This is a genomic window from Amycolatopsis sp. NPDC104775 (genome assembly GCF_055583325.1).
Map to the genome: position 1 here is coordinate 173,015 of NZ_JBVJOE010000007.1, position 56,382 is coordinate 229,396.

Genomic DNA, 56,382 nt, shown 5'->3' on the forward strand with positions numbered 1-56,382 from the left:
CGCGGCGTGCCCGCCGAACAAGTCTACGCGGAAACAGCGGAGACGATCGACCTGCGCCGCCTGCCGGAACCGGACGAGATCGCCGACACCGTCGTGTTCCTCGCGTCCGCGCTCGCCCGCTGCGTCACCGGGCAATGCCTCGACGTCAACGCCGGCGAATACCACCACTGAGGGGAAAAGCATGCGTCCAGGACGAGACAGCGTCGGCACAGTCGAAGACCTCCACGCGTCCGCCACGAAACTCACCGGACTCGACGATTTCGGCGGCGACGAATATCTCGAAGGCTTGCGGGTCCTGCTTGATTCCTATGCCCACGAAGCCGATTTGACCCCGTACGGCAACAAAGTCCATCGCGCCTTCCTGCGCGGCGCGCTGGTCGCGCGGCTGCTGAGCGAAGCGTCGTGGAAGCAGCACCCGCAGTACGCCGACGTTCCCATCGAGCGCCCCATCTTCGTGACCGGCCTGCCCCGCACCGGAACCACCGCACTGCACCGGCTGCTGACGGAAGACCCGGCGCACCAAGGCCTCGAAGTCTGGCTGACCGAAATGCCGCAACCGCGCCCGCCGCGGGAGACCTGGGCGGAAAACCCTGTCTTCCAAGCGATTCAGGCCGGATACGAACAACATCACGTCGAACATCCCGAGTTCATGGGCCTGCACCACATGTCCGCGGACCAGGTCGAGGAATGCTGGCAACTGCTGCGCCAATCACTGAAATCCGTGTCGTATGAATGTCTCGCGCACGTGCCCGGCTACTCGCGCTGGCTCGACGGGCAGGACTGGACCGACGCCTACCGCAGGCACCGGCGCAACCTGCAGCTCATCGGGCTGCCCGACGCCGGCCGCCGCTGGGTGCTCAAGAACCCGAGCCACCTGTTCGCCCTCGACGCGCTGCTGGAGGTCTACCCGGACGCGCTGGTCGTGCAGACCCACCGGGCGCCCAGCACCATCATCGCGTCCGTGTGCAGCCTCACCGAACAGGCCTCGGAAGGCTGGTCGGACACCTTCCGCGGCGAGGTCGTCGGACGCAGCCAGCTCGACCTGTGGGCGCGCGGCGCGGAACAGTTCGCCGCCGCCCGCGCCCGGCACGATCCCGCGCAGTTCTGCGACGTCCGGTACGAGGACTTCGTCGCCGACCCGATCGGCACCGTCGAAGGCGTCTACCAGCACTTCGGCCTGGATCTCGCCGCACCGGCGCGGGACGCGATGACCGCACTGCACGAGCGGAGCCGCACTGGCGACGCGAAACCCCGGCACCGCTACGACCTCGCCGATTTCGGCCTGACCGCCGGGGAAGTCGACGAGCGGTTCGCCGGATACCGTGCCGCACACCGGAGCTGACGCCGTTTCGAGACCGGCGTCTTCGGGGAACTGGCCACACGCGACCGGACCGGCCCCTAGGATCTGCCTGACCTTCCTTGAGCGGAGAGCAGGCAATGGAGACCTTCACGTACACGATCCTCGAGATCATCCCGCGGGCGTTGCTGCTGATCGTGGGGCTGTTCGGCTTGATCCTCTCGATCGGCCGGCGCTCGCGCGGCGGCTCCGGGCTGATGGTGGCGGCCTTCGCGGTCATGCTCGTCACCACGGCGCTGAACATCGCCTGGCAGCTGATGATCTCGGACGTCGGGTCCTGGATGGCGTCCGAGCACCTGAGCAGCTCCGAGATGTCGACGATTTTCTTGGCCGTGGGCATCCCGCTCACCCTTCTCGAAGTGCTGTCATGGCTGCTGGTCGTGCTCGCGGTCGCGAAGGGCAACCGGACTCCGCAGCCCGGTTTCGCGCCGGGCGGGTACCCGGTGGCCGGGCAGCCGGGATTCGCTCCGCAGGGCGGGTACGGCCAGCCCGGATACCCGCAGACCGGATACGCGCAGCCGGGCTACTCCGGCCAGCCCCAGCCCGGCCAGCCCCAGCCCGGTCAGCAGCAACCCGGTCAGCCCCAGCCCGGTTACCCGCAGCAGGATCCCGGTCAGCAGTCCGGTTATTCCCAGCCGCAGCCCGGCTACTCCCAGCCGGAACCGCCGCAGCCCACCCCGGGCGAAGGGCCGCAGCAGCCGCCGAACTGACGCCGGTCAGACCGCGGCTTCGGCTCCGGCCCGGGCCAGGATCTCCTCGACAGTCTCCTCGACGGTCAGCTCCGAGGTGTCCAGCCACAGCCCGATTCGCGGGGTCTCTTCGCGGAGGTACGCGTCCAGCCCGGCGATGCCCGCATCGCCCGGCCGGTACGCGACCTTGCCCCGCTCCGCCCGCCGGACCGCGTCGCGCTGCGCTACCACCTCGGCGCTCGGCGCGAGAACCACGACGTAACACGGCCGCGTGCGGAGCGCGCCGACCATCTCGGTCAGGTGTTCGCCGAACACGATGTCTTGCAGCACCACGGCGAATCCGGCGCTGGCGTAGCCGTCCGCGACCTGGGCCGCGAGCGCGTAGCGAAGCCGCAGCTGGCGGACCGCCTCGGCGGGCGGGTCCGCCGGGCCCATTTCGACGCGGCCGTTGACCACCATCCGCCGGAACGCGTCGCCGCGCACGTGCGCGGATCTCGGCAGCCGTTCGGCGAGCGCCTGCGCCACCGTCGACTTGCCCGCCGCTGGGATCCCGGTCACCACGAAGATCGGCACGCCCGGCACCCTGCCCGCTTTCCCGGGCGGTCCGCCAGCGCTTTTCAGCGCCGCTGCCTCCGCCGTCGTGCCGACACCAGCAGCACGAATCCGATCATCAGGCTGAACAGCGAGCCGATCACCAGGTCCCGCAGCGGCGTGCCGGTGCTGGCCAGCGGCGGGGTTGTTCCCGGCGGGCCGGTGGGCGGCATCCCCGGAGTCGGCGGAGTCACCGGAGTGTCCGTGGAACAACCAGGTTCGGCGCCGGTCACGCAGTTGGTGCCCGGGTTCGGCGAGACCACCACGTTCCGCAGCCGGCTCCCGGCCGCGGCTTCGGGCTTGACGGTGATCGAGTACGTCACCGTGACGGCCTGGCCGACCGCCAGCTTCCCGTGCCAGGTCAGCCGCGAGCCGTCCTGCTCGACGGTTCCGCTGGTGGCCTGGGCGTCCTGTTTGTAGGTGGCGTCGTCCAGCACGTCCGAGAGGTCGTCGACGAACGTCGCGTCCGGATAGGCCGCGGTGCCGGTGTTGACGAGGTCGACGAGATAAGTGACCCTCTCCCCCGGTTTCGCCGTCGCCGCGCCCGCTCGCTTGGTCACGGTCATCTCGCGCACCGGGGTTTCCGTGCCGCAAGCCGGGTCCCGGCTCAGGCAGTTCGTGTCGTCCGGGCTGGTGACGGCGTTGCGGAGGATCCTGTCGCCGCGCGGCGGATTCCCGACGGTCACCGAATACTTGATGGTGACCCGCGCACCCGCCGCGACCGGACCGGTCCACTGTAGCCGCGGGTGAGCAAAGTGGACAGTTCCGGCAGTCGCCGTGGCATCGCCGTTGTAGACAGCGTCGTCCAGCACTCCGGAAAGGTCGTCGGTGAACGACGCTTCCGGCTGCGGTGCCTCGCCGACGTTGCGCACGGTCACGGTGTAAGTGACCTTCCCGCCGGGCGTAGCGATTGCCGGATCGGCGGTCTTGGTGATCCGCAGGTGCGGTTTCGGCAGCACCACGCGGCAGTCCGGATCCGTCGATCCTTCCGGACAGTTCGACCCGGTCCCAGTGACGGTATTGACCAGCCGGTGGTCCCCGGCGTTGGTCACGGTGACGGAATACGTGATGGTCGCGGTGGCGCCCTTCGCCACATCCCCGGTCCAGGTCAGGTTCGGCGGGGCGACCACGACTGTGCCGGTGTCTGCTCTGGCGTCGCCGTTGTAGGTCGCGTCGTCGAGCACACCGGCGAGGTTGTCGGTGAACGACGCGCCCCGGTAATCGGCCTCGCCGACGTTTTCGACGGTGACCGTGTAGCTGACCCGGTCGCCGGTCTTGATCTCCGCCGGGGTCGCGGTCTTCGTGATTTTCAGCGCTGGCAACGGAGTGACGGTCCCGCAGTCCGGATCGTGCCCGCCGGGAGGGCAGTTGCCGCCGCCGGTGACCGCGTTGACGAGTTTCTTGTCGCCGCTCGGCGGGTCGTGCACTGTGACGGTGTAGGTGATCGTCACCGTCGCACCGGCCGCGACGTCTCCGCTCCAGGTCAGTTTCGGTGCGGTGTAAGAGGTTGTGCCGCTGGTCGCGCGCGCGTCGTTCTGGTACGTCGCGTCGTCAAGGACGCCGCTCAGGTCGTCGGTGACGGTGGCGCCGCGGTAGGGAGCCTTGCCGTCGTTGGCGACCAGGACGGTGTAGGTGACGGTGTCGCCGGGCCGCGGATCCGCCGGGCTCGCGGTCTTCTTGACGTGCAGCCGGGCGACCGGGGTCACCGGATTGCAGTCCGGATCGGTGCTGCCGGGCGGGCAACTGGAGTCGGGCGGGCCGGTGATCGCGTTGCGGAGTTCGCTGTCGCCGGTGGACGTCGCGCTGACGGTGACCGAGTAGGTGATCGTCGCGGTCGCGCCGGCGGGCAGGTCGGCGGTCCACGTCAGGGTGGGTTCGGCGTAGGTGACAGTGCCCGAGGTGGCGGTGGCGTCGTGGTTGTAGGTCGCGTCGTCCAGCACGCGGCTCAGGTCGTCGGTGAAACGCGCGCCTCGATACGGTGCGGTGCCGGGGTTCCGGGCGGTCACTGTGTAGGTGACCTTGTCGCCCGGTTGCGCGGTCTTCGGCGAGGCGGTCTTCGTCAATTCGAGAGCGCCGATCCCGGTGTCCGTGCCGCAATCCGGATCGGCGCTGCCGGGCGGGCACGTCGAACCGTCCGGTCCGGTGACGAGGTTGCGCAGGTGCTTGTCCCCGCCGGGCGGGGTGCCGACGGTGACCGAGTAGCGCACCGTCACCGTGGCCCCGGCCGGGACGTCGCCTGTCCAGTGCAGCCGAGGGGGTTCGAAGGAGGTGCTGCCTGAGGTGGCTGTCGCGTCATTGTTCCAGGTCGCGTCGTCGAGGACGCCGGAGAGGTCGTCGGTGAACGACGCTCCGGGATAGTTAGCCTCGCCGATATTGCGCACGGTCACGATATAGCCGACCCGCTCGCCGGGCTTGGCGTCCGTCTTGTCCGCGGTCTTCTTGATTTCGAGTGCGCCGATGGGGGTTTCGGTCGCACAATCCGTGCTGTCCGGCGGGCAGTTCGAGCCCTCCGGGCCGGTCACGACGTTCCGCAGCCGGTGGTCCCCGCGCGGCGGCGAGTGCACCGTGACCGTGTAGCGGATCGTGACGGTCTGGGCGGCGGGAATGTCGCCGGTCCAGGTCAGTTTCGCGGAGTTCGGGTCGTAGCCCGGCTGCGACGGAGTGGGAGTGCCGTCGATGGTGGCGGTGGCATTGTTGTTGTAGGCGGCGTCGTCGATCACCCCGGTGAGGTCGTCGGTGAGGTTCACCGCGGTGGCCGTCGCGCCGCCGATGTTCTCGGCGGTGATCGTGTACGTGACGGTGTCGCCTGGCTTCGCGGTGGCGGGCGAGGCCGATTTCCGGATCACCAAGCCGGAAATCGGTTCATCCGTGGTGCACTCGGGGTCCGTGCCGCAGTTCGAACCGTCCGGTCCCACGACCCGGTTGGTCAGGCGCCGGTTCCCGCGCGGCGGGTCGGCGACGGTCACCGTGTACGTGATGGTGACCGTCGTGCCCGCCTTGACGTCGCCGGTCCAGCGCAGGGCTTGGCCTGGTTCGTAGACCACGGTGCCGGATCCGGTCGCGCGAGCGTCGTTGTTGTAGGCGGCGTCGTCGAGGACGTCGGTGAGATCGTCGGTGACGCTCGCCCCGGTCCAATCCGCCTTGCCGTCATTGGTCACGGTGACCGTGTATGTGACGACGCTGCCCGGGCTGGGGTCGGCGGGCGACGCGTGCTTCGCGATTTTCAGCGTGGCGATCGGAACGACCGTCGAACACGCCGGATCCTTCGATGCCTCGGCACAGTTGCTTTCCGGGACAGTTACGACGTTGGTCAGCTTTTTGTCCCCGCCGGGCGGCTTTCCCACCGTGACCGAGTACGCCAGGGTGACGGTGCCGCCCGGCGCGATCGCCCCCGTCCAGGTCAGTTTCCGGCCGTCGTAGCTCGGCTGGGTCGGCGTTGGCGTGCCGCCGGTCGTGGTGGCCGCGTCGTTGTTGTACGCCGCGTCGTCGAGGACCGCGCTCAGGTCGTCGGTGAGCCGGGCGGCCGGAGCGGGTGCGTCGCCCTCGTTGGTGATCGTCACCGTGTACCGCACGGTGTCCCCCGGCTTCGCGGTCTGCTCGCTGGCGGTTTTGCGCACCACGAGCCGCGAGGTCAGGTTCGGCGCGATCGAGCAGCTGGCCAGGTCGGTGATCGCCCAGGTCCCGCCGGATTCGGACTTGATCCGGCCGACCTGGTTGTCCTGGGCGTTGCCGCCCGGAACCAGCGTCGACGCGCCGGTGCCCGGGTCCACTTTGTACAGTGCGCCGCCGTAGTAGCCGAGGTAGATCGAGCCGTGGAAGTAGGCCATCCCGTAGTTGTTGAACCCGTTGCCCGACCCCGGCCCGACGACGTGGACCGCGCGCGTCGTGGTGCCAGTCGCCGGGTCGAGGCGGTAGATGTAGGTCGAGCCGCCGTAGGAGATGCCGTAGTACGCGCCGCCGTCGGCGTCCACGAACAGGTCGGGCACCAGCGATCCGCCGAGGAAGACGGGATCGTTCGACGGCACCGGCACGAGGTTCGAGCCCCGGGTCCAGACGGTCGTCGCGCCGGTCGACAGGTTCATCCCGAACAGCTTCGGCGCGCCGCCGTTCTGCGCGCCGAACAGCATCCCGTTGTTCGGGTCGGCGGCGATCCCGCCCCAGAGTTCACCCCGGCGGGCAGCTGCCGGGTCTCGCCGTTCGCGATCTCGTCGGTGGCCTGGTCGGTGCCGGAAACGTGTTTGTACAGCGTCCGGCTCGCGCTCGTGTAATTCGAGTAGAACGCCGCCGGACGGCCGGTGTCGGGATCCTTGCCGAGGGCCATATTGGTCGACCAGTAATCCGGCGGGGCGCTGCCCGCCCGTTTGCTGATGACGGTGTTCTGGATTTCGGCGTCCCCCGCGGCGTCGGTGCGGAACTGCATGCCCGAACGGAAATTGCTGTAATAGAGATGGTCGCAGTCGAAAACGGACGGACTCTGCTCGCCCTCGACCGGCCACGTCTGTGCCGACGCCGGAGCCGCACCGCCCACCACCAGGCCTGACACGGCTACCGCTGTCACGAGAAACTGCACGGCCAGCCGCCGTGCCGCTTTCCCGCCCTTGCCCGCCCAGCGCACCATGATCGCATCGAATCAACGCGAACCGCGACCGACAACTCGAAAGCGCGGCTCGGCGCACAAGTCACCCACTTGAGGTCACCTTGGGCTCCGGAAATGCCCGCGGTTTTCCCTAACGCGAGACGGTGGTCTCGATCAGGTCGTAGGCCAGGTCCGTCCGGACGCCGTCGGGATTCGTAAGCCCCTTGTCGTCGTACCACGAGGCGTCGGCCTCCGGATGCGGCCCGCTGACGCCGACCCGGCCCTTGCCGTACGGGGCCACGACCACAGCGGGCGCGCCGTTGGCGTAGGTCGCCAGCACCGTGGCGTCGGCTCCCTCGTTCAGGCGAAACACCGGCCCGTCCTGGAAATACAGATGCCGCGGCTTGCCTCGCCAGCTGACCTCGACGACAGTGTCGCGCTCGTCGGGAACCTCGGAGCCCGGCGAACCCGCGTATCCGCGCGTGTCGCCCGGCAGCAAGCCGAACCCCGGGTCGCGGCCCGCAAGGTAACCGCCGAAGCACAGGCCGAGATAACTGCCGCCGCCCCGCACCCAGTCGCGGACCGCGTCGGCGGACTCGTCGAGGTCCTGCCAGGTCCGGTCGAGATCCTGGCCTCCTCCCGGCTGAACGTACAACTGCGCCTCCGCCAGCGCGGCCGCGGTGAGCGGCTTGCCGGTGCCCGGCCCGACGTACTCGACCCGATAATGCCGCGGCCCCCGGCGCAGCAGCTCGGCCACCGCCGGCCCGCACTCCGCGCACCCCTGCGGCCCGTTGTACACCAACGCGAGCGGCGCCTCCGCGCTCCGCGCTGGGCCCGGCACCGGCGGCTTCGCTTTAGCTTCCGGCTGACCGCACCCCACGGCCAGCAACGCCGCGGCGGAGAGAAGCCCGCACAGCACCCGCCGCCGCGAACCCGCAGTACCGGACATGCCTTCTCGCTCCTCGTCGTCGCCGAGCCCAGCTCTACCCGTCAGCTTTTCCTCACAGTACTGATCTTGGCCTGCTAGGGTCGCCTGCGGCCTTCCGCCCGCACCGATCGTGCCGCCCGCTCCCGAGGAACCCCAAGCCCGCCTGGCCCGCCACCGAGGCCGACGCTCTCGCCGAACAACACCGCCTGCGCGCCCTCGTGGACCCGACCGGCCCAGCCCTCTCCGACGGAGCGCTGGTAGCGGGCGTGGACGTCGCCTACGACGACGACCGGGACGTGGTGGTCGCAGCCGCCGTGCTCGTCGACTTCGCGACGCTGGAGACGGTGGAAGAAACGACCGCGGCCGGACCGGTCAGCTTCCCTTACGTGCCCGGCCTGCTCGCCTTCCGCGAACTCCCGCCCGTCCTGGACGCCCTGGCCGCCCTCCGCCACCGCCCGGACCTGGTCCTCTGCGACGGCTACGGCCTGGCCCACCCGCGCCGCCTCGGCCTGGCCAGCCACCTCGGCGTCCTGACCGGCCTCCGGACAGCCGGAGTCGCGAAAACCCCGTTCACCTTCACGCACGAGGAACCCGGCCCGGCACGCGGCGAGTGGACCCCGCTGCTCGACGACGCCGAAGTGGTCGGCCGCGCCCTGCGCACGCGGGCTGGAGTCAAACCGGTCTTCGTCTCGGTCGGTCACCGGATCGGCCTGGCCGAGGCCTGCGAGGCGACGCTGAGGCTGGCCCCGGACTACCGCCTCCCGGAGACGACCCGCCGAGCGGATTCCCTGTGCCGACGGGCGTTGGCGGAAGCGGTTTCGTCGGGGCGATAAGCCCGGCGGCAGCTTTCAGCATCTCCGCAGCCACTCGCCGATGACCGCGAAGTCCTCCTCCGCGAGTCCGCGGTCCGCCGGGACGCGATGCAGCAACGCACGCCCGGGATGCCGAGCCCGCACCCACTCCCGATCGCCGTCGGTGATCTCGTCGTCGACCCAGACGAAGGGACGTCCCTGCGCCCACGCGACCAGCGTCCGGGTCTTCCAGTGCAGACCGAACCATTGGTCTTCGCGGTCGCCCGAGGACTCCGGCCGTCGCACGACCGGCAGCTGAGGGAGGCCGAGCCGTGGCGATAGCTCGGCATTGGCTTCGTCCTCCCACGTCGTGGCCCACACCAGGTCCACCGGGAGCGCGGCAAGCCGGGCCGCCAACCGCGAATCGAGCCGTTTCACCAGCGAGCCCGACTCCGCTTCGAGCGGCTCGGCCCCTTCGCCGAACGGCAGCAACGTCCCGTCGACATCGAGGAATATCAACGCCCGTCCGCCGAGGGCCGATTTCGCCGGTTCCATTGTCCTGCCAGCATATCCGGTTGAGCCGTCACCGCCGCGGCGATTACCTTCACCAGCGAAGCCCTGCCCCGGAAGGAAACCCGTGAGACCGACCTCCAGACCCTCGTCCGGGAAATCGACGAGGAACTCGCCGTCGCCATCACGCCCGAGAGCGCGGACCACTTCGGCACCTTCGAAGCCCAGGCCCACGGCCACGCCGCAGGGATCGCGGTCCGGATGACGTGCTACACCGCCGACTACCGCGGCACCTTGACGCCCAGCAGCGAGCTCGCGGAAATCGTCTGGCTGACCTACGCCGACCGGGACCGGATCTCCCCCGTCGACCAGATCATCTTCGACCACCTGCACCAAACCGGCCTGCTGGCCGGAAACTCCCACCAGGCAACCTAAAGATCCCGACAGCGGCCGGTAACCAGCGTCAGAAAAGCCGTTCCAGCGCACGCCGCGCCCGCTCCGGGGCCCGCCGGTCGCCGCGCAGCTGCAAGAAATAGTTGAGCCCCACCATGATCGCGACGATCTCGTAGAGCATCTGGTCGATATCGGTCTCCTCCGGCAACTCCCCCAGGCTCACCGCCCGCCAGATGTTGACCCGCAACTCCCGCTGCCAAAGCTCGTCCATCCGGACCACGGCATCGCGCACCGGCCCTTCGCGGCCGTCGAATTCGGCCGCTGCCGCCGTGAAGAAACACCCGCCGGGCAGCAGTTCGCGTTCCAGGTACGAAATCCAGGCCTCGCAGGCTGCGCGGAGGTAGGGCAGGCCGCGCGGGACGCCGCGGGCGCGTTCGGGCACCTCGCGGACGAACATTTCGGCAGCGACGTCGACCACGGCCAGCTGCAGGCTCTCCTTGGTGCCGAAATGGCCGATCACGCCCGCCTTGCTCATCTCCAGCTCAGCGGCGAGCCGCCCGATGGTCAGCCCTTCCAGGCCTTCCGCGGAGGCGATCGCCAGGCCCGCGTCGAGGATGCGCTGCCGGGTGCGGCGGGTCTCGACGACGGACTTCCGGGGACTCATCCGGCCACTATAGATTACGAACGATCGGTTGCTATATTGGCCCGGACCCTTGAGGAGGGACCCATGCCCGGCTCTCGCGTGACCGCACTCGGCCACTACCAGCCCGCCCGCGTGCTGACCAACGCCGACCTGGAAGGCATGGTCGACACGACCGACGAGTGGATCCGCCGCCGCACCGGCATCGCGGCCCGGCACATCGCGGACGGCTCGGTCGCGGACCTGGCCGCCGAAGCCGCGGCGAAGGCGCTGGCCTCGGCCGGGCTCGACGCGAGCGAAATCGGGATGGTCACGGTCGCCACCTGCAGCGCGATCGACCGCTGCGCGTCGATCGCCGCCCAGGTCGCGGGCCGCCTGGGCATCCCGGCCCCGGTGTGTTTCGACCTCAACAACGGCTGCGCCGGCTTCTGCACCGCGCTGGCCACCGCCGACCACGCCATCCGGGCCGGGGCCGCCCGGCACGCGCTGGTCGTCGGCGCGGAGAAAATGTCCGACGTCACCGACTGGACCGACCGCAGCACGTGCGTCCTGCTCGGCGACGGCGCGGGTGCCGCAATCCTCAGCGCGGCCGAAACGGCGGCAGTGGGTCCGGTCGTCTGGGGCTCCGACCCGGCGCGCAGGCACCTGGTCCGCCTCGTGGACGACTGGCAGCCCGCGTTCGCCCAGGACGGCCAGTCGGTGTTCCGCTGGGCCACCCAGGAACTGCCCGCCGTCGCGGCGGAAGCGTGCCGGCGCGCGGGCATCGCCACCACGGACCTCGCCGGAGTCGTCACCCACCAGGCGAACCTGCGGATCATCGAGGCGCTGGCCGACCGTCTCGAACTGCGCGAGGACGTCGTGCTCGCCCGCGACGTGGTCGATTCGGGCAACACGTCGGCGGCGTCCGTCCCGCTCGCACTGTCCAAAATGGTCTCTCGCGGCGAGCTGCCGCCGGGCGGTCCCGTGCTGCTCTTCGCCTTCGGCGGCGGGCTCTCCTGGGCCGGGCAGGTCGTGACCTGTCCGTGAAAGGCCCTTTCCGCTGACGTCGTTCCGCGACGACATCCTGCGCTCACTGGACGGCCTCATCCGCTTCACGCTCGGGCATTCACTCGGCGCGTTCGTCACGTTCATGGCCGCCGCGGCACAGCCCGACCGGATCGAGCGGCTGGTGCTCGAAGAGATTCCGGTGCCCCCGCGCGACAGCCACGACCTGTCGCCATCGCGACGCCGGATTCCGGTGCGTGCGCTCGCCTTTCTCCGCCAGCAGTGCGGCAGGTCCGGCCGGAGGCCAACGCCTCCGGCCGGACCAAAACCCCTTAAACCCCAGCGCTTTCCGGCACCCCGTACCCCCCTCCCCCGCCGGATTCGCACCGCAGCACATCACCCCGGCGCACCCGCAGGCTGTTCACCTTCAACATCTCCCGCGCCTCCGGCGTACCCGGGTTCAGCACCACCCGCGGCGGAGCGCCCGACTCCCCGCCGAACAGGCCCCACGCCGGAGTCACCGACCGCTCCCACCACAGCGAAAGATCCTGATCGGCCTCCATCACGTACTCCCGGACCACCCCGTCCCCGCCGCGCCACCGGCCCGCGCCGCCCGACCCCGTGCGGATGCGGTATTCGTTCACCCGCACCGGATACAGCGTTTCGACGACCTCGACCGGCAGGTCCCGCAGCGAGCCGTTGACGTTGTTGATCAGCGCCGTCTCCCCGTCGCCGCCCTCCCACGCTCCCCAGCCGCCGACGGTCGCCTCCAGGGTCACGAACGGCTCCCCCGTCCGCGGATGGTCCCCGGCGAACTGGACGATCATCGAATCGCCGTAGCTGGCCGCGGCGACGCGGTCCGGCATCGCGGGTGCGAGAGCGGCCACCACGAGATCGATGAGCATGCCGAGGCTCGAGTAGTAGTACTGGCACGCGGCGGGCTCCCGCGCGCCGAGCATCGACCCGTCGCGCACCTGCACGTCCAGCGGCGCGAACGAACCCCCGTTGAGGCTGACCTGTGGCGAGATCAGCAGCTTGTACCCGACCCGCGCGGCGGAGATCGCCTGGGAGCGGCCGCAATTGACCGGACCGGTGGCCTGGTCGGCGCAGTCGGTGAGGTCGATCGTCATCGATTCGCCCTCGACGACCACCCGCACGCGCACCTTCAGCGGCGTATCCGGATCGATCGCGTCGTTGTCCAGGTATCCGGTCGCCTCGTACTCGCCGTCCGGGATCGCCGCGATCCGTTCGCGCTCCAGCCGTTCGGTCTGGGCGAAGATCTGCTCGCGCGCGGCGTCGACGGTTTCCGCGCCGTAGCGGGCGAACAACTCGCCCAGCCGCCGCACGCCCATCCGGGCACAGGCGATCTGCGCGCGCATGTCGCCGAGGGTCACGTACGGGAACCGCACGTTCGTCTCGATCAACCGGAGGATGTCCGCGCATTCGACGCCGCCCGCGACGATTCGCGTCGGCCCCATCCGCAGGCCCTCTTGGTAAATGTTCGTGGAATCCATCGAACCACCGGGGTCCTTGGAACCCATGTCGATCCAATGCGCGCGCGAAGCCGCGAAGCCGACCAGCTCGTCGTTGACGAAGATCGGCGCGTACACCGTGCAGTCGTTGAGGTGCGTGCCGCCGACGTAGGAATCGTTGAGCACCCACACATCCCCAGGCTGCCAGACGTCCGCGCCGAACAGATCCTCGGTGTGGCTCGTGCAGATCTCCAGGTTCCCCAGGAAAATCGGCAGCCCCGAGGACTGGCCGAGGACGCGGTGGTTGCGGTCCAGCAGCGCGACGGCGCAGTCTTTGCCCTCGTAGATCGTCGGCGTGTAGGACGACCGGATCAGGGTCATGTTCATGTCCTCGGCAGCCTGGATCAGCGCCGAGCGGATGATTTCGGTGGTGACGGGGCTGATGCTCACGCGTGGTCCTCCTGCAGGTGATCGGCGGCCGCGAGGGTGACGACCAGGAAACCGTGGTCGTCGACGGCGAGTTCGGCGTCCGGCGGGACGACCGTGGTGGCGGTTTCCTCGTGCACGATCGCGGGTCCGGACAACCGGCTGCCGGGAGCGAGCGAGGCGCGCGCCACGATCGTGGTGGGCACGGGCTTTCCGGCGAAAACGACGTCGCGGACCACTGGATCCGGTCGCTGTGCGCTCGCTTCGGCGGACGCGGCGGAACGGTCGACGACGCCGTGGCCAGTGGTGCGGAGCGCGACGAACTGCACCGGTGCGCCGGGGGTGGCGTGGCCGTAGCGCTGGTGGTGGATCTCGGCGAACCGCGCCTCGACGGCGGGCAAGAATTCCGGGCTGTCCACCGGGTCGTCGTCCAGGATCGGGACGGTCAGGGTGTAGTCCTGGCTTTCGTACCGCATGTCGACGCCGTGCGTCACCGACTGGCGGTCTTCCGGGATTCCCTGTTCCCGCAACGCTTCCAGCGCCTGATCGCGCAGCGAGTCGAGCGCGGTGCGCAGGGCGCGGGTGTCGAGTTCGGCTCCGTTGGCGAAGAACTGCATGGTGAAGTCCCGCCGGACGTCCGCTTCGAGCATGCCCCACGCGGAGAACGCGCCGGGAAAGCGCGGCACGATCACCTCGGTGATGCCGATTTCCCGCGCGATGAACGCGGCGTGCATCGGTCCCGCGCCGCCGAACGCGAGCAGCGCGAACTGGCCCGGTTCGCGGCCGTGCTCGACGGTCAGGGTGCGGATCGCCTGCGCCATCTTGGCGTTGCCGACGTCGCAGATGCCGGACGCCAGTTCCACCGGGTCCATGCTGAGCTGCTCCGCCAGCGTCGCGACGGCGGTGCGCGCGGCGTCGAGATCGAGCGGCATGCCGCCGCCCGCGAACGACTCGGGATCGACCCGGCCGAGCACGCAGTTCGCGTCGGTGACCGTCGCTTGCGTACCGCCGCGGCCGTAGCACGCCGGACCGGGCACCGCGCCCGCCGATTCCGGGCCGACCCGCAGCGCGTCGCCCTCGGCGTAGGCGAGCGAGCCGCCGCCCGCGCCGACGGTGTGCAGGTTGACCAGCGGCATGAGCAGCGGGAAGCCTTCGGCCTCGCCGTCCGGCGAAACGTCGGCGGCGTAGTCCATCACCAGCGAGACGTCGAACGAGGTCCCGCCCATGTCCACGCAGATCAGGTCGGGACGGCCGAGCAGCTTCGCCGCCGCGACGCCGCCCATCGTTCCGCCGACCGGGCCGGACAGCAGCGTTTGCAACGGATGCCGCCGCGCGAACCCGGCGTTGACCAGACCGCCGGAGGACTGCATGACGTGCACCGGGACGTGCAGGCCTTTCTCGGTGAACCGCGTTTCGATGCGGTCGAGGTAACGATGCACCGACGGGCCGGTGTAGGCCTCAAGAACCGCCGTCGACGTCCGCTCGTACTCCCGCCATTCCGGCGCGACCTCGTGGGAGAGCACGACCAGCGCGTCCTCGCCGAGTTCGTCGCGCAGGATCTCGCCGGCGCGGCGTTCGTGCCCGAAATCCAGGTAGGAGAACAGGAAACACACCGCGACGGCCTCGAAACCCTCTTCGCGCACGCGCTTGGCGACTAGCCGCACGGCGTCCTCGTCGAGGGGTTCAAGTTCCGCGCCGGTGGCGTCGAGGCGTCCGGCGACCTCCGCGACCGCCTCCGGCCCGACGAGCGGTTCGGGCTTGCGGTAGTGCAGGTCGAACAGCCGGTTCCGGTTGCCGCGCGCGATCCGGTAGACGTCGCCGATCCCCTTCGTGGTCAGGATCAGCACCTTCGCTCCGCGCCGTTCGAGCAGCGCGTTCAGGCCCTGCGTGGTGCCGTGCACGAAGAACTCGATCTCCGGGAACGGCAGGTCGAATCCTTCGAGCGCGCCGAAAACGCCGCGCGCGAGGTCGTCGGGGGTGGTGAGCACCTTGCCCGCGCGCAACCGCTGCGTCGCGCCGTCGTGGACGACCACGTCGGTGAAGGTGCCGCCGATGTCCATGGCGACCCGGTAGGTCATGAGGAACTCCTTGTCGGATAACGGGAAATCAGGTGAGCGCGCGACCCTCGGTCTCGGGCAGCGGGAGCACGGCGAGCAGCGCGACGACGAGGAAGGCCACGATCGACGCGACGGTCAGCGAGGACGCGACGCCGTGGTCCATCATCGCGCCGATCACCGGCACGGAAACCGTGTTGGCCAGCAGGATCGCCGAGGTGGACCAGGAGTAGCCGACGCCGCGCAGCCCGGTCGGCAGCACTTCGGCCGACCAGGTGTTCCAGATGCCCCAGGCCCCGAGCGAGAAGAACGCGAGAATCAGGTTGCCCGCGTACAGCTGCGCGGAACCGGTGGCGAGGCCGAACAGCACGCCGCCGATCGCCGAGGCCAGCGCGAACAGCAGGAAGATCCGCTTGCGTCCGTGGCGGCGGGTCAGCCACGCGGCGAGCAGGTAGCCGGGAACGGAAACCACCTGCGTCACCGCGACGAACCACAGCGCGCCGGACACGCTCAGCCCGCGGTTCTGCAGCAGGACCGGCAGCCACGTCTGCAAACCCCAGTAGCCCCAGCTGAACGTGAACGACGTGAGCAGCATCGGCAGGAACCGCCGCCGCACCGGCGAGCGGAACAGGTTGCGCACCGCGCCCGCCTTGCGGTCGGCGTCCTCGACGGAAAATGTTGTGCCAGAAGGAATTTCCGCACCGAGGCCGCGCAGCACGGCCGCCGCCTCGGCGTGCCGGCCGCGCCGGGCGAGCCAGTACGGCGATTCCGGCACCCAGCGCAGCACGGCGAACGCCCACAGCCCAGCCAGCGCGGCGACGACGGCGACCGCGCGCCAGCTGATCGTGCCGAGCGACTGGCTCACGCCGATGCACAAAAGCGTGCCGATCGGAAACCCGATGCTGAGCGCGACCGCGCCTTGGCCGCGGCGGGCCGTGGGCAGCAGTTCGAGGAAGTACGGGAACGTCACCGCGTAGACCCCGCCGAAAGCCACGCCGGACAGGAACCGCAGCACCACGAAGGGCCAGAACGCCGGGGAAAGCCCCGCGGCCAACGCGAGCACTGCGTAGATCAGCAGGCTCGCGACTGTCACGCGGCGGCGGCCCAGCCGGTCGATCAGCCCGCCCCACAGCAATGCGCCGGGCACCATGCCGAACGCGACCGCCGACAGCGCCCAGCCCAGTTTCGTGTTGTCCACGCCGAATTCGCCCGCGATCCCGTTCGAAACGTAGACCAGGCCGACCTGTTCCCAGGCCTCGACGACGAACGCGAAGAACAGCACCGACCCGGCGAGCCAATGCCGTCGGGTCAGCCGCATCCCGGTGCAGACGTCGCCGACGGTCGGCGCGGCGGTCGTGGGCGGGGCGGGCTCGTGCGGGGCGGCCATGGCGCCTCCTATCATCATCAAAACGTTTTGATGAGCTTTCGCGGCATCAAACCCGCGCACCGGCGCGGTGTCAAGGCCTCGTCCGCCGCCCGGTGGGCGATACTGGGCCGTCCGGAGGCGGGAAGAAGGGGAACGACGGTGGGCACCGACGGCGGCAAACGACCGGTGACGATCCGGGAGGTCGCCGAGCGCGCCGGGGTTTCGATCAGCACGGTTTCGCACGCGCTTTCCGGCCGCAGGCCCATTTCGGCGGCGACCAAGGCGCGGGTGCGCGAGGCCGCCGCGGAGCTGGGCTACGACCCGAACCCGAACGCCCGCTCGCTGCGCACCGGCCGGTCCGGCCTGGTCGGGCTCATCCTGCGGCCGCGCTACGCGGTGGCGGGCACGCCGGATCGCGCCGAGACGTTCAACCGGCTGGTCGGGTCGATCGCCACCGAGATGCTGCGCCGCAAGACCGGGCTGATCCACGTGCCCGACCTGCACGACCCGGCGGTGGCGAGCGTGCCGATGGACGGCTGCATCGTCGCCCACCCCTACGGCGGCGACACCGCGCTGGCCGAGCTGCTCGGCCGGGGCCTGCCGGTGGTGACCGTCGAAGAGGACCCGGAACAACCGGACCTGCCGTGGGCCGTGCGGCTGGACTATCCGCCCGTGGTCGAGGCGCTGCTGGACCACCTCTACGACCAGGGCGCGCGCGACGTGCTGCTGCTGTCGGGCACCGAGGACAACGCCTGGAACCGGCGGCCGCGCGAGACTTACCTCGCGTGGTGCAAGCGGCGCGCGCTGCCGCCGCGGACCGCCTTGCTCAGCGAGGGCCTGACCCCAAGGGACGTGCCCGAACTGGTGCGTCCGTTGCTGTCCGGCCCGGACCGGCCGGACGCGATCGTGGTCGCGACCAGCGATTTCGCCCCGCTGATCGCCGACGCCGCCGCCGCGCAGGGCCTGCGCGTCCCGGACGACCTGCTGCTCGCGGCACTGACCGACAGCGAGCACGCCCGCACGAGCACCCCGCCGATCACCGCGATGGACCTGACCCATGAAGCGCTGGCCGAACGCGCGACGGAACTGATGCTGGCCCGGCTTTCCGGCGCGAAGACGCCGGACGGGCCGGTGTTCCTGACGCCGGAACTCCGGCTGCGCGAATCGACTCGACGGCGGGGGTGACGGGCTGGGTCAGCGGGCCGGGGACTGCGCGCAGCGAGTCAGAGATCCTTCGCTGACAACGCCAGTCGGTTCCGCGGCCGGTCCGACCGCCGCTCCGCCGCCCGAAACCGAGGCCGCACCGCATTCCGGCGCACCTCCGCGGCAGCTTCAACCACCCCGCCGACACCGCCGGTCGGTTCCGCGGCCGGTCCAACCGCCGCGAAACCTGCTCCACCGCCCACAACCAAATCCGCACGGCATTCCGGCGCTCATCCAACTCCCCCGCAGCGGCTTCCAGATCCCCGCCCGCCTGCACTTGCGGGAGCCCCGCGACCGCGAGCGACGACTCGGCTCAAACCCATCCGCCGACAACGCCAGTCGGTTCCACTGCCGGTCCAGCCACCGCGAAACCCGCCCGACCACCCACAACCAGGCTTCCGGCATCCCACCCACCCGCACTCGCGGAAACCCCACGACCGCGCGCACCAAGTCAGCTCAAAGATCCCCCGCCGACAACGCCAGCCACAACTCCAACCGATCCCGCGGCCGATCCAACCGCCGCCGCGAAATCCGCTCCGCCACCCGCAACCGAGCCCGCACCGTATTCCGGTGCACGCCCAGCTCTCGCGCGGCGGTTTCCAGGTTCCCGTCCGCGTCGAGGTAGCACCGCAGCGTCGGCACCAGTTCGCTGCCGGTGCGGCGGTCGTGCTCCCGCAGCGAGCCGAGCACCGCGGCGGTGAACGGGGCCAGCGTCTCCGCGCGCAACGACTCGCGCAGGAGTCCCCACGACGATGCCTGTTCAGCGTCCACATAGGACGAATCGGCGGGCACGACGTCCGCGGCCCGCTGGATCGCGGCGGGGATTCCGGCCACGTCCGCCGCGCGGCTCGCGCCGCAGCCGACCGGGACGCCAGTCAGTTCGGCGGCTCTCGCCCGGATCCGCGCGCCGAGTCCGGCCGAGGCAGGCAGTACCGCTGCGAGGCCGCCCGGGCGCGGGGTCAGCACGAGCCGATCCTGGTCGATTTTCCCGGCCACGTCGGCGATAGCGTCGAGCACCGCGGCGAGCGGATCGTCGACGGACAGCGCGAAAACCGCGACCTCGAACGGCGGCTCCGGCAACAGCGACGCGTCCGGCTCCGCCACGCCGGGAAGCAAGCGCGCCCGCTGTTCGTGCAGGGTGCGGCGGAGCGCGCGGATGCCCAGCAAGGTCATGCCCAGCAGCACCGCCGCGTGGTTGACCAGCAGGCGTTGATGCGTCGGATCGCCTGCCGGGCAGTCGAGCGCCAGCCAGCCGCGCGGATGTCCGGACAGTCCGATGCTGTGCACGACGAGATACCGGCCGTCGTGTTCTTCCGCGCCCGCGGCCTGTGCGGGTCCGGCCATTCCGGTGACCAGCTCGCGCGCTCGGCCATGCCAGGAACGCTCCCCCGCCGGATGCGCCGCGCGCGGCCGCCCTTCGACGTCCAGCAGGAGCGCCTCGCCGCCGACGCCCTTAGCCAGTTCGGCCAGGATTCCGCGGTCACCGGACCGCAGCGCCGCCCGTGCGATCGCTTCCTGCACCGCGATCGCGTGCCGTTCCGCGCGCAGCGCCTCGTCCGCGTGCCAGCGCGCGACGGCCTGGCTGACCGCGATGAACGGCGTCGTCCCCAGCACCCCCACTACTGGCAGCTCGCAGGCCTCGGCCTCGTCGAGCACCTCCGGCGGCAACGCGTCGAGCACTTCCGCGGCGAAGCCGAGCCCGGCCGCGCCCGCCTCGGCCAGCCGCCGCACGTACGCGCGCCGTCCCGGTTCGTCCGCGGGCAGCCCGAGCCCGATCGTCAGCACCAGCTCGCCGCCGCGCAGCCACGGCACCGGGTCGGCGACCTCGATCGCGTGCGCCCAGGACACTTCCCGGCCCAGCCCGGCCCGCCCGGCGAGCAAGCCCAGCTCGAGCCCGTCGAACCGGAGCACGCCGGCCACGGTCAGCACAGCCGCCTCCCAGTGCGGTTCGCACAAAACGATCTTCGGCAAAGGACACATCGTACAGCGGTCTCCGGCCGCTTCCGCGGTTAGCGTGGCCCGAACCGATCCCCCGGAGCAGTGGGAGCCCCCATGACCGCATCCGTCTCGAGCGCCCGCCGCGCGGCCGCCGCGGCGTTCGTCGGCACCACCATCGAGTGGTACGACTTCTACGCCTACTCGACCGCCGCGAGCCTCGTCTTCGGCAAGCTGTTCTTCCCCGAGGGCACCAGCCCGCTGGTCGGGCTGATGGCGTCGTTCGCCACCTACGCGGTCGGGTTCCTCGCCCGCCCGCTCGGCGGCATCGTGTTCGGGCACTTCGGCGACCGGGTCGGACGCAAGGCCGCGCTCGTCACGACGTTGCTGATCATGGGGGTCGCGACGTTCGCCACCGGGCTGCTGCCCACCTACGCCACCGCCGGGGTGCTCGCGCCGCTGCTGCTCGTGGTGCTCCGGTTCGCGCAGGGGCTCGCGGTCGGCGGCGAATGGGGCGGCGCGGTCCTGATGGCCGTGGAACACGCGCCGGCCGGGCGCAAGACGTTCTACGGTTCGTTCGCGCAGCTCGGGAACCCGGCCGGGGCGCTGCTCGCGTCGGGACTCTTCGGCCTGCTCGCCGGGCAGGGCGACGGGGCGCTCGCCGCGGGCGGCTGGCGGGTGCCGTTCCTGCTGTCGGCGGTGCTCGTCGTCGTCGGGCTGGTGATCCGGTTGAAGGTCGAGGAGTCCCCGGTGTTCCGGCAAGCCGAACCGGTCGCCGAACTGCCGGTGCGGCACGCGCTGCGCACCTCGTGGCGGCACATCCTGCGCGGGATCGGGGCGCTGCCGGTGGCCGTCGGCGGCTACTACATCGTCACCACCTTCCTGCTCGGCTACTCGACGACCGATCTGCACGTGAGCGAGGAACTCGTGCTGACCGGGCTGAGCATCGCGTCCTTCGTGGAACTCGTCGCGACCGTCGGGCTCGCCTGGCTCGGCGACCGTTTCGGCGGGCGGCGCGTGGTGATCGCCGGGCTGCTCGGCGTCGCGGTGCTGGCCGCGCCGCAGTTTCTCGTCATGGGCAGCGGCAGCGCCGGGCTGATTTTCCTGACGCTGTCGGCGATGCGGCTCGTCATGGCCGCCACCTACGGGCCGATCGCGGCGATCCTCGCGCAGATGTTCCCCGCCCGCGCCCGCTACACCAGCATTTCGCTGTCCTATCAGGTCGCCGGCGCCGTCTTCGGCGGATTCTCGCCGCTGGCCTGCACCGCGCTCGTCGCCGGATTCGGCGGCGTGGCGCCGGTGATCGTCCTGCTCGTCGTGATGTGCCTGGTCAGCATCGCCTGCCTGCGCGGAGCCCCGCAGCTGTCCGACGACCTCCCCCAGCCGAACCGAACGGAGATCGCCCGTGGCTGACGTCCTGATCCACCACGCCCGGGTCCTGACCATGGACCCGGACCTCGCCGGAACCGACGCGGTGCTCGTCCGCGACGGCCGCGTCGCCGCCCTCGGCGCGGCGGCGGTCGCGCAGGCGGCACCGGAGGCCGAACGCGTGGACGCGCGCGGCGGGACCGTGCTGCCCGGTTTCGTGGATCCGCACAACCACCTGCTGTCCACCGCGGAATCCCTTGCCGCCGAGGACGCCAGCTATCCTGTGGTGTCCACTGTGGACGATCTGGTCGAGATGGTCGCCAAGGCGGCCGCCCGCACGCCCGCGGGACAGTGGATCCGCGCGTTCGGCATGGACGACGCGAAATATCCGGAAGGCCGCCCGACCTGGCAGCGGCTTGACGAGGCGACCACCGAACATCCGGTGATCGTCTACCACGTCTCCGGCCACCACGCCGTGGTCAACTCCGCGGCACTGCGGTGGCGAGGCATCGGCAGCGATGTCGCCGACCCGGCGGGCGGAGAGTTCCTCCGCGACGCGGCCGGACGGCTCACCGGCATGGTGCTCGATTCCGCGATGCAGCTGCTCCTGCCGGTCGCCGTCGAAATCGGTTGCCACGGCCCGAATTTCCACACCGATCTGCCGTTCGAACAGCTCTCCGCCTGGCTGGACGACGCCGGCAGGCACTACGTCGAAGCCGGACTGACGACCATCGCCGACCCGCAGGTGTCCGCGCGAGAACTACGGGTGTACCGCGCCGCGCGCGCGGCCGGACGGCTTCCAGTGCGCACCGTCGCGATGCCGTTGTCGCACCAGCTCGACGCCCTCGCCGCGGTGGGCCTCGGCGACCCGTTCGGCGACGACTGGCTGAGCCTCGGCGCGATGAAGTTCTATTCCGACGGCACGCTCATCGGCGGCACCGCGGTGTTCAGCGAACCGTACGGTGAGCACGGCGAATTCACCGGAAGCCTCTACTGGCCCGGCGACGAACTCACCGCACTCGTCGAACGCGCCGCGCGGGCCGGCTGGCGAGTCGCCGTCCACACGCAAGGCGACCTGGCGATGGAGAACACGCTGCGAGCGCTCGAAGCGGGCTCCCGCGCGTACGGCGACGACTTCCGCCCGCGGATCGAACATTGCGGCTACCCGACCCGGGACCACGTCCGCCGGTTCGCCGGGCTGGGCGTGATCCCGGTGAACCAGCCGAACTTCCTGCACGACAGCGGCGGCGACTTCCTGCGCCGCCTCGGCGACCGCGCGCACCGGCTCCAGCCGATCCGCGAGGAACTCGACGCGGGCCTGCGCCCGGCGCTGTCGAGCGATTCGTTCGTCTCGTCGTTCAAACCGCTGCACACGATCGCCAACGCGATGCTCCGGCAGACCCGCGAAGGCGCGGACATCGGTGCGGAGCAAGCGGTTTCGCTCCACGAGGCACTGCGTGCGCACACGCTCGACGCGGCGTACACGCTCGGCATGGAAGACCGGATCGGCTCGCTGACGCCGGGCAAGCTCGGCGACGTCGTGGTCCTGGACACCGACCTCGAACAGACCCGGCCGGAGAAGTTCGGCGAGGTGCGCGTGACCACCACGGTGCTGGACGGGCGGATCGTGCACCAGCGGTGAAGCGAATGGCCGGCCGCGTCCGCGCGACCGGCCATTCCGTTTACTCCGCAGGCGTGACCTCGGCCATTTCCGACCAGGCCTCGCCGTCGAGGTTCTGGTAGTTGATCTGCGGCTTCTTCGCCACGACCGTCGACATGAACGGGAAGAACTCCTGCGCGTGCCGGGTGGCGACGTGCGCGTCCCCGGCGGCGCTGTCGGCGAAGACCTCGACCAGGACGAATTCGTTCTCGTCGCCGCCGTTCTGGTAATAGTCGAACGAAACGTTGCCCGGTTCGCCGCGCACCTGCGCGGTGTAGCGCTCGATGCCTTCGAGCCACTCGGCCCGCTTCTCGGGGCGGATCTGTGCTTTGAGGACGATCAAGATCATGCCCCGAGTATCGCAGGAACCTTCCCGGGTTCGCAGAGCCGCGACCTACGCGGCCACCGCGGCGGAACGGATCACCCGCGCCCCCGCCACGGCCGTCACCAGCAACGCCACCCCTCCCCCGAACACAGCGCTCACCACGAACGGCCACACGCTGAACGCCGCCGCCGGGCCGCCGGTCTTGACGATCGAGAACGGCAGCACGCACAGCACCGAACCCGCCACCGCGACGACGATCGCCAGCAGCGTCGCGGCGGCGGTTTCGCGCAGGAGCATGCCGCGGACCTGCCGGACGGTCGAGCCGATCAGCGACAGCGTCGTGAACTCGCTCCGGCGGTCGCCGATCGCCGCCACCAGGTTGTTGGTCAGCGCGATCGCCATGAAGAGCGAGATCAGGACGACCACCAGGTAGTTGATCGACGCCAGCACGTCGGCGGTGCTGCCCGGGACGCTGTGCCGGTTTTCGATGCCCTGCATGGCCAGCGTGCCCGCGGAGACTCCGACCAGCAGGGTGAGAAAGGTGACGACCGGCCGCGCGCGTTCCGGAGCGGCACGCAGGTTCACGCCCGCCAGATGCGCCTGCGCGTTCTTCGCCCCGCGCCTGCCGAGCCGGTTGGCCGCGGCGATCAATTCCGGGGCCAGTACGGCGAACCCGATCGAGCACAGCACCACCGCCGGACCGGTCAAGCCGGTGGTCGCGATGTTGTCCGCGGGCAAGGCGAGCACCGCGCTGGACGAACCGAAACCCGCCACCAGCACCAGGATCGCCGCGATCCGCCTCGGCCGCGCCGACCTGGCGCGGCGCGGTCCGGACGACGCTTCCTCCACCGGAGACCGCCGTGCCGGACCCCGGCTGCCGATCCACGCGGCGAGAACCCCGGCCAGCAGCACCACCGCGACGCCGGTCAACGGCAGCCCGATGCCGGGCGTGAACGACGTGCCCGGCGCGACGAGCCCGGTCGACCGCACGCCCGTCAGCAGGAGAAGCCCGAGCAGATAGCCGAGCCCGAGGCCCGGCAGCGCGGCCACGGCGGTGATCGCGAGAGTTTCCAGCGAAACGAGCACCCGGATCTGCCGCGGCGCCGCGCCGATCAACCGCAACCCGCCGATCTCGCCCGACCGGGCGGCGAGCGTGACGCTGATGGTCGACACCATCGCGAACACCACGATCGCGACCACCCAGCCGCCCAGGATGAGCGGGAACTGGGTGAGGAACCCCCGGTCGGCCGGCGCCGTGGCACCGGAGAGACCGGTGCCGAGCAGGGCGGTCATCGCGACCACCAGGGCCATTCCGACCACCGCGACCAGCCCGGTCGCGACGGCGGCCGCCCGGTGGTGGCCGAAGAGCCGCAGAGCGAGTTTCAGCATGTCCGTTCCTTCGCGGATTTCCCGGCCAGGACAGGCGATCTCGCCGTCTGGCCCGCTTCGAACGCCGCGACGCCGGTCTCGGCGGCGGCAAATCCCACTACGTCAATCACCCTGGAGGCGTGGCGTGAACTCGTCGGCCACTCAGGCTCGGCATGCGCCACAACACCCGCACCTGCGGCAAACCTCACCACGTCGAACCCCCTTCACAGGCACAGACCGAACTCGTCGGCCACCCACCCCCGGCATGCGCCACAACACCCGCACCGGCAGCAAACCTCACCGCGTCAAACCCCTCTCGCTCTTCCGGTTCCCTTCCAGCACAGAGCCATCCCGCCCAGTCACCGCGCCCCCACCGCGTTCGCCGCTCGCTCGGCCGACTCGACCAGCACGGCCATCCGGTTCGCCACCGTCGCCGCGGTCGGCCGCGCCAGCTGGTCGACCACCAGCCCGTCCGCCAGGAACAGCACCGCGTCGGCGTAGGACGCGGCCACCGGATCGTGCGTCACCATCACGATCGTCTGGCCCCGGTCGGCCAGATTCCGCAGCAGGCCCAGCACTTCCCGCGCGCTGCGGATGTCCAGCGCGCCCGTCGGTTCGTCGGCGAAAACCACCTCCGGATCGGTCACCAGCGCCCGGGCGACGGCCACTCGCTGCTGCTGTCCGCCGGAAAGCTGTCCCGGCCGGTGCCCGCCGCGCTGGGCTAGGCCGACCCGGGCCAGCAGCGCGGCGATGCGCTGCGGGTCGGGGCGGCGGCCGTCCAAGCGCAACGGCAGTTCGATGTTCTCCTCCGCGGTCAGCGCGGGCAGCAGGTTGAACTGCTGGAACACGAAACCGATCCGCTGCCGCCGCAGTTCGGCCAGCTGCGGTTCTTCCAAAGTGGACAGATCGGTGCCGTCCAGTTCGACAGTCCCCTCGGTCGGGGTGCGCAGCCCCGCCGCGCAGTGCAGCAAAGTCGTCTTCCCCGAGCCGGACGGCCCCATGATCGCGGCGAAAGCGCCGCGCGGGACGTCCAGGTCCACGCCCCGCAGTGCGTCGACCGGGCCGCCTTCGCCTTCGAAGCGGCAGCGCAGCCGCCGGGTGCGGATCGCGGGTGCGGTCATCTCAAGTCCTCCCATGCTCATGAACGCTCGTTTAAAACGAACGTTTACATGATACGGTAGCACGCGTGGGACACCGCGAGAACCTGATCACCGCCGCCCGGGAATGCCTCCTCAAGGCCGGTTACGCGCGCACTACGGTGCGCGACCTCGTCGCCGCCTCCGGAGCGAACCAGGCGTCGATCAACTACCACTTCGGCTCCAAGGAACAGCTGCTCTCGCAGGCGCTGTCGGACCTCAACACCGAGTGGGGCGAGATGCTGTTCGCGGTCCTCACCGATCCGGCGGACGAGAACGCCGGGCCGGAGCGGCGCTGGGCGCGCATCATCCAGTCGATCCAGGAAAACCGCGAGCTGTGGTTCGTGAACTTCGAGAGCGTCAGCTACCTGCAGCACGACGAGAAGGTCCGGCAGATCAACGCGGAAGGCCAGCGGCGGGCGCGCGTCGGGCTCGCGCACGCCTTCGGCGGCCTGGGCCCGGACGCCGATCCGAAGGACGTCCACGCGGTCGGCGCGCACTACTACTCGCTGCTGGTCGGGACCGCGCTGCAATGGCTGACCGATCCGGAGAACGCTCCCTCGGCGAAGGACGTCGTCCGCGCCGATCAGCGATCCGCCTGAGCCCGCACCGCACCAGCGCACGTCACGCTGGCATCACAGATCCCCGGGCCTCGCGACAGGTCCGTTGACACGTCCGCCATCCGGGTGACATGATTCGGACACCGCTTGGAAACGTTTCCAAACAGCCGAGAACGTAGCTTGGAAACGTTTCCAGATCCGCTTTTCGCACCACTGCCGCTGTGTCCGACTGGGAGGGACGATGACGTCAACCCGAGCCACGCTGATCCAGGTGGCCGAGCGCGCCGGCGTGTCGCTGGCTTCGACCTCGCGCGCGCTGCACGGGACCGGCGCGAGCAAGGCGATGGTCGAGCGCGTGCGCGCCGCCGCCGCGGAACTCGGGTACAGCGCGGACGCGATCGGGCGGTCGTTGCGGTTGAAGAAGACCTCGCAGATCGCGTTCGCGGTGGCGGACATCGGCAACCCGGTTTACGTCGAGATCATGCGCGGCATCCACGAAGTCCTCGCGCCGCACGGGTACCGGGTCGTGGTGATGTCCACGGGGGACACCGCGGCCTCGACCGCCGAGCTGACGCACAGCCTGCACGGCGGGTTCGTGGACGGCATGATCGTCATCCCGCTGCGCACCGACGACGAGCTGATCGAGCAGATCGGGCGGGCCCCGGTGCCGGTCGTGGTGATCGGGCGGGCGATGAGCGACCGCGGGATCAGCTCGGTCTCCACCGATTCCGCGGCCGGGATCGGCGCGGCGGTGCAGCACGTGGTTTCGCTGGGCCGCCGCCGGATCGGCTTCCTCAACGGGCCGCTCGACACTACGCCGGGCTCTTCGCGGCAGCGCGGATTCGACGAGGCGGTGTCCGCGAAGGACTTCGCCGCGGAAACGGACGTCGAGGTCGCCGCTGATTTCACGGTCGCGGCGGGAATCGAAGCCGCCCGGAAGCTGCTCGACCGTCCACAACGGCCGGACGCCATCGTGGCGGCCAACGACCTGCTCGCCATCGGAGCCATCCGCGCCGCTCGCGAACGGGGGCTGAGCATCCCGCGCGACGTCGCCGTCACCGGGATGGACGACACCGAACTCGGCCAGGTTTTCCTGCCGCGGCTGACCAGCGTGTCCCTCGGCTCGGCCGAACGCGGGCGCGCCGCCGCCCGGTTGATGCTCGGGCTCGCCGACGACGCGGACGCCCCGGCGCGGCAGATCTCGGTCGGGACCGAGCTGTTCATTCGGGAGTCCACTGTGGACCACACTGGAGAGGACGCGGAATGACCGCCGCGACACAGCCGCGGGTCGCCCCCGCTCCCCCGCCGCGGCCGAAGAAGACCACGCAGGCCCGCACCCGGCGACGCGAGGCGATCGCGCTGGTGATGCCGTCGCTGATCCCGATCCTGGTGCTGTCGGTGGCCCCGCTGGTGATCGGGATCGTGCTGGCGTTCACCGACACCCGGCTGGTGCGGCATCCGGACTTCGGCTTCGCCGGGATCGACAACTTCGTCCGCCTCGGCGGAAACTCGCTGTTCTGGGATTCGCTGCGGATCGGTCTGATTTGGACAGTCGGAGTGACCGTGCTGCAGCTGGCCGCCGCGATGGGGCTGGCGCTGCTGCTCAACTCCGGGCTGAAACTGCAAGGCCTGACGAGGGTGCTCGCGCTCATTCCGTGGGCGATGCCGCCGGTGGTCGTCGCGATCATGTGGCAAATGATCTACTCGGCCAACGGCGGCCCGCTCAACGCGTTCCTCGGCAGCATCGGATTGCCGGACGGAATCAACTGGCTCGGCGATTTCAACACCGCCTTGCCCGCGGTGATCGTGGTCGGCGTCTGGGTCGGCATGCCGCAGACCACCGTGACGCTTCTGGCTGGCCTGCAACAGATCCCGGCCGAACTGCACGAGGCGGCGGCCGTGGACGGAGCCGGGGCGTGGCGGCGGTTCACCGCGGTGACCTGGCCGAGCATGCGCCCGATCGTCAGCTCCATCACTTCCCTGAACTTCATCTGGAACTTCAATTCCTTTTCGCTGGTTTATGTCCTGACCGCGGGCGGTCCGGGCGGGAAAACGATGGTCCCCGTGCTGTTCGTCTACCTCGAAGCGTTCAAGAACCGCGAAATCGGCTACGCCGCCGCGATGGGGCTGGTCCTGGTCATCGTGGTCGTCGCGCTGCTCGCGATCTACCTGCGGTCGCAGTTCCGCGGCGACCGCCCGGAAAGGGGGCGGTGAGCGATGCGCTGGTCCGTGCGCCCCGCGCAATACCTGGCTCTCGTGCTGTACCTGCTGTTCCTCGGTTTCCCGCTGCTGTGGCTGATTTCCGCTTCGGTGAAGTCCTCGGCGGAATTGAACTCGCTGTCGGTCAACCTGATCCCGAGCGAATGGCATTGGGACAACTACGGCGAAGCGCTCTCCCGCCAGGGCCTGCTGCATTCGGCGTTCAACAGCCTGCTGGTCGCGCTGGCCAGCACCGTGCTCGCGATCCTGATCTCGGTGCCCGCGGCCTACGTGCTGGCCCGGCTGAAGGGCAAGCTGCGGATCGCGGGCGTCACCTGGATCCTGGTCAGCCAGGTGTTCCCGGTGGTGCTGGTGATCCTGCCGCTGTTCCTCGTGCTGCGGACGCTCGGCCTCGCCGACAGCCTGGTCGGGCTGACGCTCGTGCACACCACCTACATCCTCCCGTTCGCGCTGTGGATGCTGCAGGGCTACGTCGCGGCGATCCCGGTGGAACTCGAGGAAGCCGGGGCGATGGACGGCGCGAACCGGTTCACCGTGCTGCGCACCATCGTGTTCCCGCTGCTGGCCCCGGGCGTGGTCGCGACGGCGATGTTCAGCTTCGTGTCGTCGTGGAACGAGTTCTTCTTCGCGCTGGTGCTGCTGCAGACGCCGGAGAACTACACGCTGCCGATCACGCTCACCATGTTCATCGGCGGCGAGGGCAAGGTCGCCCTCGGCCCGCTGGCCGCGGGCGCCGTGCTCGCGGCGATCCCGAGCATCGCCTTCTTCAGCCTGCTGCGGAAGAAACTCACCGGCGGCCTCATGGCCGGGGCGGTGAAGGGATGAGCCCCACCCCATCAGAAACCCTTTCGAAAGGTCGGTCGATGAAGACACGACGCGCGGCGGTCGCCGCCAGCCTCGCCCTCACCAGCCTGCTCGCCGCCGCGTGCGGCGGCGGCGCGGACAGCGGGGACGGCGGACCGGTCACCCTCACCTTCCAGTCCCTTTCCGACCAGCCCGCCGCGATCGCCGCCACGAACAAGATCGTCGGGGCGTGGAACCAGGCACATCCCGACACCCAGGTCAAGGTCGTGCAGGCAGGCTGGGACAGCGCCTACGACAAGCTGATCACCCAGTTCAACGCGGGCACCGCGCCGGACATCGTGCACTACGAGGCGGCCGGGATCGGCCCGTTCGCGGCCGACGGCTATCTGGCCGACCTCTCCCCTTACCTGACCGGGCAGAAGCGCGCGGACATCCCGAAGGGCGTGCTCGACTCGGTGACCGTGGGCGGCAAGGTCGTCGCCTATCCGACCGAGCTGCAGTCCTATGTGGTCTTCGCGAACAAGAAGCTGCTGGAGCAGTCCGGCGCGCAGGTCCCGACCGGCGAGACGATGACCTGGGACCAGCTGCGCCGGCTGGCCAAGACCGCCACGAAGGACGGCAAGTACGGCCTCGGCTGGGGATTGTCGAGCCCGACCGCGACGTTCGTGGCGATGGCCCCGGCGTTCGGCGGCAAGTACTTCGAGGGCACCGGCGACCAGGCGCAGATCAGCGTCGGCCAGGGCGAAATGGCGCTGCCGCAGCTGGTGCACGACATGAACGCGACTGACCACTCGATCCTGCCGGTGACGCTGACCCAGTCCGGCGGCAAGGCGCTGGCCCCGTTCTACGCGGGTCAGGTCGCGATGACGGTCCAGGGCTCGTACCAGGCGGCGAACATCGAGAAGGACGCCCCGAAGGACCTCGACTGGGTCGCGCTGCCGCCGATCGCCGGCCCGGCCGGACCGGCGCAGGCGGCGAATCCGCAGACGCTTTCGGTCAACAAGGACTCCAAGCACGTCGAGCAGGCCGCGAAGTTCCTGGACTTCTTCACGAACACGGAGAACCTCGCCGCGCTGAACGAGGCCGACACGCTGATCCCGGCGAGCAATTCCGCGCGCGAGGCGCTGGACAAGAAGCTCAGCGCCAAGAAGGGCTGGAGCACCATCCTGGCCTCGGGCAAGTACCTGACCTCGGCGCCGTATCTGTTCGCCGGCAAGTACGCGCAGTGGAAGGACACTGTCGCGACGCCTGCCTACCAGCGCTTCCTGGCGAACCAGATCGACGCGAACACGCTGGCGCAACAGCTGAAAGACGGCTGGAAGAGCGTCGGCAAGTGACCGCCGCGCCGGGACCGCGACACGGGTCCGGTCCCGGCGCGCACGACAGGCGCGGGCGTGGAGCCCGCGCCGGGGAACGAAGGGACGCAAGCCGGTGACCTGGCTGGAGGACCGCGCGGTGGCAGTGATCACCGGCGCGGCAGTGGGGGACGCGCTCGGCGGCGCGACCGAAGGGTGGACGCCCGAGCAGATCGAGGAACGCCACGGCGGCCGGGTGACCGGAATCGTTCCGCCGTGGTACCCGAACTGGCGGGACGCGCGCCCGATCGCGCCGTACCACAAGGGCGACGGGCACATCACCGACGACACCTTGATGACCCGGGCGATCGTGGAGGTGTACGCCAAGCGCCGCGCGCACCTCGACGCGTACGCGATGGCCGAGGACCTGGTGCCGCTGATGATCGGCGAACCGCGCTGGGTGCCGGAGCTGGAGTCGACGGCGCTGCTGCTGCAGCGGGTGTTCCTCGCCGAGAAGTGGATTGTCGCGAAGCTGCACTACGGCCACGTGGATCCGCGTGAGGCGGGCGTCGGCAACATCGTGAACTGCGGTGCGGCGATGTACATCGCGCCGGTCGGCGTGGTGAACCCCGGCGATCCGCAGGCGGCGTACGCGGAGGCGATCGACCTGACCGCACCGCACCAGTCGAGCTACGGCCGGGAGGCCGCCGGGGTGCTGGCCGCGATGGTCGCCGCTTCGGTCGCGCCGGGCGCGGGGCTGGACGACATCGTGCAGGCCGCGCTCTCGGTGTCGCACGACGGGACTTTGGCGGCGTTGCGGGCGGTGGCCGACGCCTTCCAGGGGTGGAACGAAGCGCCGAAGACCGACGACGAGGAGCGTGCGCTCGCGCGGAAGATCCGGGAGGTCGTCGCGCCGTTCGATTCGGTCGGGCCGGAGTACCGGAAGATGTCGATGGACGCCCGGCGGCCCTCGCGGACCAAGTCGATCGAGGAATTGCCTGCCGCGCTGGGGTTTGTGCTCGGCCATCGGGGCGATTACCGCGGCGCGGTGCTGGCTTCGGTGAACTACGGCCGCGACGCGGATTCGATCGCGTCGATGGCGGGTGCGCTCTGCGCCGGGCTCGGCGGGGCGGCTTCGGTGCCGGACGAGTGGATCGATCCGATCGGCGAGGCCAGCAAGATGGATCTGCGCGAGACCGGGCATTTGCTCGCCTCCGCCGCGACAGACATCGTCAAGGCCGACCGCGCACGCGTCCAGGCACGGCTGGCGGCGCTCGACGCGCTGGACGCGGCATGAGGCTCACCTGGGTCCAGCCCGAAGACCTGCTCGCACACGAGTTCGTCCAGTCCACTGTGGAGGGCAAGGACGTGGCCTCGGTGCGGGAGCGCTGGATCGCCGCTGGCGGGGATCCAGTACCCGCGGTGAGCGGGGCAGGACCGCGGCCGGCGCCCCCAGCGTTGCGGGCGCTGGCCCGGACGCTGCTGGACGAACTGGCCGCGCTCCCCTGTCCTGCCGCGCCGCACGAGCCGGACGGCTGGGACGAGATCGTCGCGCTGCTTCCGGCCGCGCCGGTCCTCCCCCGGCCGGTCGCGGACCGCACGCTCGGCGCGTGGACCGGCCGGGCGGCGGGGTGCCTGCTCGGCAAGCCGGTCGAGAAGATCCCGCGCGAGGGCATCGAGGAGATCCTGCGCGCGACCGGACGCTGGCCGCTCGACCGGTGGTTCACCGCGGTGGGGCTGCCGGACGACGTCGCCGCGCGGTGGCCGTGGAACCGGCGGTCGGCCCCGACCTCCTTGGAGGAAAACATCTCCGGGATGCCCGAGGACGACGACCTCAACTACCCGATCCTCGCTCTCACGCTGCTGGAACGGCACGGCCGGGAATTCACCACCGACGACGTCGCGCAGCTCTGGCTGGAGCAGCTTCCGGCCGGGCGCGTGTTCACCGCCGAACGCGCCGCGTACCGGAACCTGCTGGACGCGCGGCCGGTGCCGGAGACCGCGACGCACCTCAACCCGTTCCGCGAGTGGATCGGCGCGTTGATCCGGACCGACGTCTTCGGCTGGGTCTCCCCCGGTGACGTGCTCGGCGCCGCGCGGCTCGCGTGGGTCGACGCGCGGCTCAGCCACACCCGCAACGGCGTTTACGGCGCGATGTGGGCGGCCGCGCTCGCGTCTGCGGCGATGGTGGGCGACTCCGTCCACAGTGTCCTCGATGCGGCGGAAACCGTTCTGCCGCCTTCGAGTCGGCTCGCCGAGGCGGTGCGGTTCGGACGAGAAGCTGCTGCGTACGACGATGGGCTGGACCGGCTTCACGCGCGGTACGGCGACCTGCATTGGGTGCACGTGCTGAACAACGCCGCGGTGATCGCGTACGCGCTGGCCCGCGGCGACGGCGACTTCGGGCAGAGCATCTCGCTCGCCGTCACGGCTGGCTGGGACACGGACTCCGCGGCGGCGACGGTCGGCGGAGTGGTCGGTGCGCTGGTCGGCGTGGACGGGATCGGCGAGCAGTGGACGAAGCCGCTCGACAACCGGATCGCGACCTCGCTGCCGGGCGGCGAACAGCGGATCACCGACCTCGCCGCGCGGACAGCCGAGGTGACGCGATGACCGGGCGGGTGGCCGTCGTCGGTTCGGCGAACGTCGATCTGGTAGTCGAGGTTCCGCGGCAGCCGCATGGGGGCGAGACCGTTCTGGGTGGCGATGTGCGGCGGAGTCCGGGTGGCAAGGGGGCCAACCAGGCGGTCGCCGCGGCTCTCGCAGGTGGGGCGGAGACGACGTTTCTCGGGGCGTTCGGCGCGGATGACGGTGCGGACTTTTTGCTGGCGTCGTTGAGGAAGGCCGGAGTTCGCACGGACCTGGTGTCGCGAGTGGACAGTGCGACCGGGACCGCGTTCATCATGGTTTCGCCGGACGGTGAGAACTCCATTGTGGTCGCTCCTGGAGCCAACTCGCGGCTCTCGCTTGCCGACGAGCAGCTCGAACGGATCGCCGCGGCGGACATCGTCCTCGCCCAGCTGGAGATTCCGCTTGAAGCCGTGACGGCTGCCGCGGCGGCCCGGCGCTCTGGGGCCCGGATGGTGCTCAACGCCGCGCCGTCCCGGTCGCTTCCGGAGCTTGATGTCGACGTACTGGTGGTCAACGAGCACGAGGCGGCGGATCTGGCCGGAACCTCCGGTACGCCGGAGGAACTGGCTCGGGTCCTGCAGCAACGCGCACCCGCCGTGGTGATCACGCTCGGTGCGGCCGGTTGCGTTGTCGCTGAGCAGGAAATCGTGCACCTGCCGGGTTTCCAAGTGTCCCCTGTGGACACTACTGGTGCCGGAGACACGTTCTGCGGCGTGCTCGCGGCGGGGTTGGCCGAGGGCCGTCCGCTCCGCGAGGCCGCCGAACGCGCCGGGGCCGCCGCCGCTCTCGCCGTGACCAGGCCCGGCGCGCAGTCCGCTGTACCGACCGCTGCGGAGGTCGCCAAGTTCGCGACCGGAGGAAACACCCGATGACGTACGTGTTCGACCCGCTCGTCCCGCGCCCGATCGACCAGCCGACCGAGGTCCCGCTCGGCGCGCCGCTCACGCCCGAGCAGCTCGTCGCGCTGGACGAGGCCAAGATCTTCGTCGGCCCGGCGAATCCCGCCGACCGCGCGGAATGGCGGGCACGGCTGGAGCAATGGCGTGCCGACGCGCACCAGCGCCACCGCTATGACGGCCGCGCCTACGACCGGCCGGAGGCCGCGTGGGCCGCCGGTTGCCACACCGTCGCGCAGGTCTGGCTGTGGGACGAATTGCTGTACTCCTTCGAGGAACACCGGTTCACGCCGGAGCGGTTCCTCGCCGACGCGCACCAGCGGTTCGGCGGCCTCGACGCGGTCGTGCTGTGGCACGCGTACCCGGTGATCGGCCTCGACGACCGCAATCAGTGGGATTTCTACCGTGACGTGCCCGGTCTCGGCGAACTGGTCGAGGTGTTCCATTCGGCGGGCATGCGGGTGTTCGTGGATTACAACCCGTGGGACGTCGGCACGCGCCGCGGCGAGGACGACGCTGCGGAGCTGTCCGCAGTGCTGGCCGATTTCGGGGCGGACGGCGTTTTTCTGGACACCTTGAAGAAGGCCGACCCGGCGCTGGTCGAGCAACTCGAACGCGCACGGCCCGGGGTCGTGCTGGAGGGCGAGTCGAAGCTGCCGGTCGAGCGGATCGAGGACCATTCGGCGTCGTGGGCGCAGTTTTTCGCCGATTCGCCGGTGCCGGGCGTGCTGCGCTCGCACTGGTACGAGCGGCGGCACATGCAGCACCACGTGCGGCGGTGGCATCGCGACCACACCGAGGAACTGCAGTCGGCGTGGCTGAACGGCGTCGGCGTGATGGTGTGGGAAGTCGTGTTCGGCGTGTGGGTCGGCTGGTCGCAGCGGGACGCGGCGACGGTGCGGCGGATGGTGACTGTGCAGCGCGCGGCCGGCGACCTGCTGCGAGAGGGCGAGTGGACGCCATTGGCTCCGTTGGCGCCGGAAGCCGAAGCCGCCGGGGTTTACGCCTCGCGCTGGGAACTCGGCGACTGGACACTGTGGACGGTCGTCAACCGCGGCGACTCGGACTACCTCGGGCCGGTCGTGGACGGGCCGGTGATCGATCTGTTCGCCGACGGACGCGTGCCCGCGCGCGGGATTTCAGCGTTGCTGCGGGTCGCGGACGGCGCTGCGGAGCCGTCGTGGCTCTCGCAGGTCGCCACCCTGCCGCATGACCCCGACGCTCGCTTCCCGCACCGCCTCGCCACCCGTCTGCGACCCGGCCCGAAGTCCGTGAGCGGAACCCTCAGGGTTCCCCTCACGGACGTGGTTGAGGTGCCTGCCGGGCCGTATGTGCTGACGGTCCGGTACCGCGGGCGCGAGACCGGGATGTACCAAGGCGCGCCGTACGTGGACGAGTGGAAGCCGTTGCCGCCGCGGCTGCACGACGCGCGGACGTTGCAGCGGGACGGTTCTCTGGCGTCACCGGTCGCTGTCGCGGCTACCGAGGTGACCAACGGCGAGTTCGCAGAATTCCTTGCCGCCACTGGATATCAACCGGTCGAGCCGCACCGGTTCCTCGCGCACTGGGTCGACGGCCACCCTGTCGCCGCGGACGAGCCAGTGACCTTTGTGGACCTCGACGACGCCCGCGCGTACTGCGTGTGGCGCGGCGGCCGATTGCCGACCGAGGACGAATGGCAGCTCGCCGGGGAGACCGGCGGTCTGCGGCGCGGCACGCCGGCGGTGTGGAACTGGACCGAAAGCGAACACTCCGACGGGAGGACCCGGTTCGTGATGATCAAGGGCGGCAGTGATTACCGCGCCGAGGGTTCCGAGTGGTACGTCGAAGGCGGCCGCCACGCCCCGGACTACAGCGTGAAGCTGCTGCTGCCCGGGCTGGGCCTGGCGCGCGGCGCGACCGTCGGGTTCCGGTGCGCCTGGGACGTGACGCAATGACGGTGTCGAGGGAAGCGTCCGCCGGAGCGCTGGCCGGGCTGCGGGTCGTGGACGCGTCGACGTTGTTCGCCGGGCCGATGGCCGCGATGCACCTCGGGGACATGGGCGCCGAGGTGATCAAGGTCGAACACCCGTCGCGGCCGGACCCGTCGCGGACGCACGGCGTGGCCAAGGGCGACGTCAATCTGTGGTGGAAGACGTTGGGCCGCAACAAGCGCACGGTCACGGCGAATCTGAGCAGCGACGGCGGACGCGAGGTGTTCCTGGCCCTCGCTGAGACCGCGGACGTGGTGATCGAGAACTTCCGGCCGGGCACGCTCGAACGCTGGGGGCTGGCCTACGAGGACCTGTCCGCCCGGAATCCAGGGCTCGTGCTCGCCCGGGTGACCGGGTTCGGCCAGCTCGGGCCGTATCGCTCGCGCCCCGGCTTCGGCACGCTCGCCGAGGCGATGAGCGGATTCGCCGCGGCCACCGGCGAACCGGACGGGCCGCCGACGCTGCCGCCGTTCGGGCTCGCCGACGGGGTGGCGTCGCTGGCCACTGCGTACGCGATCATGGTCGCGCTCGCCGGGCGCACGGCCACCGGCCGCGGCCAAGTCGTGGACGTCGCGATCATCGAACCGATCCTCGCCATGCTCGGACCGCAGATCACGCGCTGGGACCAGCTCGGCACGGTCCAGCCGCGCACCGGCAACCGGTCGGTGAACAACGCGCCGCGCAACACCTACCGCACCAGCGACGGGCAGTGGGTGGCGGTCTCGACGTCCGCGCAGTCGATCGCGGAACGCGTGGTGCGGCTGGTCGGACGCCCGGAACTGGCCGACGAACCGTGGTTCGCCACCGGCGCGGACCGGGCAGCGCACGCGGACGAATTGGACGAGGCGGTCGGCGGCTGGATCGCGCGGCACACGCGCGACGAGGTCGTGGCCGCGTTCGAGCAAGCGCAGGCCGCCGTCGCGCCGATCTACGACGCGTCCGACATCGTCGCGGATCCGCAGTTCCGCGCGCTGGGCACGATCCACGAGATCGAGGACCCCGAACTGGGCACGACGTTGATGCAAGGTCCGCTGTTCCGGCTGTCGGACAACGACGGCGTCATCGGCTTCACCGGACGGCCGCACGGCGCGGACACCGACGAGGTGCTCGGCTCGCTGGGCTTCTCCGCCGCGCGAATCGCCGAACTCCGCGCGGAGGGAGCGGTATGACGCCCGCGCTCACGCTGCTGTACGTCCCGGCAGACCGGCCTGACCGAGTGGCCAAAGCACTCGCGTCGGACGCCGATGTCGTGCTCGTCGATCTGGAAGACGCCGTCGCCCCCGCGCAGAAAGATGCCGCACGGGATAACGCAGTCCGGCTCTTGGCCGACGTGCCCGAATCGCGGCCGGTGCAAGTACGGATCAACCACCCGGACACGCCGTGGCACGCGGCGGACGTAGCCGCGGTCGCCGCGCTGCCGACCTGGGTGGGCGCGCGACTGCCGAAGGTCGAGAGTCCGGTGGACGTCCGCTCGCACGCCGATGCCTTGCCCGGACGGGATTTGCACCCGCTGATCGAATCGGCGCTCGGGGTGGAGCGGGCGCTGGAGATCGCGCTCGCTTCCCCGCAGCTCGCGTCACTCGGGCTCGGCGAGGCGGATCTACGGTCCGACCTGCGGCTCGCCGATGAGGCCGGACTCTCCTGGGCACGCAGCCGGATCGTGAACGCTGCCCGCGCCGCCCGCCTGCCGCCGCCGGTGATGTCGGTGTACGCGAACGTCCGCGACCTGGACGGGCTAGCGGAAAGCTGCCGGGCCGGGCGAGCACTCGGCTTCCGCGGGCGGACGGCGATCCACCCGATGCAGCTGCCGACGATCCGCGCGGCGTTCCTGCCGACCGCGGAGGAAGTCGCGCGGGCCCGGGAAGTGCTGTCCCGAATGGACGGTGCCACTCAGGCCGGGGTGGGCGCGATCGCGCTCGCCGATGGGACCTTCCTGGACGTCGCCATGCGGGACCAGGCCTTGGCGGTGCTGGCGCTCGTTTCGGACTAAGCCTTGTCCGCGGAAACCAGCCGCAGCAACGGATCGAACCGCGCCGGGCCCTCGGCCGTCAGCTGCACCGGCTCCGCGACCGGCTGATATCCCGTCACGACGACGGTGTACTCGCCAGGGAACAGGTCGTCGACGGCGTAGTGGCCCGCCTCGTCGGTGACGGTCACCCGCCGGACCTGGCCCTCGGCGTCCAGCACCGCGACCTGCGCGCCCGGGAACGGACCGCGGACCGCGTGCACGGTGCCGGTGAGCCGGACCGGCCGCGCCAGTTCGACGTCCTCGCGCACCGGCTCGGCGCTCACCCGCACGTGCCGGGCCACCGGCTCGCGGCCGTTCGCCCGGACCAGCAGCAGATAGGCGCCGGACGGGGCGTCCAAGGCGAAAGTGCCGTCCGCGCCGGTGGTGGTGCGGCGGACTTCATGGGTTTCCAGGGAGGTCAAGGACACCGAAGCGGTTTCCTCGGACGCGAGGCCGGCCACCGAACCGGAAATCGCCGCGGGCGGCGTGCTGCGCTCGCTGCGTTTCCGGGTCCGGGAAAGCAGCACGTCGACGACCCCGAACAGCAACGCGAGCACGACCAGCGCGGTCGAGCCGATCAGCCCGAGCGCGGTCGCGGAGTGGTAATCCCCGTGCGAACGCCCGAGTTCGCCGAAGAACAGCGACCCGCCGAGCGCCGTGCCGACCGCGGAGCCGATCCGCTGGCCGGTCTGCAGCACGCCGGCCGCGGTGCCGCCTTCCGCGGGCGGGACCTCTTCCAATGCGAGCGTCGAGTTCGGCGAGATCACCAGCCCGCTGCCGAACCCGCCGACGAACAACGGCCCGGCCAGCACGAACGCGGTGTTCGCGCCGGAGTAGTCGCGGACGAGCCACGCGGTCGCGGCGAGCCCGAGCGCCACGAGCAGCGTCCCGAGGACGACCATCGGCCTGCCGAACCGGTGCACGAGCCGACCGCCGATGGCGGGCGAAATCGCCGAGCCGATCGCGAACGCGAGCATCGCCGTGCCGGCCTGCAGCGCCGTGTAGCCGAGGCCCTGCTGGAAAAACAGCGTCAGGACCAGGAAAATCCCGGTGAATCCGGCGAAGTACACCATGCCGAGCGCGGAACCCATCGAGTAGCTGCGCACGGTCAGCAGCTTCAGGTTCACCAGCGGATGCTTCCCGCGGCTGCCGAGCCAGCGCTCCCACAGCACGAACAGCACGAGCAACCCGGCCGCGACGCCCATCAGCCACCAGCGCGGCGAGGCCGCCTGTTCCTCTTCCTCGATCAGCGGCAGCATCACCAGCACGACCGCCACGCCCAGCAGCAGGCTGCCGACCAGGTCCGGCGTCCGCTTCCGGCCGCTGCGCGCGTCCTTCGGCAGCAGCCGCAGCCCGAACAGGATCGCGATGATCCCGATCGGCAGGTTGACGTAGAACACCCACCGCCAGCCCTGGTCGACGCCGATGCCCTGGATCAGCAGCCCGCCCAGCACCGGCCCGACCGCCGTGGACAGCCCGACCGTCGCCCCGAACGCGCCGAACGCCTTGCCCCGCTCGCGGCCGGAGAACAACTGCTGCATCAGGCCGATGATCTGCGGGTTCAGCAGCCCGCCCGCGACCCCCTGCCCCAGCCGGGCGACGACGAGCCAGGTCGCGTTCGGCGCCGCGCCGCACAGCACGCTGGCCGCCACGAACAACGCCAGCCCGAGCAGGAACATCCGGCGGCGCCCGTAGTCGTCGCCGAGCCGTCCCGACGGCACCAGCGCGAGCCCGAACGTGAGCGCGTACCCGGACACGACCCAGGAGACGTCCGCGGGCGTCGCGCCGATGCCGTGCTCCATCGAGGGCAGCGCGACGTTGACGATGCTGACGTCGAGCAGCGTCATGAACCCCGCGATGAGGCACACCCACAAGGCGCGCCAGCGCTGCGGATCGGGCTCGGGCGAAGGAGAAGAATGCACGGACCGTCCTGATTCGAGACCGGTAAGATAATTACTGGTGTTAGAATACTCGCCCATGCCAGCGGAGCGGGACCACGTCGACGGAGTCATGGCGCAGATCACCGGGGTGCGCGCGGAAGACCGGGTGAGCAAGGCGCTGAGCTTCCGCCTGCTGCGCGCCGCCCGCCTGCTGGAAACGGAACTGCGCCGCGAGTTCGACGCTTTCGGGGTCGGCCTGTGGGAAGTAGAACTGCTGGGCGCGCTCAAACGAGCCGGTCCCCCGCACCGCCTCTCGGCGGGGCAACTGCTGGACAGCATGCGCCTGACGTCCGGCGGGGTCACCAAACGCGTCGCCGGACTGGAACGCAAAGGCTGGGTGCGACGCGACATCGACCCGGACGACCGGCGGCAGATCCTGGTCAGCCTGACCGACGAGGGACTCGCGCGGGCACAGGAGGTGTTCGGGATGAAGACGCAGACCGAGGCTCGGCTGCTGGGGGTTTTGCCGCGGGCGGAACAGGTTCGGATGAACGACGATTTGCGGGAGTTGCTGCTGGAGTGGGAAGGGCCGGACGGGCGGGCTTGACGCTCTGGCGGGGACCGCCGGATGGCTCATTCGCCGGACCGGAAGATCACGATGTGGCGTGGTCAGCTTCGGACGCTTTTGCCAGTCGCGTTGCGGGCGGCGGATTTCGTGCCTCCGCTGCGGCGGGTCAGATGATCACTGTTCCGCGGGTGGAAGGGCGCATTGCTCAGCCGCCTCTGGTCGCCGCGGCCACTGCTGGTTCGGAGCCTGGCGAACTTCCTGCGAAGGGCGGAAGGAAGTCCTCTGCGCTAGAACCAGAGGGCCGGGCTAGGCCGCCAGCGAACTCCCGACGCGCAGCCACAGCGCCGCCATCGCTGATCCTCCGGCGCACCGCATCAGCGCGCCCGAGCAGCCCGACAAGCAATCCAGACCACCGCACACTCCCGGCAAACGACGAGCAGCAGCCGAGCCCACCACTTCTCGCTCGCCCGCACCCCGCATCAGCTCGCTCAGCAAGCGACTTCGCCACCACCCGCCGGAAAACCGGACCCCCCCTCACTCCCCGGCGAATTCCCAACACGTCGCCCCATACGGTTCCTCCGACGCGACTCCCACCGCGCGGCGCAGGGTGAGCCGGTACAGGTGCCACGGTGCCGGGCCCGCGCTCGGAGCGCTGTACGGGGCCGTCAGCGCATCACCCTCCGCGGTCGCTGGCCAGCCGCCTGAGCGGTAGACCTCGGCTAGGCGCGCCACGGTGTCGGTGTCGGCGACTCGGCGGGCGTCGCCTTCCAGCACCAGGTCGAGGCCGCGCAGCCGGACCGAGATGCTGCACGCCGGGTTCGCCGCGAGGTTCCGGGAACGGCGCGTGGCCGGTCCGCCGACGAAATACAGCGCGTCGTCCACCCAGACCGCGCCCACGCCCGCCGAGTGCGGACGGCCGTCCGGGCGGACGGTCGCGACGAAGAACGTCAAGTCGGCGGCCGGGGTGTCGGCGGCGAGGACGTCGCGGGCACGGCTCCACGGAAGCGGAGCGTTCCCGTAGCGGTCGAGGTTGCGGGTCGAGGTCGGTTCGTAGTCAGTCATACCCAGTCGTCGAACGGGGTGCCGCCGGATCGACACGGCTCCGTCATCGAAAAAATCAGGCGGCTCCTGACGTCGTGGGGCGGTAGCGGAAGCCGTCGCCGTCGCGGTCGATCCGCCCGGCCGGGAAATGCGCGGGCAGCAGAAGCGCGTCCCGTTCGACGGCCAGCTCGCACAACGTCCGCCGGGACTCCGCGGCGGCGGCCGGATCCGCGTCGCCGCCTTGGGCCAGCGTCAGGTCCGAGAACTGGAACGGATGGTGCAGTACGTCTCCGCTCACCAAGGCGTGCTGACCGCCGCCGGAGAGTTCGGCGATCAGGTGGCCGCTGGTGTGGCCGGGCAGGGCTCGGAGGGTGATGCCGTCCGCGACCTCATACGGGAGGTCGATCAGTTCGACCAGCCCTGCCTCGGCCACGGGCAGCACGCTGTCCGCGAACGTCCGGGCCAGGTCGCCCGCGACACCGTCCTCAGGGGCCGCCGCGTGCACTTCCTGGAGCCAGGCGTATTCCTCGGCCGGGATGAGGTACCGGGCGCGCGGGAAGGTCGGCTCCCACGAACCGTCGACCAGCCGGGTGAAGCCGCCGCAATGGTCGGGGTGCAGGTGGGTCGCCACGACGACGTCGACGTCCTCCGGCACGACGCCCGTCGCGGCCAGGCGGTCCAGGTACGGCGTGTCGAACTGGTGGTGCGCCAGCAGAACCGGGCGTTCCTTGGCGTTGCCGTTCCCGGCGTCGAGCAGCACGGTCTGGTCCGGCGTGCGCACCAGGTACGTGGTGATCGACAGGTCGAGGTCGCCGCGGTGGTCCCCCAGCTGATCCGGGGTGACCGCCGGGAACAGCTCCACCGGGGCGAAGGGCCAATGCTCCAGTTCGATCACCGGGTCGATCCGCAGCGGTCCGAGCGTGACGGTCATCGCGGCACCGCCGCCATCGCTTCGATTTCCACGGCCAGCTCCGGTTTGGCGAGCGCGGCCACGACGATCAGCGACTGCGGCGGCCAGTCGCTCTCCGGGAACCACCGGCTGAACACCTCACCAGTCGCCGCGCGGAGACCAGGCAGGTGCTCGGTGCCGGCGACCATGGTGAAAATCTTCACCAGATGCTCGGGCCCGGCTCCCGCCGCGGCGAGCACGCGTTCGATGTTCGCCAGCGCCTCGCGCGCCTGCGCTTCCGCGTCCGGCCCGGCGAGCGTGCCGTCCGGCCGCGCGCCGATCTGCCCGGCGACCACGACCAGCTCGTGGCCGGCGGGAATCTGCGCGAGATGGCTGTAGCGGCCTACCGGGGCCGCGACCGTCCCCGGATTCCAGCGCTTGCTCATCAGGTGTTCCCCTCCCTCGGTTCGTGCCCGTAGTCCACCACAAGGCACCGACAAAAAATCACCGGCCGTCAGCCGATCGTGACGACGAGCTTGCCGAACTGGTCCCCCGACGCGAGTTCGGCCAGCGCGCGCGGCCCGTCCGCGAGGTCGTAGACGTGGTGCACCACCGGCCGCAGCCGGTGTTCGGCGACCAGGGCGACCATCGCCGCGAACTCCCGCGCGCTGCCCATCGACGTCCCCAGCAGGCTGATCTGCCGGAAGAAAAGGTCGCGCAGCGACAGCTCGACGTCCGGGCCGGTGGTCGCGCCGAGCGTCACCATCCGGCCGCCGGAGCGCAGTACGGAAAGGCAGGCGTCGAACGTCGCCGAGCCGATGCTGTCCACGACCAGGTCCACCGGTTCGCCGAGTTCGGCGGCCCAGTCGCCGCGGCTGCCGATCGCGCGGTCGGCACCCAGTTCCGTTGCCCTGGCGAGCTTTTCAGGACTGCGCGAGGTGACGCTGACCCTCGCGCCGACGGCCTTCGCCATCGCGAGGGCGAACGTCGCGACACCGCTGCCGATCCCCGGCAGCAGCACGTGCTCCCCGGCGGTCAGGCCGCCGCGAGTGAACAGCGCGCGGTACGCGGTGAGCGCGGCCAACGGGAGCGCGGCGGCTTCCGTCCAGCTCAGGTGCTCAGGTTTCGGCAGCACGTTGCCCGCCGGGACCACCACGTACTCGGCTAGCGTGCCGTTCGTCGGCACCCCCAGGATGGCGGGGATTTCCGGCACCGCGTCCGGCTCGGCCCAGTCGAGAGACGGGTTGACGACCACCTCGGCACCGACCTCGACAGCGGCGTCCGCGCCCGTCTCCACGACCACCCCGGCCCCGTCCGAGCCCAGCACGACCGACGGGTCGGCCGGACCGCGACTGTCCACGATGAACAGATCCCGGTGGTTCAGCCCGGCCGCCTCCAGCCTGACCAGCACCTCCCCCGGCCCCGGGCGCGGCACGGGAACCTCCGCGATCCGCACTCCGCCGACCCCCGCCGCGCCTTCGTGGACCACCGCCCGCATCGCTTTTGTTGTCACGTCCACGAACCTAACAGCCGCACCCGGTCGTGTCCGGACGCGACCGGCCCGGCGCGAGTCCGGTCACAGCGGGGAATTTTTCCGCCCCCGCGGGAAAAACCGGGAGCCGTCCGGGTCACGCCAGCGGGATGGCGCGGAAAACCCCGTCCGGGTCGTAGCGGTGTTTGACGTCCCGGAGCCGCCCGGTGTTGCGGCCGAAGACGTTCGCCGCGGGCACGTCCGGCCCCAGCAGGTTCGCGTACGTCTCCGGCAGCGCGTGCGGGGCCAGCGCCGCCGACGTCGCGTCGGCCCAGGCCCGGTCGTCGTTTCCCTCGCCCATCCCGAGCACCTCGACCAGCAGATGGTCCTCCCGCAGCGGAAACGGCGTATCCGCGCCAGAAACCCGCGCGGCCGCGCCGTGGAAGTGGTGGATCGACAGTCCCGACAGCGGCGAGGTCCGGTCTTCGGTCCGCGTCATCAGCACTGAAACGGCCTCCGGGGTGAACGCCGGGAGCGAGCGCGTGCGGATGGTGACCGCTCGGCCGTCCGGAAACATCGCGTCCCGCCGGGAAATCTCCGCCGCATAAGACGGGACCGGTTCGAGCTGCGACGCGAGCGGCGTTCCGAGCCGGTCGATAAAGCCCTCGGGATCGGCGGGACCGCACCAGGTTGGCCAGACCAGCACGCACAGCGACCCGTCGGCTCCGGCGAGGACGCCGGTCTGCACGGTGAGTTCGTCCGGCGCGGCGGCTTGGATTTCCGCTACCGCGGCGAAAACCCGGGCCGCGTCCCGAGCGGGATACCAGATCCGGCCGGTCGTGATCCGCGGCGCCGCGTGCAACCGCACTCCGAGGGCCGTCACCACGCCGAAGTTCCCGCCGCCGCCCCTCAGCGCCCACCACAGATCCGGCAGCCGCGAAGCGTTGGCGAGCACGACCTCGCCGTCCGCGAGCACGATCTCGGCGCCGAGCAGATTGTCCGCAGCGAGCCCGAATTTCCCCAGAAAAGGGCCGTATCCGCCGCCGAGGGCGAGCCCGGCGAACCCGACCGTGCCGATCGTGCCCACCGCCGCGGTCAGGCCGTGCCGCTCCGCCGCGGCAAGCACATCTCCTGCCCGGGCCCCACCGCCGACCACCGCGGCTCGGCGCCGGGCGTCGACCGCGACCCGGTTCAGCGGACGCAGATCGAGGGTGATCCCGCCGTCCGCCACAGCGCGTCCGGCCCAGTCGTGGCCACCGCTCCGCACCGACAGCGGCAGGCCCAATTCGCGCGCGGCACGCACCGAGGCTTGGACATCGGCCGTGCTCCGGCAGCGCACCACCACCGCCGGACGCGCGACGACCGCGGCGTTCCACACCCTCGCCGCGGATTCGTACTGAGGACCGGACGTGTGCACCTGATCGGCAGCCAGCCGGGTTCGCAAGACACGGGCGGCGTCCTCGGCAGTCATCGCGGCTCCCCTGCTCGTCGAGTCCGACTCTAGAGCCGGACCGGCCGGAAAAGGCAGCCGCGCAACAAGATTCAGCGGTTCACATAAGCCGCGGACGCCTCGCCGAGCGCCTCCAGCGCCGCCCGGACCCCGCCGTGCGCCTCCTCGCCGGACCGGCACGCGGCGACGATCGTGCGGTTCAGCACCGGCCGCGTCGCGAGCATCCGGACCCCGTCCGGCACCGGTCCGCGAGCGAGCCGGGGGACGAGCGCGGCGCCGACGTTGCCCGCCACGAGCGCCAGCTGAGTCACGTAACTCCCGATGGTGCAACTGATCCGCGGCTCCAGGCCCTGCGAACGGAGCACGTGCACGAGCCATTCGTAGCAGCCGGACCGGCCGGTCCAGCCGATCCACGACACGTCGTCCACCTCGGAGAGGTCGACCGTGCGGCGGTGCGCGAGCCGGTGCCCGGCGGGCAGGGCCAGATCGGCGACGTCGGAGAACAGCGTGACCTGCGTGATCCCCGGCGGCACCATGGTCGGCCGGTCCGCCCAGCTTTCGAACACAGCGACGTCGAGATCGCCGGCGAGCACCTTCGGCAGCGTTTGCTCGGCTTCGCCTTCGCCCAGCGTCACGTCCAGCCGCGGGTGCTGTTCGGTCAGCGCGGCGAGCGCGGGCGGGAGCAAGGCGTGCACACAAGTCGCGATCGACCCGATCCGCAACGGCCCGAAGACGTCCTCGCGCAGCCGTTCGAGATCAGTGCGCGCTTCGGCCAGCTGGGCCAGAACACGTTCGGCGTGCCCGACCAGCACTTGCCCGGCACGCGTGAGCCGGACGGTCCGCCCGCGCGGCTCCAGAAGCGCCAGGCCCGCTTCCCGCTCCAATTTCGCCAGTTGTTGCGACACCCCGGACGGCGTGACGTGCAGCGCCGCCGCCGCGCCGGCGACCGAGCCGTGCTGCGCCACCGCGTGCAGGGCGCGCATCCGATCCACACTGAACACGGTAGTGATGCTACCGAATTCCCCGCAGGAACATTCACTTGTCCTTGATAGTTAGCGCCCCCACGATGGAACGCATGACCACCGAAACCGCCCAGCTGCCGGCCGCCGGTCCGATCGCCGCCCTCACCGGCCGCGCCGACCCTCGGCTGCTGGCCGCGGCCGGCTGCCTCTGCATCGCGCTGACCTCGGTGCTCATCAAGGTTTCCGGGGCCAGCGGGGCGACGAGCGCGTTCTGGCGGTGCGCCCTCGCGCTGCCGGTGCTCGCGATCCTGGCGTTCAGCGAAGCCCGACGGACCGGCGTCCGCGCGAAAATCCTGCTGCCGCTGCTGGCCGGGCTCGGCCTCGGTCTCGACTTCGTGCTGTGGGGCGAGGCGATCCCGCGGGTCGGCGCGGGCGTCGCGACCATGCTGCTTTCGATCCAGGTCGTGATCGTGCCGCTGCTGGCCTTCGTCTTCCTCAAGGAACGCCCCGACCCTCGGTTCAAGTTCGTCGCGCCGACGCTGATCGGCGGCATCGTGCTCGCCGGCGGCGTGTTCGGCTCGTCGATGACCGGCTCGAACCCGGTGCTGGGCATGGTTTTCGCGCTCGCCGCCGGGGCGGGCTACTCCGGATACCTGCTGTTGCTCCGGCTCAGCAGCACCCCCGCGACGCAGGTTCGCTCGCTGTCGCTGGCCACCGTGTCGGCGGGTTTCGTGTCGGTCGCGCTCGGGCTGCCGTTCGGCCGCCTCGACCTGACGCCCAGCCTGCCCTCGCTCAGCTGGTTCGCCGCGCTGGCCCTGGTCGGCCAGGTCGTCGGCTGGCTGCTGATCGCCGGTGCGCTGCCGCGGCTGGCCGCCTCGACCGGCGCGACGATGATGCTGCTGCAGCCGGTCGGCGCGGTCGCTTTCGGATTTCTGCTGCTGAGCGAACGGCCGGGCGCGCTGCAGCTCGTCGGCTGCGTGATCGTGCTCGGCGCGGTGTGTTTCGCCGGTCGCGGCGCCCGGCCGCAGAAGCCCGCGGTTCAGCCGTCGGCCAGGCTCAGCCCGACCGAGTCGAGCAGCTCGCGCGCCATGTCCCTGAACTCATCGCGGCGCTGATCGACCAGCCCTTCTCCGCCGAGGAGATCCGCGGCCAGCTCGTCGACCGGCCAGCAGACCAGTTTGCCGTGCCGCCCGAGCAGCAGCCCGGCCTCACGGATCCGGTAGAGGTCCGCGACGTCGAGCCAGGCGTACAGCAGGATTTGCCACAGCCAGCGCCCGGCCCGGTCCGGATCGCCGACCGTCAGCACGGTCTTCACGTCCAGCAGCGTGCCTTCGGCGATCCCCGCTTCGGGGTCCAGCTTCCCGAGCAGCAGATCGCCGTCCGCCCAGCCGGGCACGATGGTCGGCCCGGCGATCCCGAGCGGATAGCCCTCCGGCGGAGCACCGCCGAGCCGGCGCAGTTCCCATAGCGCACCGTTGTCGTGCAAGCGTTTCGCGAGTTCCGCCAGTTCGGTCACTTGCGCGTCGGCGGGCAGGGCGCGCAGGTCGGCGATCGTGCCGCCGCCGTCGACCACCCGGGCCAGCCGGGGGTCGATCCGGCCGGAGCGGTAGATGTCCTCGCACGCCGACAGCACCCAGTTCGTCCGCGCCACTCCCGCTTCCGCGCCCGGTTCGCCGAGCACGCCGGGCGGCGCGTGCTGCGCCTGGTAGCGGCGAGCGCGTTCCAGGAGTTCTCCCCATAGTTCCTGGGCACCCGGGACCGCCTCGTCCCGCGGCAAGCCGTCGCCGAGGTCGAGCCAGGTCGCCGCTGCCGGACGGATGCCGAGCGCCCGGGCCCGGTACTCCGCCGGAAGCTCGTCGTGCGTCGGATACTCGGCGGCTTGCGCGTGCGCCCACGGGCCGCTGCCCCACTGCGCCCGCACCATGCCGAGCAGCGCGTAGTACGGCGGCGCGGGCTGCACGAGGTCCGCGATCCGCTGGCCGAACGCGCCGCCGATCTCGGCCCAGTGCTGGCGCGGCGGGCGCGCGAGCGTCGGACGGACGGGGCGGACGCCGTTCGTCGCCTCCTCAACCCGGCGCGCGGCCGCGGGCGTGCCGGTGAAGACCCGGGCGCACCAGCGCGCGAGCTTCCCCCGCGGGTCGGCCAGCTCGGACGTCAACGACACCCGGCCAGTATCTCCCGGGACAGGAACGGCAGCAGGAGATCGAGGAATTCGCGCGGACGGTCCAGCGGGATCAGATGCCCGCAGTCCGGCAGCACCTGCCCAGTGAGGTCGTCGGCGATCGGGCGCAGCTGCCGCTCCAGCGCGTCGCCGACCGGATGCGCGCCGATCGCCAGCGTCGGGACGGTCAGCCGCTTCCCGGCCGCTTCGGTCAGCTGGCGGGTGCTTTCCGGCATGGCCCGGTAGTACTCGAAGGCGCAGCGGAGCGCCTCGGCGCCGGTGTACGCCTTGGCGAAAGCCGCTTGGACGTCCGCCGGAACCCCGCGGCCGAGCGTGCCCTGGTCGAGGAACCAGCCGACGTACTCCGCCTCGTGTCCATTGAGGACAGTCTCGGCAAGGCCCGGCACCGCGTGGAAGCCGAACCACCACGGCGGGCTGGCCGGGAAGCCCCAGGGCAGAGACTCCATCAGCACCAGGCGGCGCACCCGCTCCGGCCGCCGCAACGCCAGCAGCAGAGCGCTCGAAACGGACAGGTCGATCGCCACGACCTCGGCGCTCGGCTCCCCCAATGCGTCAAGCATCGCCGCGACGTCCGCGGCGACTGTGCCCGCGTCGAATCCGCTCTCCGGGCGGCTGCTCGCGCCCAGCCCGCGCAGATCCGGCGCGAGCACCCGGTATCGCTCGGCGAGCGTCGGGATGACCTCGCTCCACAGCTGCCAGGTGTGCGGAAACCCGTGCAGCAGCACCAGCGCCGGACCGCTCCCGGCCGCGGCGACGTTCAGCCGGACCCCGTTCGCTTCGACCTGCCGTACCTCGGCCATCGGGCCTCCTGTGGTTACCATTGGTTACCAGCACACGGTAGGTAACTCCAACGACGCCGCCAAGACGGCACTTTCCCGACAGGTGGTGAGCCCGAGGTGACCCCCTCCGCCCGCGGCGATCTGTTCGACCCGGCCTGCCCGACGCGGCGGCTGCTCGACCGGATCGGGACGAAGTGGACGTCGATGACGGTCAAGATCCTCGCCGAGGCCGCGCCGGACGAGGTGCGGTTCGCCGACCTCCGCCGCCGCATCCCCGGGGTGTCGCAGAAAATGCTCTCGGTCACCCTGCGGAGCCTCGTCCGCGACGGCCTGGCCACGCGGCGGGTCGAGGACACGGTGCCGCCCCGGGTGCATTACCGGCTCACCGCGCTGGGCACGTCGCTGGAATCGGCGCTGGCGGTGCTGCGCACGTGGGCGGAAGAGCACATGGCCGAGGTCGACCAGGCCAATCGGAAATCCGAGCGGTAATTTTCCGCACCCCGGGCGAGTCGGTCAGCCACCGCGAGACGAAAACAGCACACACTCTTCCGTTGTGGAGTCGCCAACCGAACGGGACCGCAAACCCGCACGGCACGCAATCGGCCAGTTCTTCGCGCATCCGCTCGCGTCGTTCCGGATCATCGTCGCGATCTGGGCGCTGCTGACGCTGCTCGGCGCGATCATGGCGCTGTCGTCGTCGGCCGCCGCGGCCAACCCCGCCGCCGGAACCGGGGTGTACCAAGCCTTTTTCCGGCATCTGACCTTCGTCGCGCTCGGCGCGGTCGCCTTCGTGCTCGGCCTGCGCATCCCGTTTTCCCGGCTGCGCAAGGCCGCTACCCCAGCGCTCGCCGCCGCTGTCGTGCTGCTGCTTCTGGTGCTGACGCCGCTGGGTTCCGATCACGGCGGCGCGCAACGCTGGCTCGCCGCCGGACCGATCACCTTGCAGCCAGTGGAAATCGCGAAGGTCGCGCTGGTGTTCTGGGGCGCGCATCTGCTGGTGTCGAAACAGAAGGTGCTGCACCACTGGCGGCATCTGCTGGTGCCGCTGATCCCGGTGACGCTCGGACTGTGCGCGTTGCTGCTGGCGCAGCCGAATCTCAGCGGCACGGTCACTCTCGCGCTGATCACCTTGGGATTGCTGTGGTTCGCCGGCGCGCCGAAGCGCTTGTTCGCCGCCATTCTCGCCGGGGGTGTCGCCGGAATCGTCGTGCTCGCCCTTTTCGCCAGTTATCGCCTCGCGCGCATTCTTTCTTTTCTTTCGTCGAATCCCGACGCGAGCGGGAGCGGCTACCAGGCACAACAGGCGCAATACGCGCTCGCTGACGGCGGCTGGGCCGGCGTCGGGCTCGGACAAGGCGCGGCGAAGTGGAGCTATCTGCCGGACGTCCAGAACGACTTCGTCTTCGCGCTCGTCGGCGAGGAACTCGGGTTCCTCGGCTGTCTCGCGGTGCTGGCCCTGTTCGGCGCACTGGCGGTGATCGGCCTGCGCACCGCAGCGCGGGTCGCCGATCCGTGGGTGCGACTCGTCGCCGGGACAACGACCCTGCTGCTGGTGGCGCAGGCGTTGATCAACATCGGCTACGTCGCGGGCGCACTGCCGGTCACCGGCGTGACGCTGCCTTTGGTGTCCGCGGGCGGCACGTCGCTCGTGGTCACCATGCTGCAGTTCGGCATCCTCGCCCAGGCCGCGCGGGAAGAACCGGCCGCGCGGACGTTCCTCGCCGGGCTGCGGGAGAACAGCTCCGGTACAGTCCGAGCGTGATCAAGAAGGCACTCTCCGCCACCTGCGCGGCCGTCGCGCTCGCCGGCCTGGCCGCGTGCTCGAACCCCACCGGCAAGTCGTGGGCGATCACCTACGAGGTCACCTCCGACCAGCAGACCACGGCCGCCGAGATCGCCTACGGCGAATCGAACAACCGCTACGAGGACAAGGTCGCGCCGCACCGGCTCACCGGCCCGCTCGGGCTGCCGTGGAAACAGGACGTCGTGGTCAGCGCCGGACAGGACGCCTCGGTCACCGCGACGCCGTCGGCCGCCGCGACGCTGCGCTGCCGGATCCTGCTGGACAAGACGAAGGAACTCGCCCGAGCCAGCGCCCCCGGCCCCGGCAAGCCGGTGACCTGCAAGCACACCACCGACTCCTGATCCGTCCCGGAGAGTCCCCGCGGACTCACGGGGCGTCGCGGACTCCCCTCCGCCGCTCGGTACGCTCGTGACCTTCGGGTGAACGCGAGATGGCCGCCAGGCGAACCGGCGGACCGGAGAGGGGTTGTATGGCGACCACGGCCGGAGCTTCCAGCAGCGAGACGTACGACGCGATCACCCATTTCGCCCTGGCGATGCCGGGCTGGGTGCAGTCTCTCGTGCTGGCGTACACGCATTACGGCCTGGTCCTGGTGGCCCCGTTCTTCGCCTGGCTCTGGTGGCGCGCCCGCGCGACCGGCTCGCCCGAACGAATGGCGGCGGCGCTGCTGGTCCCCGCGGCCACCGTGGTCGCCTACGTGCTCAGCGAGATCGTGAAGGCCTTCGTGCACGAGCAGCGGCCGTGCCGGGGACTCCCGCCGGACGCGATCGTCGGCGCCTGCCCGCCGCCGGGCGACTGGTCGTTCCCCAGCAACCACTCCACGATCGCGGCCGCGGTCGCGCTCGGCGGGGCCTTCGCCTGGCGCAAGGGCGCGCCGTGGCTGGCGGCCTTCGCGGCGACGATGGGTTTCTCGCGGGTCTTCGTGGGGGCGCACTATCCGCACGACGTGCTGATCGGGCTCGCGCTCGGGGCCGGGATGGCGTTGCTGCTGCAGCGGTACGCACTGGCCCCGGCGACCGGGCTCGTGCGGCGGTTCGCGGGGAAGGTGCCGTTCGGGTTGCTGGGTGCGATGCCGGAGGGCACGACGGTGCTTCCGGAGCCTCGCGGTGGCCGTCCGGCTCAAGGTGCCGAGGGTTCGCGCCCGGATGGCGCACCGGTCCAGGCCGGTGGTTCGCTTCCGCCGCGGGGGCCGCGGTCCGTGGACGCGGGTGCCGCGCCGGTGCCGCCGCGGCAGCAGGCCACGCGCCGCGCCAGTGCGCCGGAAGCCCCGGCGCTCGGCCAGCCCGCTCAGCCGACGCGCCGCGTCACTCCGTCCGACGCGCACGAGGCCAGCGGTCGGCCAGCCCGCCCGCAGCCGGACGGCCCGCAATCCCGGTCCGCGGGCGGTCCCTCCCGGCGGCAGAATTCGCAGCCCCGCACCGCAGAATCTCCCGCGACCGGGAGGCAACCCTCCTCGCAACCCATCCGCACCGCCGCGCCCGGCGCCGCCGACGCGCCAGCGCCCGGACGGCAGATTTCCCAACCCATCCGCACTGCCGCACCACAGCCCCGGACACCGGAATCCCCCGCGCCCGGGCGGCAACCCTCGCAGCCTCTCCGCACCGCCGCAGCCCAGCCCCGCACCGCAGAATCCCCCGCGACCGGACGGCAAACCCCGCGACCCCGGGCGGCTGACGCCCCGGCGCCCCGGCGGCACAACTCCCAGCCCATCCGCACGGCCGCCCCCGAACCCCGTTCCGCCGACGCGCAGAACCAGCCCGCGCAGCCCCCGGCTCGCGGCGCCGCCCAGCCCCCGGCCCGTCCGGCGCGCTCGGCGCAGCCCCGTCCGGCGGGTCCGCCGCAAGCGCGCACCGCGGGATCGCCGCCGCCGCGTCCGTCGAATCAGGCGCAGGGCGGTCCGCCGCCGGAGGTCAGCCCGGGAGATCGCCCGTCGCGGCGAACTCCAGGCGCTTCGCGACCGACACCGCCTGGTCGGCGAAACGCTCGTAGAAACGGGTGAGCAGGCTCAGCGCGACCGCGATCCGCTGGTCCTGCGTCCAGTCCGGCGAGGTGACCGTCGCCATCACGCGGGCGTGCAGCGCGTCCACGCGCTCGTCGGCGCGGCTCAGTTCGGCGTAGCCGCCGCGGGCCTCGCCGTGCACGAGGTCCGCGAGCCGCTCGGCCATCGCCGAGGTGACCTCGCCCAGTTCGGCGAACACCGGCTCCAGGTCGGCGGGGACGGTCGGCTCCGGATGGCCGCGCCGCGCGGCGCCCGCGACGTGCGCGGCGAGATCGCCCATCCGCTCGAGTTTCTCCGCGCAGTACACCGCGGCCAGCACCGCGCGCAGGTCGCCGGCCACCGGGGCCTGCAGAGCGAGCAGCGAATACGCCTCGTCCTCGCAGGCAGCGCGCTGGTCGTCGAGGTCGGAGTCGCCGCTCAGCACCTGTTCGGCCAGCGGCAGGTCCGCGGTCAGCAGCGCCCGGGTGGCCCGGCGCATCGCCTCGGCCGCGGCCTCGGCCATCGCCGCCAGACGCCCGTCGAGTTGTTTCAGGTCGTCCTGGAAGCCTTCGCGCATGTCGAGCGACTTTACCGGCGGCCGGCCGGCAGGCCCGCGTCGGCCAGCGGCCAGGCCGGTTCGGGCTCGGCCAGCTCGTAGCTGTGCCCGCCTTCGTGCCCGCCGGGCACCCGGCAGAAAACGCCCTCGTCGGACTCAGCGCGGCAAAGCGCGCGGGTTTCCAGCACCCGGCGGCCAGGCCACCAGCGCAGCCACATCAGCGGTTCTTCGCCGCGTCCGCCGACCGGGGTCGCGTGCTCGTGGCCGTGCCCGGCCTCCAGCTCGCAGAACAGCTCCGGCTCCGTCCCGCGGACCGCGACGCTCCGCAGGACCGAGCGCTCTCGCCCGGTCAGCTCCACCGGTTCGCGGCACAGCGCACCTTCGGCCATGCGGCCAGCGTAAACGGCCCCGCCCGATTCCGCGCGCAGGGCTCGGCCGCGAGCGCGCCGCCCGGGCCGGTCCCTGATCTTCCGCAGGTCAGCGCACCCGCTCCAGGAGCGCGAACAGGTTTTCCCAGTGCCGCTTCTCGCCCTCTTCGTGGTAAGCCGCCGTGTCCGACATCGTGAACCCGTGCGACGCGCCCTCGTACACCTCCGACCGGTAGGTCACCCCGGCCTCGTCGAGCGCGTGCTCCAGCGTCTTGATCTGCTCGGCGGTGGCCGACGGGTCCTGGTCGGCGTGCCCGAAGTACACCTCGCCGGTGATCGAGCCGACCCGCAGGTGCGGGCTGTCCGGCTGGTCGGTGACGAAGCGTCCGCCGTGGAACGACGCGATCGCCTTGACCCGGTCCGGGAACGCCTCGATCACGCGCAGCGCGTTGGTGCCGCCCATGCAGTAGCCGGTGATGACGACCGGGCCGTCGGCGACGCCGTCCTGCGCGGTGAACCAGTCGAGGTACTTCTCCGCGTCCCGGGTCATCGCCTCGGTGTCCAGGGCCTCGATCAGCGGCATCAGCTTGCCGAAAACCTCGCCGCGCCGCTCCGGGTCTTCCAGCGCGGCGAAGTCCACCAGCGGCGTCCGGCCGCCGCGGTAGAGCAGGTTCGGCGCCAGCACGGCGTAGCCCGCCTCGGCGATGCGGTCCGCCATTTCCTCGATCCGCGGCCGCAGCCCGAACGCGTCCGGGAAGAGCAGCACCCCGGGATGCGGCCCGCCGTCCGGCACGGCCAGGTACGCGTCCGCGGTCCCGTCAGCGGCCGGAACGTCTGGCTTTTCCTTGCGCATCCGCTTTGTCCTCCCTTGAAATCAGTGCCTTCGCGATCAATCTATCCCCGTCCGGCGAAAGGCCGCCGCGCCCCGCGAATGTCCCGTTTCCTGTCCGGTTAATGGACTGAACCACTGCGGTCGGCGGATTGACGGAGTCCGGTTTGCCCGGCCAGGATCACCGGGCCCGCTCCGGGCAGCCCTCCGCAGAACGGACTGTCGATGGCCAGACCTCCACGTTCCCCGCGCGCCCGGAACCGGGTCGCGCTCGCCGCGCTCGTCCTCCTGGGCGGGCTCGTCCCCGCCCAAGCCGCCCAGGCCGCTTCTCCCCCGCGCCAGCCGGAAATCGGCCGTCCCGCGCTCGACCGGAACGGCTGCGCGCGCATCGAAAACTCGCTGCCCCAGCTGCAAGACTGGCCGAAGGTGCGCAGCGCGATGCCGCAGAACCCGGTCGACGAACGGCGGATCAGGCAGATCGTCTCCGGCATGTCGCTGGAGGAAAAAGTCGGGCAGATGACCCAGCCCGAGATCGCCGCGATCACGCCGGCCGAGGTGACCCAGTACTCGATCGGGTCGGTGCTCAACGGCGGCGGCTCGTGGCCGGGCGGGAACAAGCACGCCAGCCAGCAGGACTGGCTCAAGCTCGCGGATTCCTATTGGGACGCGGCGAAGGCCACACGGGCAAAAATTCCGGTAATTTGGGGCATAGATGCCGTGCACGGAAATAACAATGTGTACGGCTCCACAGTTTTCCCGCAGAACATCGCGCTCGGCGCGGCGCACGATCCGTGCCTGGTGCGCGACGTCGAGAATTCGACCGCGCGGCAGATCCGGGCGACCGGCCAGGACTGGGCGTTCGCGCCGACGCTCGCCGTCGTGCAGGACGACCGCTGGGGCCGCACTTACGAAGGCTTCTCCGAGGACCCGCGCATCACCCGCGCCTACGGCTACGAGGCGATGAACGGCCTGCAGGCGGGCGCGCGGCTGCGCATCGGGCCGAACGGCGTGATCGGCACCGCCAAGCACTTCATCGGCGACGGCGGCACCACCAACGGCCAGGACCAGGGCGTCAACGCCTCGTCCGAAGCGGACATGATCAACCTGCACGGCCAGGGCTATTACGGCGCGCTCGCCGCGGGCGCGCAGACGGTCATGGCGTCGTTCAACAGCTGGACCAACCCCGACCTCGGCATCAACGAGGGCAAGATCCACGGCAGCGACAAAGTCCTCAACCAGATCCTCAAGGGCAAGATGGGCTTCGACGGCCTGGTCGTGTCGGACTGGAACGGCATCGGCCAGGTGACCGGCTGCACCAACTCCAGCTGTCCGCGCGCGATCAACGCCGGGATCGACGTCGTCATGGTCCCGAACGACTGGAAAGCTTTCATCGCCAACACGGTCGCGCAGGTGCGCGGCGGCGAGATCCCGATGTCGCGCATCGACGACGCGGTCACCCGGATCCT

At 70.9% G+C, this 56,382-nt stretch carries 52 protein-coding genes (2 of these 52 only partly in view); 27 read left to right on the top strand and 25 right to left on the bottom strand.

What is annotated here, in order from left to right; all coding sequences use genetic code 11:
• The 3 genes from ACZ63D_RS29140 to ACZ63D_RS29150 form a co-directional block, all read left to right on the top strand.
• A protein-coding gene (locus ACZ63D_RS29140; RefSeq protein ID WP_465357554.1) for an SDR family oxidoreductase crosses the window boundary here: on the top strand, positions 1–171 show its end. Its footprint begins 609 nt before the window's first position; 171 of the gene's 780 nt are visible here — the last part of the coding sequence; the start codon falls outside the window, past its left edge; the stop codon is at positions 169–171.
• 10 nt (positions 172–181) lie between these two features.
• Positions 182–1,342, top strand: coding sequence for a sulfotransferase family protein (locus ACZ63D_RS29145; RefSeq protein ID WP_465357555.1), 1,161 nt, complete (start codon positions 182–184; stop codon positions 1,340–1,342).
• Between the two features lie 95 nt (positions 1,343–1,437).
• Complete coding sequence (locus ACZ63D_RS29150; protein WP_465357556.1) at positions 1,438–2,067, top strand: hypothetical protein; 630 nt, start codon at positions 1,438–1,440, stop codon at positions 2,065–2,067.
• Between the two features lie 6 nt (positions 2,068–2,073).
• Here the strand turns inward: ACZ63D_RS29150 and ACZ63D_RS29155 are convergent, their stop codons facing one another.
• The 4 genes from ACZ63D_RS29155 to ACZ63D_RS29170 all read right to left on the bottom strand — a co-directional run bounded on the left by ACZ63D_RS29155 (position 2,074) and on the right by ACZ63D_RS29170 (position 8,162).
• Positions 2,074–2,619, bottom strand: coding sequence for an AAA family ATPase (locus ACZ63D_RS29155; protein WP_465357557.1), 546 nt, complete (start codon positions 2,617–2,619; stop codon positions 2,074–2,076).
• Between the two features lie 44 nt (positions 2,620–2,663).
• A complete protein-coding gene (locus tag ACZ63D_RS29160; protein ID WP_465357558.1) occupies positions 2,664–6,719 on the bottom strand; it encodes a DUF7927 domain-containing protein in 4,056 nt (1,351 codons plus the stop codon).
• On the bottom strand, positions 6,716–7,255 hold the full coding sequence (locus ACZ63D_RS29165) for a hypothetical protein (protein ID WP_465357559.1): 540 nt from the start codon (positions 7,253–7,255) through the stop codon (positions 6,716–6,718). The genes ACZ63D_RS29160 and ACZ63D_RS29165 overlap by 4 nt, the downstream gene beginning before the upstream one ends.
• 109 nt (positions 7,256–7,364) lie before the next feature.
• Positions 7,365–8,162: a BPL-N domain-containing protein gene (locus tag ACZ63D_RS29170; protein WP_465357560.1), complete on the bottom strand. Its 798-nt coding sequence runs from the start codon at positions 8,160–8,162 to the stop codon at positions 7,365–7,367.
• Between the two features lie 197 nt (positions 8,163–8,359).
• Here ACZ63D_RS29170 and ACZ63D_RS29175 point away from each other — a divergent pair, with 197 nt between their 5' ends.
• On the top strand, positions 8,360–8,974 hold the full coding sequence (locus ACZ63D_RS29175) for an endonuclease V (RefSeq protein WP_465357561.1): 615 nt from the start codon (positions 8,360–8,362) through the stop codon (positions 8,972–8,974).
• Positions 8,975–8,989: 15 nt separating this feature from the next.
• Here the strand turns inward: ACZ63D_RS29175 and ACZ63D_RS29180 are convergent, their stop codons facing one another.
• Entirely contained in the window at positions 8,990–9,487 is a 498-nt protein-coding gene (locus tag ACZ63D_RS29180) for an HAD domain-containing protein (protein ID WP_465357562.1), read from the bottom strand.
• A 216-nt stretch (positions 9,488–9,703) separates the two neighbouring features.
• Here ACZ63D_RS29180 and ACZ63D_RS29185 point away from each other — a divergent pair, with 216 nt between their 5' ends.
• Positions 9,704–9,877, top strand: a complete 174-nt coding sequence (locus ACZ63D_RS29185) for a hypothetical protein (RefSeq protein WP_465357563.1) — start codon at positions 9,704–9,706, stop codon at positions 9,875–9,877.
• Positions 9,878–9,905: 28 nt separating this feature from the next.
• On the opposite strand, the gene ACZ63D_RS29190 is transcribed toward ACZ63D_RS29185, so the two are convergent.
• The gene (locus ACZ63D_RS29190) at positions 9,906–10,499 is read right to left on the bottom strand and encodes a TetR/AcrR family transcriptional regulator (RefSeq protein ID WP_465357564.1); all 594 of its coding nucleotides are present in this window, start codon (positions 10,497–10,499) and stop codon (positions 9,906–9,908) included.
• Positions 10,500–10,562: 63 nt separating this feature from the next.
• Here ACZ63D_RS29190 and ACZ63D_RS29195 point away from each other — a divergent pair, with 63 nt between their 5' ends.
• Entirely contained in the window at positions 10,563–11,501 is a 939-nt protein-coding gene (locus ACZ63D_RS29195) for a beta-ketoacyl-ACP synthase III (protein ID WP_465357565.1), read from the top strand.
• A gap of 290 nt (positions 11,502–11,791) precedes the next feature.
• Here the strand turns inward: ACZ63D_RS29195 and ACZ63D_RS29200 are convergent, their stop codons facing one another.
• Genes ACZ63D_RS29200 through ACZ63D_RS29210 form a run of 3 tightly spaced genes read right to left on the bottom strand, consistent with a single transcriptional unit; the run spans position 11,792 to position 16,798 of the window.
• Positions 11,792–13,381 carry a hydantoinase B/oxoprolinase family protein gene (locus ACZ63D_RS29200; protein ID WP_465357566.1) on the bottom strand — a complete coding sequence of 530 codons (1,590 nt, stop codon included), beginning with the start codon at positions 13,379–13,381 and terminating at the stop codon, positions 11,792–11,794.
• Positions 13,378–15,435 (bottom strand): hydantoinase/oxoprolinase family protein, encoded by a 2,058-nt coding sequence (locus ACZ63D_RS29205; protein ID WP_465357567.1) that lies wholly within the window; start codon positions 15,433–15,435, stop codon positions 13,378–13,380. Before ACZ63D_RS29205 ends, ACZ63D_RS29200 begins: the two co-directional genes overlap by 4 nt.
• A 28-nt stretch (positions 15,436–15,463) precedes the next feature.
• On the bottom strand, positions 15,464–16,798 hold the full coding sequence (locus ACZ63D_RS29210) for an MFS transporter (protein WP_465357568.1): 1,335 nt from the start codon (positions 16,796–16,798) through the stop codon (positions 15,464–15,466).
• Between the two features lie 138 nt (positions 16,799–16,936).
• On the opposite strand from ACZ63D_RS29210, the gene ACZ63D_RS29215 reads away from it, so the two are divergent.
• Positions 16,937–17,962, top strand: coding sequence for a LacI family DNA-binding transcriptional regulator (locus ACZ63D_RS29215; protein ID WP_465357569.1), 1,026 nt, complete (start codon positions 16,937–16,939; stop codon positions 17,960–17,962).
• A gap of 474 nt (positions 17,963–18,436) precedes the next feature.
• On the opposite strand, the gene ACZ63D_RS29220 is transcribed toward ACZ63D_RS29215, so the two are convergent.
• Positions 18,437–19,951, bottom strand: a complete 1,515-nt coding sequence (locus ACZ63D_RS29220; protein WP_465357570.1) for a PucR family transcriptional regulator — start codon at positions 19,949–19,951, stop codon at positions 18,437–18,439.
• 81 nt (positions 19,952–20,032) lie between these two features.
• On the opposite strand from ACZ63D_RS29220, the gene ACZ63D_RS29225 reads away from it, so the two are divergent.
• Both ACZ63D_RS29225 and ACZ63D_RS29230 read left to right on the top strand, forming a co-directional pair.
• A complete protein-coding gene (locus ACZ63D_RS29225) occupies positions 20,033–21,328 on the top strand; it encodes an MFS transporter (protein WP_465357571.1) in 1,296 nt (431 codons plus the stop codon).
• Positions 21,321–22,925: an amidohydrolase gene (locus tag ACZ63D_RS29230; RefSeq protein ID WP_465357572.1), complete on the top strand. Its 1,605-nt coding sequence runs from the start codon at positions 21,321–21,323 to the stop codon at positions 22,923–22,925. The genes ACZ63D_RS29225 and ACZ63D_RS29230 overlap by 8 nt, the downstream gene beginning before the upstream one ends.
• Before the next feature lie 40 nt (positions 22,926–22,965).
• Here the strand turns inward: ACZ63D_RS29230 and ACZ63D_RS29235 are convergent, their stop codons facing one another.
• The 3 genes from ACZ63D_RS29235 to ACZ63D_RS29245 form a co-directional block, all read right to left on the bottom strand.
• Positions 22,966–23,292: a putative quinol monooxygenase gene (locus tag ACZ63D_RS29235; protein ID WP_465357573.1), complete on the bottom strand. Its 327-nt coding sequence runs from the start codon at positions 23,290–23,292 to the stop codon at positions 22,966–22,968.
• A 45-nt stretch (positions 23,293–23,337) separates the two neighbouring features.
• Positions 23,338–24,657, bottom strand: coding sequence for an FtsX-like permease family protein (locus ACZ63D_RS29240; RefSeq protein ID WP_465357574.1), 1,320 nt, complete (start codon positions 24,655–24,657; stop codon positions 23,338–23,340).
• A 338-nt stretch (positions 24,658–24,995) separates the two neighbouring features.
• The gene (locus ACZ63D_RS29245) at positions 24,996–25,757 is read right to left on the bottom strand and encodes an ABC transporter ATP-binding protein (protein WP_465357575.1); all 762 of its coding nucleotides are present in this window, start codon (positions 25,755–25,757) and stop codon (positions 24,996–24,998) included.
• 65 nt (positions 25,758–25,822) lie between these two features.
• On the opposite strand from ACZ63D_RS29245, the gene ACZ63D_RS29250 reads away from it, so the two are divergent.
• The 11 genes from ACZ63D_RS29250 (at position 25,823) to ACZ63D_RS29300 (ending at position 38,141) form a co-directional block, all read left to right on the top strand.
• Positions 25,823–26,374, top strand: a complete 552-nt coding sequence (locus tag ACZ63D_RS29250; RefSeq protein ID WP_465357576.1) for a TetR/AcrR family transcriptional regulator — start codon at positions 25,823–25,825, stop codon at positions 26,372–26,374.
• 199 nt (positions 26,375–26,573) lie between these two features.
• On the top strand, positions 26,574–27,599 hold the full coding sequence (locus tag ACZ63D_RS29255) for a LacI family DNA-binding transcriptional regulator (protein ID WP_465357577.1): 1,026 nt from the start codon (positions 26,574–26,576) through the stop codon (positions 27,597–27,599).
• Positions 27,596–28,546 (top strand): carbohydrate ABC transporter permease, encoded by a 951-nt coding sequence (locus ACZ63D_RS29260; RefSeq protein WP_465357578.1) that lies wholly within the window; start codon positions 27,596–27,598, stop codon positions 28,544–28,546. The genes ACZ63D_RS29255 and ACZ63D_RS29260 overlap by 4 nt, the downstream gene beginning before the upstream one ends.
• A gap of 3 nt (positions 28,547–28,549) precedes the next feature.
• On the top strand, positions 28,550–29,377 hold the full coding sequence (locus tag ACZ63D_RS29265; protein ID WP_465357579.1) for a carbohydrate ABC transporter permease: 828 nt from the start codon (positions 28,550–28,552) through the stop codon (positions 29,375–29,377).
• Between the two features lie 38 nt (positions 29,378–29,415).
• On the top strand, positions 29,416–30,693 hold the full coding sequence (locus ACZ63D_RS29270) for an ABC transporter substrate-binding protein (RefSeq protein ID WP_465357580.1): 1,278 nt from the start codon (positions 29,416–29,418) through the stop codon (positions 30,691–30,693).
• A 94-nt stretch (positions 30,694–30,787) separates the two neighbouring features.
• Positions 30,788–31,948, top strand: coding sequence for an ADP-ribosylglycohydrolase family protein (locus ACZ63D_RS29275; RefSeq protein WP_465357581.1), 1,161 nt, complete (start codon positions 30,788–30,790; stop codon positions 31,946–31,948).
• Positions 31,945–33,264: an ADP-ribosylglycohydrolase family protein gene (locus ACZ63D_RS29280; RefSeq protein WP_465357582.1), complete on the top strand. Its 1,320-nt coding sequence runs from the start codon at positions 31,945–31,947 to the stop codon at positions 33,262–33,264. The genes ACZ63D_RS29275 and ACZ63D_RS29280 overlap by 4 nt, the downstream gene beginning before the upstream one ends.
• Complete coding sequence (locus ACZ63D_RS29285; RefSeq protein WP_465357583.1) at positions 33,261–34,154, top strand: ribokinase; 894 nt, start codon at positions 33,261–33,263, stop codon at positions 34,152–34,154. The genes ACZ63D_RS29280 and ACZ63D_RS29285 overlap by 4 nt, the downstream gene beginning before the upstream one ends.
• Positions 34,151–36,115 carry an SUMF1/EgtB/PvdO family nonheme iron enzyme gene (locus ACZ63D_RS29290; protein ID WP_465357584.1) on the top strand — a complete coding sequence of 655 codons (1,965 nt, stop codon included), beginning with the start codon at positions 34,151–34,153 and terminating at the stop codon, positions 36,113–36,115. Before ACZ63D_RS29285 ends, ACZ63D_RS29290 begins: the two co-directional genes overlap by 4 nt.
• Entirely contained in the window at positions 36,112–37,320 is a 1,209-nt protein-coding gene (locus ACZ63D_RS29295) for a CaiB/BaiF CoA transferase family protein (RefSeq protein WP_465357585.1), read from the top strand. The genes ACZ63D_RS29290 and ACZ63D_RS29295 overlap by 4 nt, the downstream gene beginning before the upstream one ends.
• The gene (locus tag ACZ63D_RS29300; RefSeq protein ID WP_465357586.1) at positions 37,317–38,141 is read left to right on the top strand and encodes an HpcH/HpaI aldolase/citrate lyase family protein; all 825 of its coding nucleotides are present in this window, start codon (positions 37,317–37,319) and stop codon (positions 38,139–38,141) included. Before ACZ63D_RS29295 ends, ACZ63D_RS29300 begins: the two co-directional genes overlap by 4 nt.
• On the opposite strand, the gene ACZ63D_RS29305 is transcribed toward ACZ63D_RS29300, so the two are convergent.
• Positions 38,138–40,081 (bottom strand): MFS transporter, encoded by a 1,944-nt coding sequence (locus ACZ63D_RS29305; RefSeq protein WP_465357587.1) that lies wholly within the window; start codon positions 40,079–40,081, stop codon positions 38,138–38,140. The two genes, ACZ63D_RS29300 and ACZ63D_RS29305, sit on opposite strands and share 4 nt — an antisense overlap.
• Before the next feature lie 55 nt (positions 40,082–40,136).
• Here ACZ63D_RS29305 and ACZ63D_RS29310 point away from each other — a divergent pair, with 55 nt between their 5' ends.
• Positions 40,137–40,646 carry a MarR family winged helix-turn-helix transcriptional regulator gene (locus tag ACZ63D_RS29310; RefSeq protein WP_465357588.1) on the top strand — a complete coding sequence of 170 codons (510 nt, stop codon included), beginning with the start codon at positions 40,137–40,139 and terminating at the stop codon, positions 40,644–40,646.
• A 495-nt stretch (positions 40,647–41,141) separates the two neighbouring features.
• Here the strand turns inward: ACZ63D_RS29310 and ACZ63D_RS29315 are convergent, their stop codons facing one another.
• The 6 genes from ACZ63D_RS29315 to ACZ63D_RS29340 form a co-directional block, all read right to left on the bottom strand.
• On the bottom strand, positions 41,142–41,669 hold the full coding sequence (locus ACZ63D_RS29315) for a pyridoxamine 5'-phosphate oxidase family protein (protein ID WP_465357589.1): 528 nt from the start codon (positions 41,667–41,669) through the stop codon (positions 41,142–41,144).
• Positions 41,670–41,724: 55 nt separating this feature from the next.
• A complete protein-coding gene (locus ACZ63D_RS29320) occupies positions 41,725–42,579 on the bottom strand; it encodes an MBL fold metallo-hydrolase (RefSeq protein ID WP_465357590.1) in 855 nt (284 codons plus the stop codon).
• On the bottom strand, positions 42,576–42,983 hold the full coding sequence (locus ACZ63D_RS29325; RefSeq protein WP_465357591.1) for a RidA family protein: 408 nt from the start codon (positions 42,981–42,983) through the stop codon (positions 42,576–42,578). The genes ACZ63D_RS29320 and ACZ63D_RS29325 overlap by 4 nt, the downstream gene beginning before the upstream one ends.
• 68 nt (positions 42,984–43,051) lie before the next feature.
• A complete protein-coding gene (locus ACZ63D_RS29330; RefSeq protein WP_465357592.1) occupies positions 43,052–44,050 on the bottom strand; it encodes a zinc-binding dehydrogenase in 999 nt (332 codons plus the stop codon).
• Between the two features lie 115 nt (positions 44,051–44,165).
• The gene (locus tag ACZ63D_RS29335) at positions 44,166–45,479 is read right to left on the bottom strand and encodes an FAD-binding oxidoreductase (RefSeq protein WP_465357593.1); all 1,314 of its coding nucleotides are present in this window, start codon (positions 45,477–45,479) and stop codon (positions 44,166–44,168) included.
• 71 nt (positions 45,480–45,550) lie between these two features.
• Positions 45,551–46,441 (bottom strand): LysR family transcriptional regulator, encoded by an 891-nt coding sequence (locus ACZ63D_RS29340; protein WP_465357814.1) that lies wholly within the window; start codon positions 46,439–46,441, stop codon positions 45,551–45,553.
• Between the two features lie 92 nt (positions 46,442–46,533).
• On the opposite strand from ACZ63D_RS29340, the gene ACZ63D_RS29345 reads away from it, so the two are divergent.
• Complete coding sequence (locus ACZ63D_RS29345) at positions 46,534–47,535, top strand: DMT family transporter (RefSeq protein ID WP_465357594.1); 1,002 nt, start codon at positions 46,534–46,536, stop codon at positions 47,533–47,535.
• Here the strand turns inward: ACZ63D_RS29345 and ACZ63D_RS29350 are convergent.
• Together ACZ63D_RS29350 and ACZ63D_RS29355 are read right to left on the bottom strand one after the other, a co-directional pair.
• A complete protein-coding gene (locus ACZ63D_RS29350; RefSeq protein ID WP_465357595.1) occupies positions 47,460–48,584 on the bottom strand; it encodes a hypothetical protein in 1,125 nt (374 codons plus the stop codon). The two genes, ACZ63D_RS29345 and ACZ63D_RS29350, sit on opposite strands and share 76 nt — an antisense overlap.
• Positions 48,575–49,402 (bottom strand): alpha/beta fold hydrolase, encoded by an 828-nt coding sequence (locus ACZ63D_RS29355; RefSeq protein WP_465357596.1) that lies wholly within the window; start codon positions 49,400–49,402, stop codon positions 48,575–48,577. Before ACZ63D_RS29355 ends, ACZ63D_RS29350 begins: the two co-directional genes overlap by 10 nt.
• Before the next feature lie 96 nt (positions 49,403–49,498).
• Here ACZ63D_RS29355 and ACZ63D_RS29360 point away from each other — a divergent pair, with 96 nt between their 5' ends.
• The 4 genes from ACZ63D_RS29360 (at position 49,499) to ACZ63D_RS29375 (ending at position 53,184) form a co-directional block, all read left to right on the top strand.
• Positions 49,499–49,870 carry a winged helix-turn-helix transcriptional regulator gene (locus ACZ63D_RS29360; RefSeq protein WP_465357597.1) on the top strand — a complete coding sequence of 124 codons (372 nt, stop codon included), beginning with the start codon at positions 49,499–49,501 and terminating at the stop codon, positions 49,868–49,870.
• A gap of 64 nt (positions 49,871–49,934) precedes the next feature.
• A complete protein-coding gene (gene ftsW / locus ACZ63D_RS29365) occupies positions 49,935–51,143 on the top strand; it encodes a putative lipid II flippase FtsW (protein ID WP_465357598.1) in 1,209 nt (402 codons plus the stop codon).
• A complete protein-coding gene (locus ACZ63D_RS29370) occupies positions 51,140–51,526 on the top strand; it encodes a hypothetical protein (protein ID WP_465357599.1) in 387 nt (128 codons plus the stop codon). The genes ftsW and ACZ63D_RS29370 overlap by 4 nt, the downstream gene beginning before the upstream one ends.
• A 128-nt stretch (positions 51,527–51,654) precedes the next feature.
• Positions 51,655–53,184: a phosphatase PAP2 family protein gene (locus tag ACZ63D_RS29375; protein WP_465357600.1), complete on the top strand. Its 1,530-nt coding sequence runs from the start codon at positions 51,655–51,657 to the stop codon at positions 53,182–53,184.
• On the opposite strand, the gene ACZ63D_RS29380 is transcribed toward ACZ63D_RS29375, so the two are convergent.
• The 3 genes from ACZ63D_RS29380 to ACZ63D_RS29390 form a co-directional block, all read right to left on the bottom strand.
• Positions 53,096–53,740, bottom strand: a complete 645-nt coding sequence (locus ACZ63D_RS29380; RefSeq protein WP_465357601.1) for a phosphate signaling complex PhoU family protein — start codon at positions 53,738–53,740, stop codon at positions 53,096–53,098. The two genes, ACZ63D_RS29375 and ACZ63D_RS29380, sit on opposite strands and share 89 nt — an antisense overlap.
• Before the next feature lie 11 nt (positions 53,741–53,751).
• Positions 53,752–54,108 carry a hypothetical protein gene (locus tag ACZ63D_RS29385; RefSeq protein ID WP_465357602.1) on the bottom strand — a complete coding sequence of 119 codons (357 nt, stop codon included), beginning with the start codon at positions 54,106–54,108 and terminating at the stop codon, positions 53,752–53,754.
• 88 nt (positions 54,109–54,196) lie between these two features.
• A complete protein-coding gene (locus tag ACZ63D_RS29390) occupies positions 54,197–54,940 on the bottom strand; it encodes a dienelactone hydrolase family protein (protein WP_465357603.1) in 744 nt (247 codons plus the stop codon).
• A 201-nt stretch (positions 54,941–55,141) separates the two neighbouring features.
• Here ACZ63D_RS29390 and ACZ63D_RS29395 point away from each other — a divergent pair, with 201 nt between their 5' ends.
• Positions 55,142–56,382: the beginning of a glycoside hydrolase family 3 protein gene (locus tag ACZ63D_RS29395; RefSeq protein WP_465357604.1), read on the top strand. 1,405 nt of this gene lie beyond the right edge of the window; only the first 1,241 of its 2,646 coding nucleotides appear in the window; it begins with the start codon at positions 55,142–55,144; its stop codon lies beyond the right edge, outside the window.

Bases quoted from the DNA above. Each gene is read 5' to 3' on its own strand.
- ACZ63D_RS29310 (WP_465357588.1), top strand. From the start codon at position 40,137: ATGCCAGCGGAGCGGGACCACGTCGACGGAGTCATGGCGCAGATCACC.
- ACZ63D_RS29375 (WP_465357600.1), top strand. From the start codon at position 51,655: ATGGCGACCACGGCCGGAGCTTCCAGCAGCGAGACGTACGACGCGATC.
- ACZ63D_RS29335 (WP_465357593.1), bottom strand. From the start codon at position 45,479: ATGACTGCCGAGGACGCCGCCCGTGTCTTGCGAACCCGGCTGGCTGCC.
- ACZ63D_RS29255 (WP_465357577.1), top strand. From the start codon at position 26,574: ATGACGTCAACCCGAGCCACGCTGATCCAGGTGGCCGAGCGCGCCGGC.
- ACZ63D_RS29195 (WP_465357565.1), top strand. From the start codon at position 10,563: ATGCCCGGCTCTCGCGTGACCGCACTCGGCCACTACCAGCCCGCCCGC.
- ACZ63D_RS29170 (WP_465357560.1), bottom strand. From the start codon at position 8,162: ATGTCCGGTACTGCGGGTTCGCGGCGGCGGGTGCTGTGCGGGCTTCTC.
- ACZ63D_RS29260 (WP_465357578.1), top strand. From the start codon at position 27,596: ATGACCGCCGCGACACAGCCGCGGGTCGCCCCCGCTCCCCCGCCGCGG.
- ACZ63D_RS29385 (WP_465357602.1), bottom strand. From the start codon at position 54,108: ATGGCCGAAGGTGCGCTGTGCCGCGAACCGGTGGAGCTGACCGGGCGA.
- ACZ63D_RS29265 (WP_465357579.1), top strand. From the start codon at position 28,550: ATGCGCTGGTCCGTGCGCCCCGCGCAATACCTGGCTCTCGTGCTGTAC.
- ACZ63D_RS29285 (WP_465357583.1), top strand. From the start codon at position 33,261: ATGACCGGGCGGGTGGCCGTCGTCGGTTCGGCGAACGTCGATCTGGTA.
- ACZ63D_RS29315 (WP_465357589.1), bottom strand. From the start codon at position 41,669: ATGACTGACTACGAACCGACCTCGACCCGCAACCTCGACCGCTACGGG.
- ACZ63D_RS29390 (WP_465357603.1), bottom strand. From the start codon at position 54,940: ATGCGCAAGGAAAAGCCAGACGTTCCGGCCGCTGACGGGACCGCGGAC.
- ACZ63D_RS29190 (WP_465357564.1), bottom strand. From the start codon at position 10,499: ATGAGTCCCCGGAAGTCCGTCGTCGAGACCCGCCGCACCCGGCAGCGC.
- ACZ63D_RS29205 (WP_465357567.1), bottom strand. From the start codon at position 15,435: ATGACCTACCGGGTCGCCATGGACATCGGCGGCACCTTCACCGACGTG.
- ACZ63D_RS29180 (WP_465357562.1), bottom strand. From the start codon at position 9,487: ATGGAACCGGCGAAATCGGCCCTCGGCGGACGGGCGTTGATATTCCTC.
- ACZ63D_RS29225 (WP_465357571.1), top strand. From the start codon at position 20,033: ATGACCGCATCCGTCTCGAGCGCCCGCCGCGCGGCCGCCGCGGCGTTC.
- ACZ63D_RS29185 (WP_465357563.1), top strand. From the start codon at position 9,704: ATGACGTGCTACACCGCCGACTACCGCGGCACCTTGACGCCCAGCAGC.
- ACZ63D_RS29290 (WP_465357584.1), top strand. From the start codon at position 34,151: ATGACGTACGTGTTCGACCCGCTCGTCCCGCGCCCGATCGACCAGCCG.
- ACZ63D_RS29165 (WP_465357559.1), bottom strand. From the start codon at position 7,255: ATGGTGCGCTGGGCGGGCAAGGGCGGGAAAGCGGCACGGCGGCTGGCC.
- ACZ63D_RS29160 (WP_465357558.1), bottom strand. From the start codon at position 6,719: ATGAACCTGTCGACCGGCGCGACGACCGTCTGGACCCGGGGCTCGAAC.
- ACZ63D_RS29300 (WP_465357586.1), top strand. From the start codon at position 37,317: ATGACGCCCGCGCTCACGCTGCTGTACGTCCCGGCAGACCGGCCTGAC.
- ACZ63D_RS29340 (WP_465357814.1), bottom strand. From the start codon at position 46,441: ATGCGCGCCCTGCACGCGGTGGCGCAGCACGGCTCGGTCGCCGGCGCG.
- ACZ63D_RS29355 (WP_465357596.1), bottom strand. From the start codon at position 49,402: ATGGCCGAGGTACGGCAGGTCGAAGCGAACGGGGTCCGGCTGAACGTC.
- ACZ63D_RS29245 (WP_465357575.1), bottom strand. From the start codon at position 25,757: ATGACCGCACCCGCGATCCGCACCCGGCGGCTGCGCTGCCGCTTCGAA.
- ACZ63D_RS29270 (WP_465357580.1), top strand. From the start codon at position 29,416: ATGAAGACACGACGCGCGGCGGTCGCCGCCAGCCTCGCCCTCACCAGC.
- ACZ63D_RS29145 (WP_465357555.1), top strand. From the start codon at position 182: ATGCGTCCAGGACGAGACAGCGTCGGCACAGTCGAAGACCTCCACGCG.
- ACZ63D_RS29320 (WP_465357590.1), bottom strand. From the start codon at position 42,579: ATGACCGTCACGCTCGGACCGCTGCGGATCGACCCGGTGATCGAACTG.
- ACZ63D_RS29325 (WP_465357591.1), bottom strand. From the start codon at position 42,983: ATGAGCAAGCGCTGGAATCCGGGGACGGTCGCGGCCCCGGTAGGCCGC.
- ACZ63D_RS29295 (WP_465357585.1), top strand. From the start codon at position 36,112: ATGACGGTGTCGAGGGAAGCGTCCGCCGGAGCGCTGGCCGGGCTGCGG.
- ACZ63D_RS29150 (WP_465357556.1), top strand. From the start codon at position 1,438: ATGGAGACCTTCACGTACACGATCCTCGAGATCATCCCGCGGGCGTTG.
- ACZ63D_RS29280 (WP_465357582.1), top strand. From the start codon at position 31,945: ATGAGGCTCACCTGGGTCCAGCCCGAAGACCTGCTCGCACACGAGTTC.
- ACZ63D_RS29240 (WP_465357574.1), bottom strand. From the start codon at position 24,657: ATGCTGAAACTCGCTCTGCGGCTCTTCGGCCACCACCGGGCGGCCGCC.
- ACZ63D_RS29235 (WP_465357573.1), bottom strand. From the start codon at position 23,292: ATGATCTTGATCGTCCTCAAAGCACAGATCCGCCCCGAGAAGCGGGCC.
- ACZ63D_RS29380 (WP_465357601.1), bottom strand. From the start codon at position 53,740: ATGCGCGAAGGCTTCCAGGACGACCTGAAACAACTCGACGGGCGTCTG.
- ACZ63D_RS29345 (WP_465357594.1), top strand. From the start codon at position 46,534: ATGACCACCGAAACCGCCCAGCTGCCGGCCGCCGGTCCGATCGCCGCC.
- ACZ63D_RS29210 (WP_465357568.1), bottom strand. From the start codon at position 16,798: ATGGCCGCCCCGCACGAGCCCGCCCCGCCCACGACCGCCGCGCCGACC.